The 57671-nt window shown below is 64.5% G+C and carries 41 protein-coding genes and 3 pseudogenes (1 of these 44 running past the window's edge); 25 read left to right on the top strand and 19 right to left on the bottom strand.

The annotated features are described in order from the left end of the window. Positions 1 to 287: 287 nt before the first annotated feature. The 3 genes and pseudogenes from BUE39_RS08965 to BUE39_RS08975 form a co-directional block, all read right to left on the bottom strand. Positions 288 to 1400: a porin gene (locus BUE39_RS08965; protein ID WP_073428470.1), complete on the bottom strand. Its 1113-nt coding sequence runs from the start codon at positions 1398 to 1400 to the stop codon at positions 288 to 290. 217 nt (positions 1401 to 1617) lie between these two features. Then, entirely contained in the window at positions 1618 to 4371 is a 2754-nt protein-coding gene (mgtA, locus tag BUE39_RS08970) for a magnesium-translocating P-type ATPase (protein WP_073428305.1), read from the bottom strand. 949 nt (positions 4372 to 5320) lie between these two features. Further along, positions 5321 to 5905: pseudogene (locus BUE39_RS08975) on the bottom strand (type VI secretion system baseplate subunit TssG); the annotation flags it as partial. Between BUE39_RS08975 and tssD the strand changes: the two are divergent. Then, a pseudogene (gene tssD / locus BUE39_RS08980) lies at positions 5887 to 6165 on the top strand (type VI secretion system tube protein TssD); the annotation flags it as partial. The pseudogenes BUE39_RS08975 and tssD overlap by 19 nt on opposite strands. A 156-nt stretch (positions 6166 to 6321) precedes the next feature. Next, a pseudogene (locus BUE39_RS08985) lies at positions 6322 to 7455 on the top strand (AAA family ATPase); the annotation flags it as partial. A gap of 623 nt (positions 7456 to 8078) precedes the next feature. Here the strand turns inward: BUE39_RS08985 and BUE39_RS08990 are convergent. Continuing rightward, a complete protein-coding gene (locus tag BUE39_RS08990) occupies positions 8079 to 9617 on the bottom strand; it encodes a sensor domain-containing diguanylate cyclase (RefSeq protein WP_084561379.1) in 1539 nt (512 codons plus the stop codon). Between the two features lie 551 nt (positions 9618 to 10168). Here BUE39_RS08990 and BUE39_RS08995 point away from each other — a divergent pair. The 13 genes from BUE39_RS08995 to BUE39_RS09055 all read left to right on the top strand — a co-directional run bounded on the left by BUE39_RS08995 (position 10169) and on the right by BUE39_RS09055 (position 21571). Continuing rightward, complete coding sequence (locus BUE39_RS08995) at positions 10169 to 10351, top strand: Flp family type IVb pilin (RefSeq protein WP_073428306.1); 183 nt, start codon at positions 10169 to 10171, stop codon at positions 10349 to 10351. Next, positions 10351 to 10923 (top strand): A24 family peptidase, encoded by a 573-nt coding sequence (locus BUE39_RS09000; RefSeq protein ID WP_235004847.1) that lies wholly within the window; start codon positions 10351 to 10353, stop codon positions 10921 to 10923. The genes BUE39_RS08995 and BUE39_RS09000 overlap by 1 nt, the downstream gene beginning before the upstream one ends. Before the next feature lie 12 nt (positions 10924 to 10935). Then, positions 10936 to 11898, top strand: a complete 963-nt coding sequence (cpaB, locus tag BUE39_RS09005; RefSeq protein WP_073428308.1) for a Flp pilus assembly protein CpaB — start codon at positions 10936 to 10938, stop codon at positions 11896 to 11898. A 47-nt stretch (positions 11899 to 11945) separates the two neighbouring features. Next, entirely contained in the window at positions 11946 to 13412 is a 1467-nt protein-coding gene (locus tag BUE39_RS09010) for a type II and III secretion system protein family protein (protein WP_084561380.1), read from the top strand. An 11-nt stretch (positions 13413 to 13423) separates the two neighbouring features. Continuing rightward, the gene (locus BUE39_RS09015; RefSeq protein WP_073428309.1) at positions 13424 to 13825 is read left to right on the top strand and encodes a CpaD family pilus assembly lipoprotein; all 402 of its coding nucleotides are present in this window, start codon (positions 13424 to 13426) and stop codon (positions 13823 to 13825) included. A gap of 27 nt (positions 13826 to 13852) precedes the next feature. Then, entirely contained in the window at positions 13853 to 15070 is a 1218-nt protein-coding gene (locus BUE39_RS09020) for an AAA family ATPase (protein WP_073428310.1), read from the top strand. Continuing rightward, positions 15070 to 16479 (top strand): CpaF family protein, encoded by a 1410-nt coding sequence (locus BUE39_RS09025; protein WP_073428311.1) that lies wholly within the window; start codon positions 15070 to 15072, stop codon positions 16477 to 16479. Before BUE39_RS09020 ends, BUE39_RS09025 begins: the two co-directional genes overlap by 1 nt. Beyond that, complete coding sequence (locus tag BUE39_RS09030) at positions 16476 to 17453, top strand: type II secretion system F family protein (protein ID WP_073428312.1); 978 nt, start codon at positions 16476 to 16478, stop codon at positions 17451 to 17453. The genes BUE39_RS09025 and BUE39_RS09030 overlap by 4 nt, the downstream gene beginning before the upstream one ends. Beyond that, positions 17450 to 18412, top strand: coding sequence for a type II secretion system F family protein (locus tag BUE39_RS09035; protein ID WP_073428313.1), 963 nt, complete (start codon positions 17450 to 17452; stop codon positions 18410 to 18412). Before BUE39_RS09030 ends, BUE39_RS09035 begins: the two co-directional genes overlap by 4 nt. Positions 18413 to 18633: 221 nt before the next feature. Continuing rightward, a complete protein-coding gene (locus BUE39_RS09040; RefSeq protein WP_235004837.1) occupies positions 18634 to 19380 on the top strand; it encodes a tetratricopeptide repeat protein in 747 nt (248 codons plus the stop codon). A gap of 8 nt (positions 19381 to 19388) precedes the next feature. After that, entirely contained in the window at positions 19389 to 19832 is a 444-nt protein-coding gene (locus tag BUE39_RS09045) for a TadE/TadG family type IV pilus assembly protein (RefSeq protein ID WP_073428473.1), read from the top strand. A gap of 3 nt (positions 19833 to 19835) precedes the next feature. Next, positions 19836 to 20927 (top strand): TadG family pilus assembly protein, encoded by a 1092-nt coding sequence (locus BUE39_RS09050; protein ID WP_235004838.1) that lies wholly within the window; start codon positions 19836 to 19838, stop codon positions 20925 to 20927. Beyond that, positions 20924 to 21571: a methyltransferase family protein gene (locus BUE39_RS09055; RefSeq protein WP_073428315.1), complete on the top strand. Its 648-nt coding sequence runs from the start codon at positions 20924 to 20926 to the stop codon at positions 21569 to 21571. The genes BUE39_RS09050 and BUE39_RS09055 overlap by 4 nt, the downstream gene beginning before the upstream one ends. Before the next feature lie 71 nt (positions 21572 to 21642). On the opposite strand, the gene BUE39_RS35395 is transcribed toward BUE39_RS09055, so the two are convergent. From BUE39_RS35395 to BUE39_RS34105, 4 genes are all read right to left on the bottom strand, one after another. Continuing rightward, positions 21643 to 22935 (bottom strand): hypothetical protein, encoded by a 1293-nt coding sequence (locus BUE39_RS35395; protein WP_235004840.1) that lies wholly within the window; start codon positions 22933 to 22935, stop codon positions 21643 to 21645. A gap of 46 nt (positions 22936 to 22981) precedes the next feature. Then, positions 22982 to 26356, bottom strand: a complete 3375-nt coding sequence (locus tag BUE39_RS09065; RefSeq protein WP_318268135.1) for a bifunctional diguanylate cyclase/phosphodiesterase — start codon at positions 26354 to 26356, stop codon at positions 22982 to 22984. 380 nt (positions 26357 to 26736) lie between these two features. Then, on the bottom strand, positions 26737 to 27873 hold the full coding sequence (locus BUE39_RS09070; RefSeq protein ID WP_159442549.1) for a porin: 1137 nt from the start codon (positions 27871 to 27873) through the stop codon (positions 26737 to 26739). Between the two features lie 698 nt (positions 27874 to 28571). After that, entirely contained in the window at positions 28572 to 29183 is a 612-nt protein-coding gene (locus BUE39_RS34105; protein ID WP_143031922.1) for a helix-turn-helix domain-containing protein, read from the bottom strand. Positions 29184 to 29560: 377 nt separating this feature from the next. On the opposite strand from BUE39_RS34105, the gene BUE39_RS09080 reads away from it, so the two are divergent. The 5 genes from BUE39_RS09080 to BUE39_RS34110 all read left to right on the top strand — a co-directional run bounded on the left by BUE39_RS09080 (position 29561) and on the right by BUE39_RS34110 (position 36413). After that, a complete protein-coding gene (locus BUE39_RS09080; protein ID WP_073428319.1) occupies positions 29561 to 31051 on the top strand; it encodes an insecticidal delta-endotoxin Cry8Ea1 family protein in 1491 nt (496 codons plus the stop codon). Between the two features lie 37 nt (positions 31052 to 31088). Beyond that, the gene (locus BUE39_RS09085) at positions 31089 to 31766 is read left to right on the top strand and encodes an enterotoxin A family protein (protein ID WP_073428320.1); all 678 of its coding nucleotides are present in this window, start codon (positions 31089 to 31091) and stop codon (positions 31764 to 31766) included. 215 nt (positions 31767 to 31981) lie between these two features. Further along, on the top strand, positions 31982 to 34945 hold the full coding sequence (locus BUE39_RS09090) for a hypothetical protein (RefSeq protein WP_073428321.1): 2964 nt from the start codon (positions 31982 to 31984) through the stop codon (positions 34943 to 34945). A 213-nt stretch (positions 34946 to 35158) separates the two neighbouring features. Continuing rightward, positions 35159 to 35896 carry a phage tail tip lysozyme gene (locus tag BUE39_RS09095; protein ID WP_073428322.1) on the top strand — a complete coding sequence of 246 codons (738 nt, stop codon included), beginning with the start codon at positions 35159 to 35161 and terminating at the stop codon, positions 35894 to 35896. A gap of 82 nt (positions 35897 to 35978) precedes the next feature. Further along, on the top strand, positions 35979 to 36413 hold the full coding sequence (locus BUE39_RS34110) for a hypothetical protein (protein ID WP_143031921.1): 435 nt from the start codon (positions 35979 to 35981) through the stop codon (positions 36411 to 36413). 94 nt (positions 36414 to 36507) lie between these two features. Here the strand turns inward: BUE39_RS34110 and BUE39_RS09105 are convergent, their stop codons facing one another. Then, positions 36508 to 37992 carry a helix-turn-helix transcriptional regulator gene (locus BUE39_RS09105; protein WP_073428324.1) on the bottom strand — a complete coding sequence of 495 codons (1485 nt, stop codon included), beginning with the start codon at positions 37990 to 37992 and terminating at the stop codon, positions 36508 to 36510. A gap of 372 nt (positions 37993 to 38364) precedes the next feature. On the opposite strand from BUE39_RS09105, the gene BUE39_RS09110 reads away from it, so the two are divergent. After that, the gene (locus tag BUE39_RS09110; RefSeq protein ID WP_083082316.1) at positions 38365 to 40554 is read left to right on the top strand and encodes a winged helix-turn-helix domain-containing protein; all 2190 of its coding nucleotides are present in this window, start codon (positions 38365 to 38367) and stop codon (positions 40552 to 40554) included. A 21-nt stretch (positions 40555 to 40575) separates the two neighbouring features. Here BUE39_RS09110 and BUE39_RS09115 read toward each other — a convergent pair whose 3' ends face one another. Continuing rightward, entirely contained in the window at positions 40576 to 43539 is a 2964-nt protein-coding gene (locus BUE39_RS09115; protein ID WP_090518730.1) for an LOG family protein, read from the bottom strand. Between the two features lie 226 nt (positions 43540 to 43765). Beyond that, positions 43766 to 44188: an HrpB1 family type III secretion system apparatus protein gene (locus BUE39_RS09120; protein ID WP_073428475.1), complete on the bottom strand. Its 423-nt coding sequence runs from the start codon at positions 44186 to 44188 to the stop codon at positions 43766 to 43768. A gap of 301 nt (positions 44189 to 44489) precedes the next feature. Between BUE39_RS09120 and BUE39_RS09125 the strand changes: the two genes are divergently transcribed. Together BUE39_RS09125 and BUE39_RS09135 are read left to right on the top strand one after the other, a co-directional pair. Then, complete coding sequence (locus BUE39_RS09125) at positions 44490 to 45092, top strand: hypothetical protein (RefSeq protein ID WP_073428327.1); 603 nt, start codon at positions 44490 to 44492, stop codon at positions 45090 to 45092. Between the two features lie 260 nt (positions 45093 to 45352). Beyond that, the gene (locus tag BUE39_RS09135; RefSeq protein ID WP_073428329.1) at positions 45353 to 46561 is read left to right on the top strand and encodes a cytochrome P450; all 1209 of its coding nucleotides are present in this window, start codon (positions 45353 to 45355) and stop codon (positions 46559 to 46561) included. Positions 46562 to 46608: 47 nt separating this feature from the next. Here the strand turns inward: BUE39_RS09135 and BUE39_RS09140 are convergent, their stop codons facing one another. Next, positions 46609 to 47385, bottom strand: a complete 777-nt coding sequence (locus BUE39_RS09140; RefSeq protein WP_073428330.1) for a CHAP domain-containing protein — start codon at positions 47383 to 47385, stop codon at positions 46609 to 46611. A 401-nt stretch (positions 47386 to 47786) separates the two neighbouring features. Here BUE39_RS09140 and BUE39_RS09145 point away from each other — a divergent pair, with 401 nt between their 5' ends. Next, on the top strand, positions 47787 to 48500 hold the full coding sequence (locus tag BUE39_RS09145; RefSeq protein ID WP_235004841.1) for a DUF3455 domain-containing protein: 714 nt from the start codon (positions 47787 to 47789) through the stop codon (positions 48498 to 48500). Between the two features lie 112 nt (positions 48501 to 48612). Here the strand turns inward: BUE39_RS09145 and BUE39_RS09150 are convergent, their stop codons facing one another. Continuing rightward, on the bottom strand, positions 48613 to 49698 hold the full coding sequence (locus BUE39_RS09150; protein WP_073428477.1) for an aromatic ring-hydroxylating dioxygenase subunit alpha: 1086 nt from the start codon (positions 49696 to 49698) through the stop codon (positions 48613 to 48615). Between the two features lie 658 nt (positions 49699 to 50356). On the opposite strand from BUE39_RS09150, the gene BUE39_RS09155 reads away from it, so the two are divergent. After that, positions 50357 to 51451 carry a response regulator transcription factor gene (locus tag BUE39_RS09155; RefSeq protein WP_073428331.1) on the top strand — a complete coding sequence of 365 codons (1095 nt, stop codon included), beginning with the start codon at positions 50357 to 50359 and terminating at the stop codon, positions 51449 to 51451. Between the two features lie 201 nt (positions 51452 to 51652). On the opposite strand, the gene sctC is transcribed toward BUE39_RS09155, so the two are convergent. From sctC to BUE39_RS09185, 6 genes are all read right to left on the bottom strand, one after another. Further along, positions 51653 to 53491, bottom strand: a complete 1839-nt coding sequence (sctC, locus tag BUE39_RS09160) for a type III secretion system outer membrane ring subunit SctC (protein WP_073428332.1) — start codon at positions 53489 to 53491, stop codon at positions 51653 to 51655. Between the two features lie 286 nt (positions 53492 to 53777). After that, positions 53778 to 54593, bottom strand: coding sequence for a type III secretion system export apparatus subunit SctT (gene sctT / locus BUE39_RS09165; RefSeq protein WP_073428333.1), 816 nt, complete (start codon positions 54591 to 54593; stop codon positions 53778 to 53780). 69 nt (positions 54594 to 54662) lie between these two features. Next, the gene (locus BUE39_RS09170) at positions 54663 to 55190 is read right to left on the bottom strand and encodes a type III secretion protein (RefSeq protein ID WP_073428334.1); all 528 of its coding nucleotides are present in this window, start codon (positions 55188 to 55190) and stop codon (positions 54663 to 54665) included. A 4-nt stretch (positions 55191 to 55194) separates the two neighbouring features. Further along, positions 55195 to 56577 carry a type III secretion system ATPase SctN gene (gene sctN, locus BUE39_RS09175; RefSeq protein WP_073428478.1) on the bottom strand — a complete coding sequence of 461 codons (1383 nt, stop codon included), beginning with the start codon at positions 56575 to 56577 and terminating at the stop codon, positions 55195 to 55197. A 55-nt stretch (positions 56578 to 56632) separates the two neighbouring features. Beyond that, the gene (gene sctL, locus BUE39_RS09180) at positions 56633 to 57460 is read right to left on the bottom strand and encodes a type III secretion system stator protein SctL (protein ID WP_073428335.1); all 828 of its coding nucleotides are present in this window, start codon (positions 57458 to 57460) and stop codon (positions 56633 to 56635) included. Continuing rightward, on the bottom strand, positions 57445 to 57671 hold the final stretch of the coding sequence (locus BUE39_RS09185) for a type III secretion protein HrpB4 (RefSeq protein ID WP_227470538.1). 547 nt of this gene lie beyond the right edge of the window; 227 of the gene's 774 nt are visible here — the last part of the coding sequence; its start codon lies beyond the right edge, outside the window — the gene reads right to left on this strand; it ends in the stop codon at positions 57445 to 57447. The genes sctL and BUE39_RS09185 overlap by 16 nt, the downstream gene beginning before the upstream one ends.

Genomic DNA, 57671 nt, shown 5'->3' on the forward strand with positions numbered 1-57671 from the left:
GGTGATCAGTAACCGATGAAAGACCGACCTTTTAACCCTGAAAACACGACATTTGTATTTAGCCGCCGCCACGACATCTTGAAATGGCCTCGACAAACAATGCAGTGGCTAGACGGTAATGTCCGCTTTTAGCTAGATAGATGGAATGGTCGCCTCCCGCCTTTGAAGTCTTTCAAGATCAAATGGTCAGGCATACGGCATTGCTGAAGGCCGGGCGTGATGGAGCCTGCACTCCCGTTCGCTCCATCCCGCCCGCGTCAGCCGCATCCCGCGAAACGAACGGGCGCTCAGAACCGATGACGGATACCGGCCGCGACCAGCAACTGGCTGCGGCCCGCCGACGGATCGGACGTATTGATCACGGCGGGGACGCGAGATGAAGCGCGCTGATACACCGTCTCCAGATAGGTATCGGTGCGCTTCGAAAGCTGGTAGCCAGCCTGCAACGCGCCCTGATGCCAGTGTGCACCCGAGCCCTTCGTATAGGTGTACATGCTGGCGAGCGACACTTTCGGCGCCCACTGGTACACGCCATTGATCTCATAGTTGCTGAAGCCTACCGAAGGCTCCGCTGAACCGGAACCGGCATCGGTCACACCGCTATAGGTCGAGCGGGACCACGCGGCACCCACCGTAAAATCGCCGATCGCATAGCTTGCGCCGACGCCATACGTGCTCTGCGTCTGCACGCTCGCGTCGAATACGTCGCGATTCGAGCCGGGCAGATTCACGGTGTCATATGCGCCTCCCGCGGTGTTGCCGCGGCCGTTCACGTGCAGGTAAGCGGCGCCCGCGTTGAACGGCCCGCTCTGGTAGTTCGCGCCGACGCTGTACGCGCGATTGTTGGCGAACTGACCGGCACCGTTCGAAAACGCGTACATGCCGCCGAAGCTGAAGCCGCCGAACGACGGGCTCGCATACGTGACCGAATTGCGCGCGAGGTACGCGTTGTTGGCGTTGTCGTTGTCGAACGGATGCGCGAACGCCGTGCCCCCCGCACTGCCCGTCAGCGTGAACGGTGCGAAGTAGTCGTGGACCGAATCGTACTGGTGACCTACCCTGACCGTCCCGTACGTCTCGTTGCCAAAGCCGACGTAGTACGGGTGATCGATGAAGCCGTCGCCCGTCGTCACCGAAAACCCGCGCTCCAGTTGAAAGATCGCCTTGTTGCCGCCACCGAGATCCTCGGTGCCCGCGAGGCCCCAGAAGCTGCCATCGATCAGCCCCGAGGTGGCCTTGTACTGCGCGTGGCCGCCGACGTTACTCACATACGCGAGCCCCGTATCAAGTTCGCCATACAGCGTTACGCTGCTCTGCGCGTGGGCGTTCGCGCCGAGGAACGCGAGCGTGGCGGCGGTGGCGGACGGAATGGTGAAAAGCTTGTTCTGTTTTGCGGACATGTCGTGAACCGGTTGAAAAAATGAACAGGTCGTGCGCATCCGGCGCTGCACGCAACGGTGCGTGGCGAGGAACGTGTGCGCACGATATATGCATCGTGAGGTCTGCGGTGATCGTGAGCGCCATCAACAGACGACGCTCACGCACCATGATTCAAGGCTGGTCGAAGCCATTGCGCACGGGCTTGAACCCCATCCCGCTGCGCAGTTGCGGTCGGCTTCAATACCACTGCCCGTAACGGCGGATATACAGCGTCTTCACAACCTGCGTCAGCATCATGTAGCCGAGGATTGTTGCGACGAGCCAGAGCCAGTAGCTGTGATCCAGCGAAGTAAAACCCAATGCCCCGGCCAGTGGAGAAAACGGCAACCAGCAGCCCACGAGGATAGCGATCGAGGTCGACAGCAGCACCGGCAGCGACGCGGTACTCTGGACAAACGGAATCTTGCGCGTGCGCAGCATGTGGACGACGAGCGTCTGGGAGACGAGACCTTCGATGAACCAGCCGGAATTCATGATGCTCTGACCGCCGCCGTGCAGGTGGAACGCCGCGCCGGCGCCGAACACTGTCCACATCAGCACGTAGGTCACGATATCGAACACCGACGACGTCGGTCCCAGCCACACCATGAAACGTCCGATATTGCCCGCATCCCACTTGCGCGGCTTCTTCACGAAATCGGGATCCATCCGGTCCCACGGCAGGAACATCTGCGAGAGGTCGTAGATCAGGTTCTGGATCAGCAATTGCATCGCCAGCATCGGTTCCCAGGGCAGGAATGCAGAGGCGATCAGCACCGAGAACACGTTGCCGAAATTCGAGCTCGCCGTCATGTTCAGGTACTTCAGGATATTGCCGAACGTCTCGCGGCCCTTGATTACGCCCTCTTCCAGCACCATCAGGCTCTTTTCGAGCAAGATGATGTCGGCGGTTTCCTTCGCGATATCGGCCCCTGTGTCCACCGAAATGCCGACGTCCGCATCACGAAGCGCCGGCGCGTCGTTGATCCCGTCACCGAGGAAACCGACCGTGTGGCCGTTTGCCTGAAGCGCCTTCACGACACGCGCTTTCTGCAGCGGGGTGAGTTTCGCAAAGACCGTCGTGTGTTCAACCACCTGTGCAAGCTGGACATCGTTCATCGCCTCGATGTCGCGCCCGAGCAGCGCAGCGCCCGGGTCCAGTCCCACGTCGCGGCAAACCTTCACCGTGACAATCGGGTTGTCGCCCGTCAAGACCTTGACCGCCACGCCATGCTCACGCAGCGCACGAATGGCGGGCGCGGCCGAATCCTTCGGCGGATCGAGGAAAGTGAGGAAACCGCGTACCACGAGGTCTGCCTCGTCAAGGGTCTTGTACTGGGACTTCGCTTCGGCGCGCGGGATCTCGCGCGTGGCGACCACCAGCACACGGTAGCCCTCCTCGTTGTACGCCTCGGCTCGTGCAAGCAGCATGTCGCGCTCGTGCGCCGTCAACGCGTGGACCGTGTCACCGTTCTGAATGTGTGTCGACACCATCAGCATTTCTTCGACAGCGCCCTTCGACACCATCAGTTGGTTGCCGTCCAACCCCTCGACCACCACCGAAAGTCTGCGGCGTACAAAATCGAACGGCAGTTCGTCGACCTTGGCGTACTGCGTCAGTTTCACCGGCGCGACACGTTCATTGGCATGGTCCACGACGGCGATGTCCATGAGATTCTTCTGCCCGCTCTGGTGGAAGCTGTTCAGCCAGGCAAGTTGCAGAATCCGCTCATCCCGCTTGCCGTGGATGTCGAGGTGACGTTCAAGGATGATCTTGTCCTGCGTGAGCGTGCCGGTCTTGTCCGTACACAGGACGTCCATTGCGCCGAAGTTCTGCACCGAATTGAGCCGCTTCACGACCACCTTGCGTCGCGCCATCGCAATGGCGCCCCTCGCCAGATTCGCCGACACGATCATCGGCAGCATCTCCGGCGTCAGACCGACCGCGACTGCAAGCGCGAACGTCACCGCGGACAGCCAGTCGCCCTTGGTCAGGCCATTGATCAGGAACACCACCGGCACCATGACCAGCATGAAGCGGATCAGCAGCCATGACACACTGTTGACGCCGCGATCGAAGCTGGTTTCGACGCGCTTGTGACTGACCACGTTTTTTGCCAGTGAGCCGAAATAGGTATCGACGCCGGTGGCGATGACGATTGCCGTTGCCGTCCCGCTGACCACGTTGGTTCCCATGAAGCAGATATGGGCGAGATCGAGGAGATCGGTCCGGTCATCGGAAGCGGCATGGGCCGATTTCTCCGTCACCGCGCCGAGCGTGTCGTATTTCTCGACGGGCAGTGCCTCGCCGGTCAACGCCGCCTGACTGATGAACAGATCGCGCGACTCGATCAGACGGATGTCGGCGGGGATCATGTCACCCGCCTGCAGACTGACGATATCGCCGACGACCAGATCACGCATCGCGATTTCCTGCCTCTCTTGATCCGCGAATACGGTTGCCCTGCGAATCACGGTCGCCGTTGTGCGAACCATGGACTTGAGCCGCTCTGCTGCCCTGTTTGAGCGGTATTCCTGAAAGAAGCGCAACAGACCGCTGGCGGTCACCATCGTGAGCAGGATGCCGACCCCGGTCCAGTTGCGATCGTCCGGCGCAGCAAGGTACACGTCCGTGAAGAAGGTAATGACCGACAGACCGAGCAGCACCAGCACGAACGGGTTTTTGAAGGCTCGCAGCAGCTGTACCAGTGCGTGTGGGGCTCTGTCATGGGCGACTTCATTGGGACCCGCACGTTGCAGACGCTCCAGTGCGTCTGCCGTGAGAAGACCGTCGAGCGAGCTGTTCGTCTGCTTGAGCGTGGCGTCGACGGATTCGTTGGCTTCGCTTACTACGTGCGCGAAGGATCTCTGGTCGCGGCCAGCGGAGCCAGACACAAAGCCTTTCTGCTTTCGCCTGGATGTATGCGGTTTTTTTGTGGATTCGTGTTGCATCGGCTGTTCCTGCTGCTATGCACGCGGCGAACGGCCCGCGGCTTTTGAATATTGGAGATGTGTCGTTCCATGAGGCCCGAGGCGCTCAGCGACAGCGCGCGTTGCCTCGATACGGCGGACGCGTGCTGTCGACGCCATGCTCAGGAGAGACCGTGCTTCTGGCCCAGCAGGGCCCTGACTGCCGCCCACCACCGGTGTGACGGTTTGGTGGGCGTTGGCGATACGAGCGCTGGCGCTGCTTCGTAATAGTGGTGCGACTCGCGGACCTGTGGCAGTTGCGATACGAGAAGGGCGAAATACATGCGATTTCTCCGTTCGGGTCGAAGCCCGACTGATTGTTGAGGTCGCCGGGACGCCTGCACGGCAACGCTCAAACAGTCAGGCAAGTGACGGCGAACGCGTGTGGGCATCCATCAGGCAATGAAAAAACGTAAGCGGCGTAAAGGCCATATGTCACTGTCGGGCATGACGTCTCCTTTCCGATGCGTTGTGCACGGGCGTGTCAGTTCATGCGCCCGCAGGGATAAACCAGCGGGCGCACGCGAGCATGGTCCCGAGTCGGGCTCAGGAAACCGGCCGTACGGACGGACGCAATCTGGCGTGCCGAAGCGGCGCTGAAATGGAGTGAACGGGAGCGGTACTGAAAACTACTGCGACGCGCACCATCTGCCTGCGGGCAGAACGGTGGCTGAATGAGGCTAGCGGATGTTCTGCCGGTCAGGCAATCAAACTGTTCGAGAATTGACTACTGCAACTGTCCAAGGCACTAGCCCCTGTTTGTGAAGACGGACGGATTGTAAGCAGACGCTCAGGACAGCGTCAACCTTAAATTTTGCTGTACGGAGCAAATGCGCGCGTTGAAGATTCGACGCGTCTCGAGATGGATTGGATGTCAGAGTCGTTTTTTGTCAGGGCCGTCGAGAAGATGGATTGCCTCTCACACTCCGCAGGGAATGAAGTGCGAGACCGCGATCGAGGCGTCCGGCACGGCATGCCGCAGCACGCCTGCCAGCCCTTCAGCCGTGCGTGTTTTCTGCATGGTGAGCGCGAGCATCGATAGCAGCCGGCGCTTGTCGGCCACCTCGAGCAGTCGCTGACGCGCGGTGGAAGGCTGCGGCTTTTCATCCGCCGCGGGTAGCCTGGGCACCGACGTGATGAGGCGCGGGGATGTACTGAATCCGAAGCCGGCGAAGCTGAGCAGATAGCGCGACACCGGGTCCGTGCCATCGCGCCTGAAGCCGACCGGGTACCGGTATTTGCGCGCGACACGGTAGTACTGTGTGATGACGCGGTGGTGGAACAGGTCGAGAAACGCCGACAGGCGCTCTGCCCCGTCGCGGTTCTGGGCTACCACATCGACGAAATACGCGGGCATGCGCGCGTCGACGCCATAAAGTCCGAGAAACGTCGTCACCACCGATGGTCGCGCTGACAGATCGTCGGTGTCGTACCGGACCGCATCGATTTCGCGCCCGGGAAAGCCCAGCTGCGCGCGCGAACGGAACCGGATGGGATCCGTACCTCTACAAGGCAGTCACGAGCGGCCAGACCCTCAAGTCCGCTGAAATCAGGTGGTACAAGATCGACGACGCGGGCAAGGAGAAGGAGTACTTCAACACGAAGCTCGATAACGTGAAGGTGGTCGCCGTGCGTCCGAAGATGCTCGACATCAAGGATCCGGACTACGAGAAGCACAACCACCTGGAGGAGGTCGAGCTGCGCTACGAGACGATCACCTGTTCGTACAAGGACGGCAACATCATTCACAAGGACACCTGGAACGAGCGTTCCTGAATGACCGCTGGTCTGAAGGCCGGTCCGCCTCACCGGTAGTCTCCGGGATATCGGCCTTCCTTTGCCAGTCCGCCTGTGCGGACTGGCCTTTTTCCTGCGTGGGGCGAGCGCTCCCAGCGCCGGCACGCCCCCATTCCATGTGCGACAAGCCCGACCATGACCGTGCATAACGACCGAAATGCATCCTTCCGCGACGCCAGCCAGCTCCCGCAGCGGCTCAATCCACATTGCGCGAAAACGCTCGAGGCTGCGGCAAGCCTGTGCCAGACACGGCTTGCGGACGAGATTTCAGTCGAGCACTGGCTGCTCAAGCTGATCGAGGCCAGGGACGGCGATATCCCGGCCATCATGAACCACTATGAACTGGATATCGATGCCGTCTGGGATACGCTGCTCAGGGCCATCGACCACACGCCCCGTAACCTGCGCGGCCGCCCCAGTCTGTCCGCGCAGTTGGCCGTCGTCCTCCAGGACGCCTGGTTGCATGCGTTGACGCACGCCGATGGCGGCGCCCCGGCCATCCGTTCCGGCCATGTCCTGCAGGCCATCGTGGAAGCGCCACATGTCCTTCGCACAGCCAATGCCTGGCAACTGCTGTCGGTGAGCAGTGCACAGATTGAACGGCTGCTGCCGCGCCTTGGGCCGCGCACCTGCGAGAACCCGCTGGAAGAGCCGGAAGCCCCCGAAGAACCGACCGGCGCCCCGCCGGTAACCGGCGCCGTTGAACACGCGCGGCAGGGACCCGCCGCACGGGCAGCCACGCGCACCGTGGAAGGCGACGCACTCGCCCGCTTTGCCATCGACATCACGGCGAAAGCGCGTGACGGCAGGATCGACCCCGTATTCGGGCGCGAGCGCGAAATCCAGCAGATGGTCGACGTGCTCGCGCGCCAGCGCAAGAACAACCCGATCCTCGTCGGCGAGCCGGGTGTCGGCAAGACCGCGCTCGTCGAGGGCCTCGCGCTACGCGTCGCCGCTGGCACCGTGCCGAACGTGATCCGTGACGTGCGTATTCTCACGCTCGATCTCGGCCTGCTGCAGGCGGGTGTGGGCGTGAAGGGCGAATTCGAGCAGCGCCTCGGGAATGTGATCGATGAAGTGCAGGCATCCACCGTGCCAATCCTGCTTTTCATCGACGAAGCCCACACGCTGATCGGCGCGGGCAATGCCGCCGGCGGCGCTGATGCGGCCAACCTCCTCAAACCCGCACTCGCGCGCGGCGAGCTGCGCACGATCGCCGCGACCACCTGGTCCGAATACAAGGAATTCGTCGGGGCCATGGCCGGGCTGTGTCTTGCCCGCGAATCCGGCGCGCGCAACGTGGATGCGTTCCTGAACCAGCGCATCCTGCCGGCGGTTTCCCGCGAACTGCTCACGCGCATGGCAGGCGGAACCCCGCCCGCGAGGATTGTTCTGTCCAGTTCGGCCGAAGGCAACCTGACGATCGACTTCGTCGATCATGGGCTGCCCGCTGCGGCAAGCTCCGCGGCGCCGGTCGCCTGAGGAAGACGGGAGATGGGGCTGCGGACGTTATCCGCTGAATTCCCGGCTGTTCCTATCTCCGAACACGAAGAAATAAAGATTCGCCTTGGCGAGCAAATCGAGGCGAGCTTGTCCTATTTCCACTGCTCCACCTCTGCCACGAGCAGTCCACTCCGACGAGGTTCGCGGTCTCCCGCGCGACTGCTTGCCCGTCACCAACGCTTAATAGCCGGTTGCAAGAAACCTCTCGAATGGTTTGACTTGCCACGCGTTGGAACCCAACTCCGCAGCGAACGCTTGTAGCGCAGCCGAACACCATCGAGACAATATTCTCCTGGTCTTTACCGCAATAAACCTCCCCACTCTCCCATCATCCAACGCCAACGCCCAACCTGCTCGCGCACCTGTTCCGCCAAACCTATCAACCAGCATCAACCCTTCTTATCCAGCCAGAACGGCGAAACCTTATTACGACCAGTCGCCTTGGCGTTATACAGCGCCTCGTCAGCGGCCTTGATCACCGCGGTTACGTCGCTATCCTGTTCCGGCGCCCAGCTCGCCGCACCGATGCTGGCCGTCACGCGTCCGTACTCGCTGCCGGCGTGCTCGATGGCGAGTTCGCTGATCGCCGCGCGGATCTGCTCCGCGATCAGCGCTGCGCCCGCGGGCGGCGTATCGGGCAGCACCACGACGAATTCCTCCCCGCCATAGCGGGCCGCACTGTCCGCGGGTCGTCGAATATTGTTGCCGATGCACCGCGCGACGGCGGCCAGCGCGTCGTCGCCCGCCTGGTGCCCGTAGGTGTCGTTGTAAGCCTTGAAGCGGTCGATGTCGACGAACAGCAGCGAAAACATGCTGTGTGTACGGCGCGCCCGACGCCACTCCTGATCGAGAATCTCGCCCAGCGTGCGGCGGTTGTTCAGTCCGGTGAGGCCGTCCGTTCTCGCGAGCAGTTCGAGTTCCGATTCAGCGCGCATCCGGCGGCGCAGTTGCGCGCCAAGCAGAAACGCGAGCGCGACGAACGCCAGCGCGAAGGCGATCATCAGCGAGCCGATGGTGGTTGCGCGCCGCCGCCAGCCCGCATAGATGTCCTGCTCGGCCTCGGCCACCATGATGATCAGCGGCAGATCGGGGAAATTCCTGAAGTAGTACAGGCGGCGCACGCCGTCGATCGACGCGGTTTCGGAAAAACTGCCTTCCGCGGCGGTGCGGAAGCGCCGGAACGTGGCCGCCTTGCCGATGTCGCGCCCGATCGTGCGCACGTCGTACGGCTGTCGCATGATCATGATGCCGTTGCGACCGATCAGGGACACGGCGCCATGCGGCCCGAGCGACAGCCCGGCAAACAGCGTATGGAAATACTCGAGGTTCATCGCGATCAGCACGATTCCCGCGAACGAGCCGTCGGGATGTGAAAGCCGCCGGCTCAGCGCAATGCTCGGCGAGCCGTTGCGCAGCCGCGAGCTAAACGGATCGCTGATATAGAGACCCGCGTTCGGGTTGTCACGCTGGACGATGAAATACTTCCGGTCCGAGAAATTACCCTGGCGCGGCACATCGCCGGCGGAGTCGACGACGATGTTGCCCGACGCGTCCAGCACCAGCATCGAGCCCAGGTATTTCGCGGTCGCGGCGCGGTCGAACAACACTTGTCTGCGCAGACGCGGCGGCAGTGCCAGCACCGCCGGGTCGCGCATGCCGTCGACGACCGCCTGCAGCGACAACGCGCACAGTTCGAAATTCCGCTCGATATCGCGCTGGGCGATGAGCGCGAGGTTTCGCGACGTGTCACGGGCGCGGTCCATCGCATCGAGGCGCGCGTCGTACAGCACCGTCGCGCACAGCGAGATCATGACCAGCGTAATGAAGATGCCGCCCGCGATAATCGCATGCGGCGCCAGATGGCCGCGCCAGAGTCGGTTGCCCAGGCCCACACTTCCCCCGTTGTTGCTTGTTACGGTCCGCACCATGCCTTGAGATAGCCAGGAAATCCGGTTATGCGGATCTCAGCTTGCTGGAGATCCGGGCATCGTAAAACGCCGGAGATTCTACCGGTTCAGCCATGCATTGTGGCCAATTCCGCCATTTGTTTTTCCAGCATTCAATCGCCTTGCAGCGAATGGCGGGCTTAAGGGTATTCCGTACCGCCTTGAAAGAATGTTATGCGTTTTCCCTATTGGTTTTTACATGAATTGTCTTACCATAAGAAAAACAACAAGCCGGTGCGGAGTCGTCGTGGCTGGATCCGCCATTGACAATGCAGCGAGGCATGCGGTCTTTTATAGCGGTTACCGAGGGATGCAACCTGCAAGGACCTTCAACCCATGACAAACCAGGAGGCTAAATCTATGTCGCAGGGTTTCCCCCGATCCGACAACCGCCCTTTTCTCTTTTAACACCACAGCCATATCGCTATTTACCGAAAGTAATCGGTAATTTCGATGCGGAAATGATATTCGGTGCCGGGTTGGTTATTCATTCATTGGGTCCACCGTTCGCCACTTTGTTACGGGAGCCAAAAATGCAAACCTTTCTGAAAGCATTCGTTCGCGACGAGCGTGGTGTCAGCGCCATGGAATACGCGGTTCTGGCCGGCATCGTCGTGATCGCATTGGGTGCGATGGCCGTGGGCTTCAACACCAACATCGGCGCGATGTTCACCAACCTCTTCACGCAAGTCACGACCTCGCAGAACAAAGCGTGATGTTGCGCGGCCGGGAGGTTCGATACCGCCGTTTATCGAACCTCCTTTATCGAACGTTCCACGGAGCGCTGATTGTGTCGCTACTCTCTGCCATCATCCGCGTCACCGTACTTTGCGCGCTGCTGCGGCTCGCCGTTTTCGACGTGCGTTGGCGGCGCCTGCCAACCAGGGCGACCCTCCTGATCGCCGCGCTGTTTTTCATCGACGCTCTCGTCATCCGCCTGCCCATTCACGACGTGCTTGCGCATCTGCTGCTGGCGCTTGCCGTTCTGGTGATCTGCGCGGCCTTGTTCGCCGCAAAAATGCTGGGCGGAGGCGATGCAAAACTGGCCTGCGCCGTTTTCCTGTGGACGGGCCCGAGTCTCGCCTTGCCTGCCCTCGCCATCGTCTCGGTGCTCGGACTGGGCGTTTCCCTCGTCAGTCTCGCCACACGTCACATGGCTGCCGAACAGCGTTTTCCCCCGCTGCGTGCCCTCGCGATGTTTTCTGGAACGCGCGGTGTGCCCTACGGTGTCGCGCTGGCGCTCGGCGGCGGGTCGGTCATCGCGTTGCCTTTGCTTGCGATGCGGTAGGACAGCGCCCTCATGTCCAACGTCATCAAAATCGGTTTGCTGGTCCTCGGCGCCATTCTGATCGCCCTGATCGTTCGGGCCGTGGTCGCCGGCTTGTCGCGTCCGTCCGCGCCCGAGGCCAGCACCGAAAAAGTTCGTATCAGCGCGGCGGACCTTCCGCAGGGTCTGCTTCTGCGTGACGAGGACATGATCTGGAAGCCGATACCCGTCGCCGACGTTCCGCTGAATGCGATCGTCCAGGGCGCATCCGGCGCGGTCGAACTGAAGGGCGCGCTTTTGCGTCACGGTATAGCGAGCGGCGCGCTGATCGTCGCCGACGACGTCATCCTGCCGGGCGCCCCCGGCTTTCTCGCCGCCACGCTCAAACCGGAAATGCGCGCGGTGTCGGTCGCCGTCGACGATGTCTCCGGTAACGCCGGACTGATCCAGCCAGGCGATTACGTCGACCTGCTGCTCACGCAGCAGATGGACCGTCGAACCGACTCGCCCGAACTCGCGGTGTCGAGCGAAACCGTCGTCGAGCGCGTTCGGGTGCTCGCGGTCGGTTCGGAGATACAGCGTCCGAAGAACGGCGAGGCCGCCGACGCCACCAATCGCGCCCGCACCGTCACGCTGGAAGTCACGCCGCGCATGGGCGAAGTCGTTGCCGTCGCCGCGCGCCTCGGCAGTCTGTCGCTTGCCTTGCGCAGCTTCGCAACCGTGACCCGCAATCCCGCCGCGTCGGCGTCGGCCGACTCGCCACCGCCGCCCGTCTGGGCCGGCGACATTTCACGCGCCGTGCGCGATCTGCCGCGAGCGCACGCCCCGCAAGGCACCAGCACCAGTGCGAGCACGAGTTCCGGACCGGCTGCGCCGCCCACCGTGACGATATACCGAGGTTCCGAGAGGAGCGACGCGCTATCGAGCGTCGCCCAGTCAAGCGGTAGCGCAGGAAACAACGTACCGCCAGTGCCGTCTCTGCGCGCGCCGCTTTGACGCGCGCGGAGGGCCCAAACAGCGTCCAGTCGCGGGGATGGAACGCCATGACGAAGCAGTTCAGTCCGGGTCGCATCGGTTCGAAGCTCACGGCTTGCGCGGTGATTAGCTGGGCCACGGCGCTCGCGGTCCACGCGCAGGCGGCGCCGGCTCGCGCGGCGCTGCCCGGGCCTGACGCGCCGCTCGCGAGCGCGCCTGGCCGTTCACCGGGAACGTTGGCCATCGATGCCGGCAAGGGCACCCTCGTGCGTCTGAACGAGAACGCGAGTTCGGTGTTCGTCGCCGATCCCACGATCGCGGACGTTCACGCGCCGTCGCCGAAAGCGGTCTTCGTGCTGGGCAAGAAGGCCGGCTCGACGACGCTGTATGTGCTCGGCGCGGACAACCGGACCTTGCTTCAACAGACGGTGGTCGTCAGCCGCGACACGGATGCGCTCCGACGCGCCGTCGCGGCGCGCTTTCCGGCCATGCGCCTGCAACTGACAGCCGGTCCCGGCTCGCTGCTGGTGTCAGGCCAGGCGGCATCGGCTTCCGACGCCGACGCCGTGGTGCAGACCCTTACGCCCTATCTGGCGGACAAGGAAGTGCTCGTCAACCGCATCACGATCGACCGGCCGCTCCAGGTGCAGTTGCGGGTTCGCATCACGGAAGTGGATCGGAACGTTACGCAGCAGTTGGGGATCAATTGGGCGGCACTCGGCTCGGTGGTGGGAAATTTCACGGGCGGTATCTTCGGCGGCCGCCAGATCTTTAACCTGGCCCAGCCGATCGTCGGCCCGTCCGGTACGTCTTATCCGATCAATCTGCCTTCGAACAACGCCTACTCGATCTTTGGCCAGTTCAGGACTGGCAACGCCAACATCCAGGTACTCGTCGACGCACTGAATCAGGAAGGCTTGCTGACGGTTCTTGCCGAGCCCAATCTCGTGGCGATGTCGGGACAGACCGCCAGTTTCCTCGCCGGAGGCGAGTTTCCCATTCCGGTGGCGCAGATCAACGGCGCGGTCACCGTGGACTACAAGCAGTTCGGCGTCAAACTCGATTTCACGCCGACCGTCATGCACGAACGCCGCATCAGCCTGAAAGTGCGCCCCGAAGTCAGCCAGATCGACGCGACCGCGAGCGTCACCACCAATGGCATTACGGTGCCGGGGTTGAGCGTGCGCCGCGCCGACACCACCGTCGAACTCGCGAGCGGCCAAAGCTTCGCGATCGGCGGCCTGTTGCAGACCAACACCACCGACATCATTTCGCAGGTGCCGGGCCTCGGATCGATTCCGATTCTGGGCAAGCTGTTCTCGTCGACCAATTACCAGAACAACAAGACCGAACTCGTCATCATCGTGACGCCCTATCTGGTCGAGCCGACCGATCCCGCCAAGCTTCGCACGCCGCTCGACGCGCTGATGTCGCCGAGCAGCGACATCGAGTACAGCTTCAGGCGCGAGTCCGGCGACGCGTCCACCCCATCCGGACAACCGCGCCTCGTCGGCGCGGCCGGGTATGTCTACTGAGCGGAGCCGCCATGACTTCCGCACGCATTAGCCGCCTTCTTCGCCTCCCCCGCCTTGTCGCGCTCACGCTTGCCTGCATCACGGCGGCCGGCGTCGGTGGCTGCGTCAAGCCGCCGAGAACGATGCCCGACGCGTCGATCATCCCGTTCGACGGCCATCTCGCCTTGCCGCCCGATTGCGCCATCCTGGCTCGCCCATCGGTGCTGACCGACGCCGGCTGGAGGCGTCCCGACATGGCATGGGGCTGCGCGACCTACACGAATCTCGCGGCGCAGCTCGCCCATCCTCGGGACATCGTCAAACCGGAATCGCTCGGACCCGCCGATGCCGCCGTCGCGGCGAGCGCGGTGCATCGCTATCAGACTGAACGCGTGACACCGCTCGACAAGACGACGACGCGCGATCCGCGTTGATGCGCGAGTCATTCACCGAAGGCGACCATGAGCACAGACTTCAGTTTTCGGAAAAGCGCGACGGCGGCTCGGCTCGTCGACTTCATCGCGTTCGTCGCGGATCACGCCACGGAACAGGTGCTGAAAGACTATGTGCTCGAGCAGGCGATGCCGCATGCGCACGTGGCGATCGGCGACATTCACGACGCGATTGCCTATCTCTCGAAGATCGAACGCTCGCCCCTCTTTCTGCTGATCGATCTGCATGGCTCCGCGATGCCGCTGTCGGACCTGGCACGGCTCGCCGAAGTGTGCGAACCGTCGGTGCAAGTCGTCGCGCTCGGTGAGCGCAACGACGTCGGGCTCTTTCGCAGTTTGCTCAAGCTCGGCGTGCGTGACTATCTCGTCAAGCCGCTGACCGTCGAACTGCTCAACCGGACCGTCAGCGCAACCGAGGGCAAGATCAATCCCGTCGTGCAGACTCGCGCCGGCAAGACGATCGCGTTCGTCGGCTCGCGGGGCGGCGTCGGCGTCACGACCATCGCCCTGAATCTCGCCCGCCATCTTGCCGAGGACACGCATCGCCGGGTCGCTTATGTCGACCTCAACGTGTATGGCGGCGCGGCCAACAGCATGCTGGGCTTGCAGAGCAACAACGGCCTGACCGACGTGCTGCAGAACGTGCACCGGCTCGATCCGCAGTATGTGGAAAGGACGCTCGTCGCGAAGGGAAGCCGCCTGTTCGTTCTCTCCTCCGAACTCGACTACGGCGCGCCGAAGCCGTTCCAGGCGGGAGCGCTCAAGCGCGTGCTCGAAGTGCTACGCGACAGTTTCCACTACGTCATGCTCGACGCTGGCAACCGGGCCGATCCGCTGGCGGGTGAAGCGTTCGACCACGCATCGCGCGCCTATCTGGTGGCGGACCGCTCGGTGCATTCCGCGCGCGAGACGCTGCGCCTGTTGCGCTACATCGAGGATCGCGACAACAATCCCGCCGCTTCGCTGCTGCTCAATAATCCCAATGCCGCGACCGCGGGCAAAGTGCAGCCCGTCGATTTCGCGGCGGCGGTGGGTCGCCCCGCGCTGCATGAAGTCCCGTTCGAAACCAGGGCGATCTCGCTGGCCGAGAACCTCGGCGAGGCGCCCGACGAAAAAACGTCCAACGGTTTCAGTCAGGCGATCACGCGTATCGGCAGCGACCTCACCGGCCAGCACATCGCCGTCGAGCGCACGTTCCTCCAGAAGCTCGGAATAAGGAAACGCTGATGTTCGGGCAAAAGCAGCCTCCTTCCCCAGACGTCGCCGCGCCGCACGACAATCCGGCGGCGACAGCCGCCGCGTCGCCTCCCGCCGCGGCCGGCGGAACGGTCACCGCTTTGCCGGGACGCGCCGCGTTACCGCAGGGCAACGAAGCCTTGGTCCGCTCGGAACTGTTCAAGACCATCCGCAGCGGCGTGTTCAATTCGATGAATGCGTCGGCCGCGGTCGGCAAGACTCGCGAGCAGATGAAGCCCGGCGTCGAACAGCTCGTGCTGGAGATCGCGGCGCACGAGCGGCTGAACGTCACGATCTCGGAGCAGATCCAGATCGTCAGCGAACTGCTGAACGACATGTTCGGCGTGGGTCCGATCGAGCCGCTGCTCGCGGACGACAGTGTGACCGACGTGCTCGTCAACGGTCCCGATCAGATCTACGTCGAGCGTCATGGCCGGCTCGAACTGACGCCGTACAAGTTCCGCGACAACGCGCACGTCGTCAGCGTCGCGCAGCGCATCGCGGCCGGCGTGGGCCGGCGGGTCGACGAAAGCAGTCCGATGGTGGATGCGCGTCTCGCCGACGGCAGCCGGGTCAACGTCATCCTGCCGCCGCTCGCGATTCATGGCGCCTGTATCGCGATCCGCAAGTTTTCGAAGCGCAACATCACGCTGCACCGGATGGCGCAGCAAGGCAACATGTCGGCGCAGATGAGCAACGTGCTCAAGCTCGCCAGCACGTGCCGCCTCAACGTCATCGTGTCGGGCGGCACCGGCTCCGGCAAGACCACCTTGCTGAATGCGCTATCCCATTTCATCGGCAATGGCGAACGCGTCATCACGATCGAAGATGCGGCCGAACTTCAGCTTCAGCAGCCGCATGTCGTCAGCCTCGAAACGCGCCCTGAAAACGCCGAGGGTCTCGGCGGCGTCGCCCAGCGCGATCTGGTGCGCAACGCGCTGCGGATGCGGCCGGATCGCATCATCCTCGGCGAAACGCGCGGTCCCGAAGCGTTCGACGTGCTTCAGGCGATGAACACCGGTCACGACGGCTCGATGACGACGATTCACGCGAACACGCCGCGCGACGCGATCACCCGGCTGGAGAGCATGGTCATGATGGCGAACGCTAATCTGCCGCTCATGTCGATTCGCCGGCAAATCGCGAGCGCGGTTCATCTGTTCGTGCAGATCGAGCGGATGCGCGACGGCGTGCGGCGCGTGACGCGCATCACTGAACTCGTCGGCATGGAAGGCGACGTCATCATCACCCAGGATCTCTTCACCTTCCGTTACGACGCGAGCGCTTATAACGAAGAGGTCAAGGGCGTCTTCGAAACGGCCGCGCTCAGACCCGCGTTTTCCGAACGCGCCGCCTATTACGGCGTGGAAGAAGCACTGCTGGAGGCCATGCGCCCATGACGACGATCGACCTCGTCACGCTCGCCTCGTTCGCTTGCGCGCTGGTGCTCGGACTGATGGCGCTGACCGCGCAGGATCTGCGAAGCAAGCAGCCCGGCGCCAGGATCAGATCGCGCATGCTGCGGTCTTTCTCGATCGAGGACGGCGTACGCGCGCCCGCTCAAAGCGGTGTCGACGCGAACCTCTTCAAGCTGAACCGGCACGGCAACGCGATCAGCCGCTGGCTCAGGCCGAGGATCGCCCGCCTGAGAACGGTGGCCGGCGCGAACGGTCTTCGCGTCGTGATCGGCGCGGCGATCGCGGGCGCACTCCTTGCGCTCGCCATGACGCGTTTCATGCCGCTTCCCGGCGTCGTCAAAGTGCTTCTGCTGCCGGCGCTCCCTCTCTTTGCCGCGGTGCAAGCCTATCGTTTCCTCGTCGCCCGCTTCCGGCGACGCTTCCTCAATGGCTTCCCGGACCTGCTCGACATGATCGTGCGCGCGGTGCGCGCGGGCGTACCCGTTACCCACGTCATCCGGGCGGCCGCCGACGAATGTCCCGAGCCGCTGCGTCATGAATTCCGCTTGATGGGCGACGCGTTGCAGCTTGGGATCGACCTCGAGGAAGTGCTGGCCGTGGCAATGCGCCGAATCGAAGTCACCGATTTCTCTTTCTTTTGCGTATGCCTGCTGCTGCAGCGTGAAACCGGCGGCCAACTCGGGGAAACGCTCGAAAACCTGGCCGCCATTGTTCGCACGCGCGGCGAGGTCCGTCTGAAAACGAAGGCGCTGACCGCGGAAGCGCGTATCACGACGAGGATTCTGGCCGCCATTCCGGTGGTCATCGTGCTTGCCTTGTACGGTCTGAATCGCTCTTACGTCATGGTGCTGTTCGACAGACCCGCCGGGCAGAAGCTGCTGACGTTCGCGTCGATCTCGGTGGTGCTCGGCATCGCGGTGATCAACAGGATGTCCAAACTCAATACCTCCCGATGAGCGACGCCAGCATAGAGACACTGCTCGACCTTCTGATGCTCGTGGCGTTGTTCGGCACGCTCGCGTTATGGTGGGCCGCCAAGCGCGGCGGCAGGCGCGGCAGGATCGCCGAACGGGTGCGCGAGGCGGCTGTCAGCCTGCGCCCGCACAGTTCGCCCGCCGGCATGGATGACGACGGTGCCGGTCTGCGCGCGCGTCTGCTGCGGCGCCTCGCGACGCTGGGGGACCGGCTGCCGCTGTTCGACGCGAAGTATCGCGCGGAACTCGGGCGGCAGATGGTGCGCGGCGGTTACCGCGGCAAACATGCGGTTCCCATTCTGGTCGCGATCAAGTTCCTGTTCGGCATTGTGTGTGCGACGCTGGCGGTCATGCTGGGCTCGCATATCGCGTTCGTCGGCCGCTACCCTGCCGCTCGCGGCATTCTGATGGTGTTCGTGTTCATCGTCGGGATGATCGTTCCGGAATACGTGCTTGCGTTGCGCGCGCAGCGGCGCCGCCTCGCCATGGCGGCGTGCTTGCCCGACGCGCTCGACCTGCTGGTCATCTGCACGAACGCGGGGAACAGTTTGGCGGTGAGCATTCGCCGGGTCGCGGACGAACTCGCTTCCATCTGCCCGCCGCTTTCGGACGAGTTTTCGCTGACCGCCGACGAGCTGAAATTATCCGGCGACAGCACGCGTGCGCTGAATGGGCTCGCGCAGCGGATCGACCTGCCCGCCATTCGCGCGCTGATTTCCACGCTCACGCAATCCATGCGCTATGGCACGCCGATCACGCAGGCGCTGCGAACCTTGTCGCGCACCGAGCGGCTGGCTCATATCGTTTCGCTGGAGGAAAAAGCCGCCAAGCTCGCGCCGAAAATGGTGCTGCCGATGATGCTGTTCATTCTGCCGGCGGTCGTCGTCATCGCAGCCGGCCCGGCAATCATTCAAATTCTCGAATTCTTCGCCAAACAATGAAAACCGTCGAATTGCGAATTGCCGTTGGTGCCCCTCGTGCCCTTCCTGGCCTGCGTGCCGTTCCGACGCATCGCTTCGCGATGCCGCGCTTTGCACGGCGCGTCGGCCTCGTTGGCCTCGCTTGCTGCTGCGCCGCCGCGCTGCTCGCGACAGGCGCTTGCACGACGACGTATCGTGTCTCGGAAGCGCACACGCTGCCCCGCAATACGATGCCCGACAGGATGAGCGAGCTTCGCATCGCCGAGACGGCGCTCGACTCGGGCAACGTGGAACTGGCCACGACGCTCTACGAAAAGGTCGTGGCCGCCGATCCTCGCTCGGTTGCGGGTCTGACGGGCCTGGGCGACACGCTCTACGCGGTCGGCGACTTCACGCGCGCGGCGGTCCACTACGAGCGGGCCAGGCAGGTCGACGCCAACGCGATTGCGCCGATGATCGGCATTGCGCGCGTGGCGATTCATCAGCGGCGCTTCGACGATGCGATCTCCCTCTATCGCCAGGTGCTGGCGCTGACCCCCGATGCACCGCTCGCGTCCGCGGGCCTCGGCGCGGCGCTCGATCTGAAGGGCGATCACGTCGCGGCGCAGGCCGTGCTGAGGCAGGCGCTCAAGGCCAATCCCGGCGATCCGGGCCTGAGCATCAACCTGGGATTGTCGCTGACGCTCAACGGCAATCCGCGCGACGGCGCGAACGTGTTGCTCGACGTGACGCGCTATCCCGGTGCGCCGCCCCAGGCGCGCCAGGACCTCGCGCTCGCCTACGGCCTGCTCGGCAATTCGGAAGCGGCGGCGGCGATCCTCGGACAGGATCTGCCGAAGGCCTCCGTGCAGGACAACCTTCGCTTCTATGAAATTCAACCCAACCGGATGACGCCGCCGCCTGCGTCGATGCTGCCGGCGTCGAAGAGATCGGCCACGACCTCGGGCGACACCACGTCAGGCACGACGCCCGCCATCACTGCTCGATGAAAACCGCAATGCCGACGCTTCACGTCAACCGTGCAAGCCATGGACCACGCGCGAGCCGGGGATCGGCGGCGATCGAGTTCGCGATTCTGCTGCCGTTTCTGATCATGATTCTGGTGGGGATCATTGACGTCAATCTGATCTTCTATAACGACGCGATCCTGACGAACGCGGCTCGCGCGGGCGCGAGAGCCGGCACGGTGCTCCAGGTGCCGCCGCTGACCACCACGCAGATCGCGGCCATCACGACCACCTACGCGCAGAACAACCTCGTCACCGGCGGAGCCGCGACTGCGCCGACCGTCACGGTGACGCAGTCGAACGGCACGACCCCCGGCGGCTCGCTCCAGGTCGCGGTTTCATACACGTACCAGGGGCTGCTGCTCGGCTCGGCGTTTAGCGCGTTGGCTAGCCCCGTCGTTCTGAACGCCACCGCCGTCATGATTTACGAGTAGACCATGACGGCGCCCATGCTTGCCGAGCGCGAGGAACTCCGCCTGAAACACGACGTGGTCAACACGCGTTGGGTCGGCACGCGTGCACGCTATCGACGCCAGCGCGGGACGATGAGCTTCGTCTTCGTTTCCTTCGTGCTGATGGCGCTGGCGTTCTCGGCATTTTCGGTGGATATCGGCCGCTACTATCTCGCCTCCAGTGAGTTGCAGACCGCGGCGGATGCCGCCGCCATCGCGGGCGCGCGTTCGTTGTTTACCGGGAACCTGAATTCGACCGCTAATTGGAGCGCCGCGAACGCGAGCGCTGCAAGCGCCGTTCAGCTCAATGCCTCGGGGGGATCGACCTTGACAGCCGCGACGGTGCAAAGCGGTTTCTGGAATTTGACGGGCTCTCCGGCCAGTATGCAATCGGCGGCAATCACGCCCGGCGCCTACGATAGCCCCGGCGTGCAAGTCACTGTTTCGCGCGCGACAGGATTGAACGGCGGCTCACTGGTCTTTCTGTTCGCGCCGCTTTTCGGCGTGAACGATACCCCCGTGACGGCAACCGCGGTGGCCGTGGTATCCGCACCGGGTTTTGTCGCCACCGGCGCGTTGTACCCGGTGGCCCTCGCCAAATGTATTTTCGACCAGTACTGGAACACGCAGACCGGATCGCCGAAGATCGACCCGTCGACCGGGCAGGCCTATACGTTTCAGATCACCAACGGCACGTCCTACGGAGGTTGCCTTCCTGGGCAATGGACCTCGTTCCAGACCAACGCGAACGACGTGCCGACGGTGCGTGGATTCATGGCCAACGGGAACCCCGCGCAATTGAGCATCGGTGCGTCCATCTGGATTCAGCCCGGCGTCAAGACGACGATTTACAGTTCGGTGCTGCCCAACATCGACGTGCTGCTTCCGGTCGTTCAGCAAGTGGCGACGTCGAACGCCACGATCCTCGGCTTCGCCGCTTTTCATATCGATTCCGCGGTCAGCGCGGGCGGCAACAACTACATTCAGGGTCATCTCATCACGAGGGTCAACGTGTCTTCCGGCTCGCCACAAAACAGTCTCTACGGGGCGTATGTCGCGCCGCGTCTCGCGCGATGACGCAAGCGCTTTCCAACCGCCCTGGTCTGACACGCGCGCAACTCGCGATCGAGGTCGGCGTGCGAATTCTGACCGTACCGCTGCTCGGTCTGTTCGTCGCCATGACCGTTCACCAATACGTGATGGACACGTCGAGGGTCACGCTGCTGGTGTTCGCCTTCGCGGAGGTGTTGACGGTCGGCCTCGCCGTGTTTGCCCGCGTGCCGCGCGAGCGTGACTGGAGGCCGCTCAGTCTCGGCGCGACCCTGTGCGCGACTTTTTACTTTCTCGCCTTTCAGATAACGCCTGGCATCCGGCTGGTTCCTGAAGCGCTGGCCGCCGCCTTGCAGGTGGTGGGCGTTCTCGTCCAGATCTATGCGAAGTGGTCGCTACGACGTTCGTTTGGTCTTTTGCCCGCCAATCGGGGCGTCATTATCAATGGACCGTATCGCCTCGTTCGCCATCCGATGTATCTGGGGTATCTGATCACGGACATCGGCTTTCTTGCCGCGAACTTCGGCGTTCGCAATCTTCTCGTCGTTATCGCGCAATGGACGCTTCAAGTCGTGAGGATCGTGAAGGAAGAGCAATTGCTTTCGAACGACATCACGTATCGCGAGTACATGGGGCGCGTGCGCTACCGGCTCGTTCACGGTTTGTTCTGAATGGCTTGTACATTGGATCGATCGCCCGTGTCGTCGTGACACGGGCGATCGCATGCCCGCAGCGCAAGCTGTCATGCGCGTCTTGCGAGATCCGAAGCGCGTGCTGGGCGCGCAAGATGCGTCGGGGTGACGGCACAGTAGGCGGGGTTGGCTTCCGCGCCTGGCGTGACCGCGCAGTAGGCGGGTTTGGCTTCCGCGCCTGGCGTGATTGCGCAGTAAGCAGGCTTCGCCTCCGCGCCTGGCGTGATCGCACAGTAAGCAGGTTTCGCTTCTGCGCCTGGCGTGATCGCACAGTAGGCGGGTTTGGCTTCTGCGCTTGGCGTGATCGCACAGTAGGCGGGTTTGGCTTCCGCACCCGGCGTGACCGCGCAGTACGCAGGCTTCGCTTCCGCGCTTGGCGTGATCGCGCAGTACGCAGGCTTCGCTTCTGCGCCTGGCGTGATCGCGCAGTACGCAGGCTTCGCTTCCGCGCCTGGCGTGACCGCACAATACGCAGGTTTGGCTTCTGCGCCTGGCGTGATTGCGCAGTACGCAGGTTTCGCCTCCGCACCAGGCGTGATTGCACAGTAGGCGGGTTTGGCTTCCGCACTCGGCGTGATCGCGCAGTACGCAGGTTTGGCTTCCGCACCCGGCGTGACTGCACAGTAGGCAGGCTTCGCTTCTGCGCCTGGCGTGATTGCGCAATACGCAGGTTTCGCTTCCGCGCCTGGCGTGACCGCACAGTACGCAGGTTTGGCTTCTGCACTCGGCGTGATTGCGCAGTACGCAGGTTTGGCTTCTGCACTAGGCGTGATCGCGCAGTACGCAGGTTTGGCTTCCGCACCCGGCGTGACTGCACAGTACGCAGGCTTCGCTTCTGCGCCTGGCGTGACCGCACAGTAGGCAGGTTTGGCTTCCGCCCCCGGCGTGATCGCACAGTAAGCAGGCTTCGCTTCCGCCCCCGGCGTGACCGCACAATAAGCAGGCGCTTGCACCGCCAGCGCCGTGCCGAACTCGCGCGCCATCAGTTCGCTCGTCGCCCCCGCCAGTTCCAGCAGATGCGCTTCATCCTCCGCGCCATCGATGCCCACATAAGGATTGTGGTGCAGCACATAGCCAAACAGACGCTCGCAATCGGCGGCATAGCGCCGCGTGTCGAGAATGTGCGCGTGCCAGAACTGATCCACCTCCTCGCCCGGCACGACGGCGACGCTCGGGTATTTCGCCGACAGCTTCAAAAATTGCCGGTAGCCCTGCTCGGCTCGCATCAGCGTCGCGGGCGTCCATCCGCTCTCCTTCCGGTGAAGCAGCTTTGCCTTCATCTGGTCAAACTGGAGTTCGTCGATGGCCAGCCAGGTCCCCTCTACATCTCTTTCTTGTTGCATGGTGATGCTCCTTTCACATGTGATGGGCGCGCCCGAGGTGTCAGCCTCATGCACGCACGACTTGCGGGCTCTGCTCTTCGGCAAGACCGCGCTCCGGCCGGCGACTCAGAAACGACGTCATGTCGCCGGCAGGAAGAGGTTGGCTGTAGAAGTACCCCTGGACTTCATCGCAGCCTTCATTACGCAGAAAATCGATGTGCGCCTGAGTTTCGGCGCCTTCGGCGACCACTTCCAGGCCGAGGCTGTGACCGAGCGCAATGACGGCGCTGGCGATCTGCGCGTCGCTCTCACTGTCGGGCACGTCGCGAATGAACGAACGGTCGATCTTGATCAGGTCGATCGGGAAGTGATTCAGATACGCGAGCGACGAATAGCCGGTGCCGAAATCGTCGATCGACAGGCGCACGCCGGTCCGCTTCAAGCTCGCGAGCCACGCGGCCGCCTGTTCGGGGTGGCGCATGACCATGCTCTCGGTCAGTTCCAGTTCCAGCATGTCGCCGGGCAACTGCGCCTGCGCGAGCGCGTCGACGATGTCGTGGTGCAGATGCGGGTCGGCGAATTGCCGCGCCGACAGATTGACGGACACGCGCAGCGGTCCCAGCCCACGATCGAGCCATTCCGCGTTCTGCCGGCATGCCTCGCGCAGCACCCACGCGCCGATCTGCACGATCGCCCCGGTTTCCTCGGCTAGCGGGATGAAATCCAATGGCATCACCAGTCCGAGTGTCGGGTGACGCCAGCGGATCAGCGCCTCGACCCCGGTACAACGATCCGATTGCAGCGACACGCGCGGCTGGTAGTACAGAACGAACTCGTCGTTGTCGACCGCGTGCCGCAAATGCGATTCCATATCGATGCGACGCTGCAAGGTCGCGCTCATCTCGCGGACATAGAGCTGATACGTGTTCTTGCCGCGTTGCTTGGCGCCATACATGGCGATATCGGCATGCTTGAGCAAGGTCTGGGCATCGTCGCCGTCGCCGGGGAAGGAACTGATGCCGATACTGGCGGTAACCTGCATTTGCCTTCCGCTCACGACGAACGGTTCGGAAAGCGCGCTTTGGATCGCCTCGACCGACCACTTCACGTCGTCCTGCGCGTCCCCGTGCCCCGCGACGAGCACGATGAATTCGTCGCCGCCCAGACGGGCGATCATTCCGGTCTGCGCGACCTGCTGACGCAGCCGGTCGGCCACCGCGCGCAGCAGCTGGTCGCCGGCGTTGTGCCCGAGCGAGTCGTTGACGTCCTTGAACTGATCCAGATCGATGAACAGAACATGGAGCGCGGTGTTCTCGATGTGCGCGGTCAGGAGCGCCTCTTCCAGCCGGTCCCTGAACATCAGCCGATTCGGCAGGCCGGTCAGCGCATCGTGATTCGCGATGAAGCGCAGATTCTCCTCGGCTTGACGCCGCAACAGAAAGTGACTCGCCTGGATCGCGATGGAGCGCGCCATCGCCAGCGCCTGGGGCTCCGTCTGACGCCTGTCCCGTGCGTAGAATTCCGCCATGCCGAGCGTCGTGGAACCGGCACGCAGCGGAAAGGCGAACACGGTGGTGATGCCCGCCGCGCCGAGCCATTCGGCGTGCGCGAGCCGTGCCACGGCGCTCTTTCCGGCGCTCCAGCAAGGCTCCATGAAGACCTCCGCGGCCGCCGCCGATGCGCTGTTCGAGCGCGACTGCAACCAGGGCTCGAGTTCGGGTATCCGCGCGCGGTAAATGGCGTAAAGCGATTGCCGCTGACCGGGTTCCGTGGGCCAGAACGCGCCCGCGTCCCAACCCATGCCGTCCGCCAGCACGTCCACCAGTTGCCGGAAAACATCGAACTCGCTCGTCGCGGTCGCGAGTTGCAGCGTGATCGCATGTTCCTGCTGCTGCGCGCGCTCCGCCGACTTGCGCTGCGTGATTTCCAGCGCGGTGCCGCGCAGCGCTCGCTGCTCCGGCGGTCCATATGCGTGGCCGATCAGATGCAGCCAGCCTCTTCGACCGCGCGCGGACCGGTAACGGCATTCGAACTGGAACGGCGTGCCCGCGCGAAGCGTTCTCTTGCCGTGCGCCACCAACGCCGCGCGATCCTCCCGTTCGATCACGTTCATCAGCGCCGCCAGCGGCAGCGTGCCGCTGCGCGCGCCGATGAGGCGGGCCATCTCGTTCGACAGGCGGACCGTCTCACCATCGGGACTGATGCGCCAGTCACCCAGGTGCGCAATGCGCTGCGCCTCGGCACGCGCGATTTCGCTGTCCCGCAGCGTATGCGTGATCCGTTCGGCCAATTTGACGGCGCGCACGCGCGAACTCGACAGCGCATACCCCAGGCCGCCCAGCAACACACTGATGACCACGCCGGCGACCGTCGCGAACATCGGCAGACGGCGTTGCGAGCCGCTCAGCGTTGCCGGATCGGCGGCGAACTCGATCAGCCAGCGCCGGCCGCCGAACGGTTGCACGAGACTTCTCGTGAAGTGCCGCGCGTCGTGCGCCGACGTGCCGAATTCATCGCCGGACGACAACGACGGGTGCGCCGCGGACACGCCCGCACCGGATGTCGGGTTACGCCTGACCGCGTCGCGCGCCATGTCGCCGATGCCCGCGACGCTGTCGAACAGCATCGTGGAGGGCGACGGCGGCACCGCCGGCGTATCGAACGCGCCGGCGTCGTAGATGCGAAAGCGGATCACGCGCAGTGTTTCCTCGCTGAGCAGACCCGCCATCAGGTCCTTGACACGGATGCCCGCGCCGACCGAGCCGATATACGCGCGACGCCGCGCATCCACGGCATCGTGCGGCATGCCCTTGCGGTAGACCGGCAGGCGCAATGCGATGCCGATATGCGGATTGTTGCCCTCGGCGAGAATCAGGCGCCCGCTGCTGACCGGTTGCCCTGTGTCGCGCGATCGTTCGAGCGCAGCCAGTCGCCGGGACGGCACACCGAGATCGATGCCGAGCGACGGCACATTCGGTTCCAGCGGTTCGACATAGGACAGCACGAAATAAGCGGGACGCGCGCCCGGCGGTCGAATCGCGAAGTCGACGCCGGCTTTTTGCAGAACCGGGTCGCTGCGCTGCGTGGCGATGAACTGCTCCACGTCCGCGCCGCGGATATACGGCGCATAGTTCAGCGTCTGAAAACCGGGGTAACGCTCCGGCAGGTTCAGGCCGTTCACGAAGTCGCGAAACTCGCTGCGCGATACATCGTCGCCCGCGCTGAACAGCGCTTGCATCGTCACCAGTACGTCGGAATACAGCCGGATACGCGTGTCGATTCGCTGTTCGACATCGCGGGTGTCGTTGTCGAAACGAAGTCTCGCCTCGCTCTGGATCAGGTCCGCGCTGACCGTATGCACCACGGCCGTTACCGCGAGCCCGAGCAGCAGCATGGCGACGGCCAGGCCGATTGCGTAACCACGATGAGCCGGGCGTAGCAATCGCCCCCACGTCTCGCGCACATCCGCCCCCGGAGTAACCCCGCACACACGACACGAACCCGTCCGACAGGCTCGCCGCTATTGATTCATTACCGCCCGGTCAATTAACGCACGCCAATCGTGCAGTTGGCATTGAATAGCGCAAGTGCGCCCGTTATTGCGGATTAAAGCAATGCTGGTCTAATTCGGCCATATTGGTAAATTCGACCGAATAGATTGGAAAGCTCGCTTGAGTCATTCCGGTTCAAGTCTAAGTAGCTTAGACGAAAGCCGTTTTTTGGCTAGTTATCACGAACCCTTATTCATATATCACGCGAAAAATACCTCATCCATTTCGGCATCGCCCCGATCATGCAGCGGTAATACATTCCGATATCGCGCTAAAACGAATGTCGCAGGCCGAGCGATACGATCATCTGGGTATTGCTGCTCGAAGGAGACAGCAAAAACATTTCGGCCGTCACACCGGAACTGGCACGCAAATAGACGGCGTTGAGATACACGTCGGTGCGAGTGGACAGGAAATAATCCGCGCCGAGCCCGATCTGATTCCAATGGTCGTTATCGAGCTTCGAATACGCATAACTGGCGGCCACGAAAAAGGCGGGGCTGACCTTGTACTGGGTGTTGCCTTCCGCGGTGCGCAGGACGCTGGATCGACCGTTGTTCTGGAAGTCCACCAGCGTGAACACGCCTTGCATCAGCACGGGGCCGAGCTGATAGCCCGCCGCCGCGCCCGCCACGACGAGTTTGTCGAAAACCACCGGCCTTGCCAGGGTGCCCAATGCCCCCGAGCCGGATAAGGGCGTGCCGAGTACCGGCGTGCCGATGCCAAAGACGGCCTGGTAATTGCGAATGGCGGTGTAGGCGGCCGCGAGGCGCAGCGGGCCTTGCGTGTAACCGGCGCCGAAACCCATCGCGCTGTTGCGCGCGAAGTCCCCCGCCTGGCCGCCGAACGCATACAGCGCGCCGAATTGCAGGCCGGCGAACGTCGGCGTCACGTACTTGACCGAATTGTTGATGCGCTCGCCGCCCAGCCTGTCGTAATCGCCGAGATGGAACGCAAAAACGCTGGGAATCGTCGAGCCGGCGGAGAACGACGACAGGTTCGTCGTCATGAAATCGTACTGACGGCCCAGCGAAATCGTGCCCAGCCGGTCGCTGGCGAGACCGACGAACGCTTGCCGGCCGAATTCCAGTCCGCCTTGACCCAGCGTGCCGTTGTTGATGCCGAAACCGTTTTCGAGCCGGAATATCGCCCGGTATCCGCCGCCGAGGTCCTCCGTGCCGCGAAAACCCCAGCGGTCATTGCGACCGACGCCGCTGAACTGCGCCCACGCGTGGCCGCCCCGAACGTTGGTCGTATAGGTGAGCGCGTCGTCCACGATGCCATAAAGCTGCACGCTGCTTTGCGCACGAACTTCATTGGCGGATAAAGCCAAACCCGCCAGCATCGCGCCCATCACCGAATACGACGTGAATTGCCTGATTCGGTGCCGCCCGATATCGGGGTCCACAAAATACTGTGTGAGTTCTTGTTTGCGTCGTTTTAAACGATTCATTACAGCGCCCCCCTGAGTGAACCTGTTTTATGCCGGACATTCGCAAACGGACGTTTTCGGACTGACGCACTGACATTGGGAATTACAGAACCGTGCCCGAGCGAATGGCAACGATCGATACAGCAAAAGAATAATGGCTTTCCAAAAAAGGTGGCGCTTTATATTTCGATGTGATCGATACGCCGCGGTTGCCCATTCCCCAGCGCCGGCTAGTTACCTGCTCCAGCCGGGAATATTCATCCGGCATTTATGCGGATTAACCCCTCACGCTATGTCCGGGCTGCCGGTTGCATTGAAGGCATTGCCGAAACAGTCCCGGCTTATGGTCGATCTTCGGGCGCCACACTGGCACATATGAACAGCTTTCGCTCAATCTTTACCTCGTGCGTTAGCGGCGAGCAGGTCACACGATACGATCGCTCGTGTCACTCACCTTGGTGGCCCCTAACCGGCGGGGTGCCGTTGCACAGTTTTGTCGATGCCTGCCGCAGGCCATGAAGAAACACCGAGAAGCGGATGAGCGATCATTTACTGTTTCCCGGCTTAGTGCGGTCAATCTCGGACATGTCTTGCGCAGGTTACTGTAAGGCAGTGCGGCAATCGGCGGTGAAACAGCACGACAACCGGCACGACGACCGGCACCACGGTTCGTGCTACGTCGAGCGAGGCAATTTCTTCACAAGCACGCAAAGCGCGATGATGAATTCGTCCCGATCTTGAGGATTTATTTTCCTCAGTTCGCGCAGCAGTTCCTGCTCCGCCGGGGCAAGTTGTTGTTCGAATTCTTGCCCCGTCAGCAGGTACCCTACGTTCACGCCTGCCGCGGCAAGCTTCAACAGGTAGAGCAGACCGGGCTCGCGAGCACCCTTCTCATAGTTCGACTGAGTCTTTTCTGTCACGCCGCCCTTGATCGCGAATGCCTTCTGCGAATCATGCAATTCGTTGCGCACCCGACGCAGGCGCGCCCTGAACTCCTCCCGTTTCTTCTTCATTCCAAACTCATCAAATTCGCGAATCTTATGTGCCCCGGTCACGGAATACAGCCATGACATTTGGGCAAAGAAAAATGGTACACCGTGCAGCCGAATAGCTATCCGGGAACCTGAACATTTGAATATGGAACTGCCGAAATTAAAGCCCGTGCGTACAGAAATCGACTGTTCTATAAGCACGCGGCGATATGCGAGAGGAAGCGCATTGCGCTCGAATCGCGTCTCAATTACATTGAGCAGGTTCCCTTGAATAAGGCGCGGAAATGAATGCACCCACATCTCCTGCACGGAGAAAGATCTTTTTATGGTGTGCAAGAACGTGAACAAGTGGTGACTGACTGGACTATGTTCACCGAGGACAACGCGCGCGGGACACCTGTACGTCTTTTGACGCAGACCACTACCCAAACGGACGGATTACGCACAGCGTCGGGACCGCATCGCAAGTTGCGCTGCTAATCTGAATCTCAACACGACTTGCACCTTGACTTGCACCTTTTACGCACGAGTTTCACTGTGCCGCATCGCGCGGATGAACTAAGGCGACCTTGCTCCCAGAGCGATATGAAGCGATTGCATCGCGCAGCTTGTCCGCCGGTGAAAGTGGAGAGCGAGTCGATCGTGATGGCTTTTTTAAAGGAGAAGCAAAGATGACTACACGGCGCACCATGATCCGTGCTATCCCGGCCGCTGGTATCGCGCTCGGCGCCCCATCATTCGTTCTGGCCGCTTCGGCTAACCCGTCCAGGAGCGATGTGGCCGCGCCGTACTACGACCCGCTCCAGATGTTCAAAACGGTTTTAACCGTCGGACTCGCCCAGATTCCGGAGGTCGGCTGGCTTGTCTCAGCCGCTGTTAAATTGCTCTGGCCGTCCGACAAGGAGGACGTCTGGCCGCAGGTACGCAAACAGGTAGAGGAACTGGTGGACCGGAAGATCGACGATGCGGTATTCAGCTTGCTGAGGGCGAGGCTCAACGGATTGGGCGGAGTGACGAAGCTCTATTTGCGGGCAATTGCAACGCGAGACAACGAGGCGATCCGGAGCCAGTTCCTGGCAAGCAATACGGAGTTTGTCGCCGCGGCGGCGGAATTCCGGAACCCCGATTACGAATGGGTGCTGGCTCCTCTATTCGGGATGTTCTCAACGATGCATATGATGCTTCTGCGCGACTGCGTGTTGAACGGAAAGAACTGGGGGTGGTCACGTGCCACCTATGACGACATCGTCAGGCAATCCGGCGACCGTCTCGCCTCGTACACGAAGTACCTGGACCAAGTGAGCGCTGATGAAAAATCCCGCTACGACAAGACTGCGCCCCCGGGGCCGGGCGGTCATCAAACGGCCCTCCATGATCATTATCAGCCGTTCCATCTGAAAGAGACATTGCTCGTGGACGACTTCCGCACTCTCCTGACCTATCTCGACCCTGTCGGGTACCCGCACAAAGTGCCGGATATCCCATTCAAGGACGTATACAGTGCGGCCTACGGCACGGCCGACGACTGGGACCCGGTGTGCGCGTCTCTTTCGAGCAATGGCGTTGCCCCGCAATACTCGCGCCCTCTCAAGTCGTTCTCAAGCATCTATATAGAGTATTTCAATTTCACCCCACGCGTCGTCGACGTTCAGTATCCAACCGGGAAAGGACCTGAGCGACGGGCGGACGGGCGCCGCATTGATCGCTATGGAATCATTTCGTATGAAAAGGGCGGCGTTGAGAAGAAGACGATAACGATTCCGCCCCCCGCTGACAGTAAAAGATTCAATGTCGCAAAGGCCCGCGTGACAGGTGACAGTATTCCGAGCGGCGTTTCACTCGTACTCGATGACGGCAGCGAGCTACAGCTTTGGTATAGAAGCAGTACAGGAGTGAAAGAGGTCAGCGTGCCGGGACGCATGCTGAGCACCCTGAACATGTGGACGAGGAGCAGGTTTTACGACTTCGATCTCGGGTGCATTATCTTCGGCTTCAGCGTTGACACCGAGTTCGTTCCGGTAATACTTCGGGAGATCTTTTATATCGGCGCAATCGACCAGCCCAATCTCGGTGCGGCCTTCCTTCCGCGCAACGTGTCGCGTGGTTTGCAGCGTCGTCGGGAGGCTTTCTGGCGCGACGTCATGAGCCGCGTGAGCGCTTGAGTGACGCACGGCATCTCAACTTTACGAGGATATTGAAATGGAGAAAACCACATTGACCGTTGTCAATGCAGGCCCCAACTGGATGTTCAGGGTCGACACACGTGAACCGGATGCTATTTTCAAGAATGGCTTTACCGCTTTCGGCCAGAACGACAACCTTCGAGATCACGCGAGAGGAACAAGTTGCACACAGAGAGATGCCAATAGTAATTTCATTTCGACGAGTTCGGACCCGGAGTACGCCGGCAATTATGCGCGCCGATTGATCACTCGGCATGGGCCTCCGATTTACGTCTACAAGATCCGTCCAACAGAAAACTTTTACAACATGGAACGATCGTTGGCGGCGATAGGTTACGAGGCCGGCATTCCCGATGCACGGAAGCAGTCCGAGTGGGTGGCAGTCAACAAGATAGAGGGAAGCCAGATCCAGGCGGTGAGAGTCTACCGTTCGGAACAAACGCCCCCATTTCAACTCAATCCGCGCTACGAGGAAAGGCGACCTGATGCCAATCCCGGCGTCTATAAGCAGCGCACGTCGCCCGCACCCGGGAACAACCGGTGGCTGGTTTCGCAAGACCCGCTCGTGACCGCGTCCTTGAGCGCAACCATGCACTGTTACAAGGACATGGCGTCGGCGGAAGTGGCGGATCCGTTTGCATGCCGGTTCATAGAAGAACTGATACCCGAACCGAACACGGTAGGCGAGCAATGAGTGCTGCAACGCTTGCTTTCCCGCGAGGACCGGCTTCTTCGCGAGCGAAACACCGCCGCTGCCCCTGTCGCGGCCCCCCTCCCCGCGTCCGTTCGCCTGCTCGCACGACGCTTCGCGACCGGCCTTCCGCGTTTCTCGCAACCGGCTACCTTCGGTCACGCTGGCCGAGTCCGCGCGCCGCGCGGGAGCGCGAACAGCAACCAGGGGAGGACACTATGCGACTGATCGGCCGCCTGCTCGGGCACCCGCAACCATTCGACGCGCAGAGCGCCGGTGGCACGCGGCACGAACCCACGCATGCTCCCGTGGGCAGGCCGCTCGCGCGAGCCGAGACATCGAGCGCGCTCGAGTTCCTTCGCAGTGAGAGCCGACACACCGCGGCAAGCACCAGGCACGCCGATCGGACGAACCGGACGAATTTTCGCAGCACCATCGCACCGCTCGTCGAGGCGGAGTTCGGTGGCGATCCGTGCGCCGATGGCGACTTTGCGGAAGGCGGCGCGCTCCACGACGCGCAGCGCGCACGCAAGAAGATCGTTTCGCTGTTCCCCAACACGTCGGAAGCGGAATCGAACGAGACGACGCTGTTAGCGCAGCGCCTGATGCAATTCAAGGGCGGCAGCGCGTCGCGCTACGGCAATGCGATGACCCTCGCCTATGTGCTCAGGCAAGCGACCGGCGGCGATGCGTCCCGCGCGCTGGCGGTCGTCAACGCGTGGAGAGGCGACACGGCGCCCACCGGCGGGCAATTGGGCGCCGACATGCTGGCGACCCAGTGCGCGCTCAGCCAGTCCGACCAGGGCTGGCAACTGCTGCTCGAAAAGCCGGACATGTTGGCGGCGATGAGTCCCGCCGGCCGCCTCGCCCGACTCGAAACTGAAACGGCGCGCGCGGACGCACGTCTCGCATTCCGGGCGAGCGACCATCTGCTCAGGAATTACGTCGACGGACTGGGCCTGCCGAGGCCCGCCACGCTCGACGAATCCATCGGACTTGCCCGCCACATCGCCGGCCAGGCAAGCGCGCCGGAGCAACAAGCCGCACTCACGGGCATTCCGGCGAACGTGTTCAGATATCACCGGATCGCGGCGGACGCGCTGCTCGGCGCCGTCTCGCCGGACCCGACACTGAGCCAGTGCGAGGCGATCGTGTTCCTGCGAGGCGGCACGATCGACCCCGACCATGTCACGGAAACGTCCACGCGCTTTAACCGGATCGTGGGCGCGAGCGGCCATCGCGGGTCGTTCCTGAAACGCATGCGCTCGTCGGACGATCTGTCCGCGCTCGACGAGCCGCAGATCCTCAAACTGCTCGTCTTGAACATCGTCGGCAACGTCTGCGCCGACCTCGAACCGCTCGTGACGGAGCCGCATGGCGGCACGCCCGCCAATGCGCCGGTCGGCAGCGCCGCGCTTGCCGAACAGCCTGAAACGCGGGTGCAAGATGCAGCCCGCCTGGCCACGCTGATGGTGATGGGCGATCGCATTGCCCGCAAGGGATGGCGCGACGAGATGCCGATCGGCACGCTCGCGCGGCGCAAGATCAGGGAACAAACGGCGCGCCTGCTCGGCGTGAAGGAAAAGGAACTGGCGAAGGATGCCACCTGGGCCGACTTCTCGGCGCGATTGCAGCAACTCGACCTCGCCATGCTGCGGGAATGGGCAACGGATGCGCAGCCCGGCTTCGAAGGCTCCGCACTGGAAAATCGCCTGAACCTGCTGAGCGACATCGACCACGGCGTCGCGCCTCGCATCGCGGGACTCAAGGAACTCGTGACCATCGTGGAAGAAGGAGCGAGCATCGATGTCAGATCGTCAAGAGTCAAAGGCTTCAACACCACGCTCTGGTTCAGCGGGGCACTCGCGCTGACGGGCGTGATCAGCCATGCGATCCCCGCCGTCATGGCCTTGCCGACGCGCGCCCATACCAGGGGCCGGGGCGGACGCATCGCGATGAACGGCAGCGAGGGGCCCGACGGCGCTTGCCTCGAAATCCACGCCGGCACGTTCGAACGCGACACGCGCATTCGCCAGCGCGGCGTGGTCCTGATGTCGAACATTCCGATCGCCTTTGCATGGCTGATCCGCGAATGGGGCACGCATGAAGTCAATCAAACCTTCAGAGGGCCGGTCATCCGCATCGAGGTCAAGGCGCCCGATGGACTCGACAAATGCAAGGAAATCGCCGCCGGGCTCTTCGACGGATTGTCGGATACCCGCACCGGCGCGACGCAAGGACTCTGGAATCGATGGGTGACGGCGGCTGCGAAGCACCCTTCCGTCTCGGTTCGATACGACGAAGGTCACACCAGTGCGCCGACCGACGTCAAGCAGCACACGGCGCTCGCCGGCGCCACCATGCCCTTCCTTCACCTGCCGCAACTAACGTTGCCGTTGGCCTCGATCCAGTTCGGTCCGTGGCTCGCGGGCGCCGTGCAGCGACATCGCTCGGTCATGCACGGCGGCGAGGTTCACGTCAATTCGGCCGGCACGACACTGGTCGACGGCGCATACGAGCATGTCACCAAGGTGCCGGCCGGACTGGCTTATCCGCCGCCGTCGGTCGTCTTGCCGACGGTCGCGGGCGTGAATCTGGCGGGCGGGCACGGAGCAATGTTCACGGCCCTCAACAGCAAACGCACGACGAACGTGATCATGCTGAAGAACGGCAGCATCCATATTCCCGCGCCGGACGTCAGCGGCTCCACGCCGACACGGCAATGGACCACGGACGTCGAGACCTGCCGCGAGTGGCTGGCGAACCGCGACGGCGCATCGACGCCGGCGCCGCCCGCCGGTTTGGCGGAAACACCGCCCGACATGCTCGCGTCGGCGCGTGCGGCGCGTGGACAGCAGGAAATGGTCGTGCGGCAGTACATGAAACCGCAGGCCACGAAGCGGCTCGAAGAACTTCAAACGCTCGCGGCCCATATCGTCGCGAGCACCGGTGACGAGCAGGAAGTGGGCGAAATCGGCGACAACATCGGCCAGCTCCTGATGGACGAAGGAAACTGGGAGGCGCCCGAAGTGCTGGCGCAGCAGAGGGAGCATTCGCAAAAGACCTCGGGGCCTCTGCCGTGGGGCTATCAGTGGCAAATCCTGGAGGAAAGCACGGTTCTGTCGGCGCAACCGCTCGGGCGGAGCGCGCCCGCCGCATCGAACTTTCCGGCAACGCGCTGACAGCGCGAGGCGCGCTCGAAGACGGCGAAGCGTCATCGGAGATGCGCCTCCGCGCGTCGTTTCGCGCCGCCGGCTTCAACTTCCGAAACGCCGAGGCCAAGCGCAACGCGGCTGTGAGAATGGGCGTGGCGGCGTGTGTTGCGCATATCGAACGTCAGACTGGCCGCTCTGCGTGCAAACGAATTTCCACGGACCTACCCGCGCGAGACAACCATGATCGAATCCGCCCAGTTACAGCGCGTAGACGAACTTCTGCATCAGCTTGGAGCCGGCGGTCCCGGCGCGAGCAGCGAGAACGATCAGAGCATCCTTCTGCAGATCCAGCAGATCCTTTCGGGGCTGTTCGACAACAGTAACGGCCCGTCATTCCAGATGCCGTCGATGCCCTCCTTTTCCGCGGCGCCCGCGCGGGCGAGCTACGCGTCCACCTCGTCGGCCTCGCCCGCCTCGTACTCGGGCGCGGTTCCGGCCGGCGACGGCTCGGGCCAGGGGACGCCCGCGAGCACGGCTGAGGGCAAAGAGACGGCGGAGCATTTCATGACGAACCTGCAACGGGACTTCGGCCTGACGAGAAATCAGGCGGCGGGAATCGTCGCCAACCTGTGGCACGAAAGCGGCGGCATGAACACCGGCATCAATCAGGGCGGCGCGGTCGGCGCACCCAATTCCAACCTGCAATCCGGCTATGGCGTCGCGCAATGGACCGGCTCGCGCAAGCAGGATTACCTCGACTACTGCTCGCAACATAAGCTGGACCCATCCAGCGAACAGGCGAACTACGGTTTCCTCAAGCATGAACTCGAAACCTCGCAATCGGGCGCGATCGACGCGGTCAAGCAGACGCAGACCGCGCAGGACGCGACCGTCGTGTTCTGCAATACGTTCGAACGTCCCGGCGATCCGCAGATGTCGAGCCGCCTCGCGGATCTTCAGTACGTGCTGTCCGCGTGATGGCGGACAGCGGACGCGCGTGTGTCCCGCCATGCCGGGTTGATACAACCAGCCGGGGATTGCCTCGATGAGTTCAGACAAGTTGCCGCCGGTCGGCGGCGGAGAAGCGCCGGCTCAGCCTGATTTCGAAGGCTCCGATGAAAGAACGCAGCCCTTGAGGAGGATCGATCCGCACGCGCGGCAGGTATCGGGCCCGCTTGCCGGCCTGCCCCAAGGACGGCAGGCGGCGCGTGAATCGCAAGCATCCCCGGAGGAGGCTTCAAGCGTGGACCCGTACCGGCAGGCCGCGGATCTTTATCACGATCGGTTCACCGCGCAGATCCAGAAGCAGCGTCTGCACGAGGCGCAGCACGGCCGCGAACCTGCACCGGCGACGCCGAGGCAACTTGCCGACGCGTACTTCATGATGCGCCAGGGTCATTCACTGGAAGAGGCCGCGCGGGCCTTCGGGATCGAAAGCCCCGCCGATATCGAGGACTTGCGCGAGTTCGCCGAAAAAAATCTGCCGCGCGTCTAGCACCGGCGCGCATCGCGCTCCGAACCGCCCATGCGCGCCACAGAAGCGGACACTGGCATCGCAACCGGATGCGGCGTCCGCCCGCGCCGGCACGCTATCGCTCCAGCGTCTCCGAAGGCACCTCGTGAAACTGCTTGCGATATCCGCTCACCAGCGTCGAGCGGTTTTGCACGCCCCACTTGTTCGCCGTCAGCAACACGGTGCGGTCTCCGGAGAACGAGTCGTCCAGCAGATCGGCGCGAATCCGCTCCATGCGCAGCCGACGGATCAGCTCCGAGGGCGACAGTCCGAGTGAATGCTTGAACGCGCTTTGCAACGCACGTTCGGTCACGCCGACCTCGGCCGCCACCTCGCGCACCGACAGGTCGCGCCGGTCGAGATTTTCCTGCAAATAGCGATACGCGCGCCGATAACGTGCGGGCAAGCGCGCCGCGACGTCGTCGAGTTGCGGCGCCTGGCGCGCGGCACGCGCGCTGTACGAGGTCAGCACCTGCGAGTCGTCGCGCAGACACTGGGTGGCGATCAGCGCGTAGCGTCCGAAGAAGACCATCCCTTCGCGGCTCCGGCCGAGCGCCTGGTGCGTCTTGGCGACGCAATACAGATACTCGAGTTGACGGTGCCCGGTCGATGCCGCATGGTCGGTGCGATGCAGCGGCTCGAGCAGCGACTCCGCGAGCTGCGGCGCGTCGCACGCTAGCGCGGCGAGCACGACTTCGAGCCGCGTCGTGCGCAAATAATCGCCGAGGCCATGCTGCTGCGCCCAGTTCAGATGCGCGGTGATGCGGTCCATCGCGCCGCGCTCGCCGCTCGCGAGCGCGCGCAACTGGCGCAGATAACCGATCCGCTCGCAGAGCAGCGGGGTGCGAACGCTCAATGCGCCCACTTCGTGCAGATCGGCTTCGTCGCTTGCCGTGCCGACCGTGCCGACCGTGCCGACCGCGCCGACACTGCGCAGCCCCTGCCCGCCGAGCCCCGATTGCCAGTACACGTGATCGTTCAGTTGCGCCGCGCCGCGCAGTTCGCGCTGCACGGCGACGTCGAAGCGCAAGGTGGCGACGATGTCGCGCCAGCTATCCGAGCCGTGTTCGGATGCCGCGGCGGCGAGTTCGTCGAGCGCATCGGTGGCGTCGCGCGAGCGGCCGAGTTCGTGCAACGTGCCGGTAATCGCCAGGCGGGCTTCGAGTTGCCGCGACACCTCGACGTCGGGCTCGTCGATCAAGCGTGCAAAGCATGACAACGCCGTGGCAAGCCGATGGCGAAACAGCGCCTGCCAGCCGGCATTGCGGCACGACGCCGCGCGGATTGCCTGGCGCGGCGAGCGGATCGCCTTCTGCGCGCGCCGATACTGTTCTTCGGCTTCGTCACAAATGCCGAGGGTCATCTGCATGTCGGCATGAAGCTGAAGCAGTCCGGGCGAGCCCGTGGCGGCGCCCGCGCCGTTGCGCGCGAGATCCGACCAGCGGGCCGCCTGCGCGCCCGCCGCCTGGACATTGCCTTCACGAACCTTGTTGATGAAACCGTCCGGTAAATCTTGCACGGACAACGACGCCGCGAGTGGAAAATAAAGCGTCAGGAACATTGCGCTACTCCTCGTTGACACGCGCACGGCTGTCACCGCCGCCGGCACGCACGCTCTTGGCGAACACGATGGTTGGGAATGTCGCCATCGTTCGCACCGCTCAATCTATCCGCGTATGCGAAAGAACATCTTCAATAAATCTGAGCTTTTCGGCGGATTTGAGAACTGTTGAGATTTCCGGGGCATGTCGAACCGAATGGCCCCTCCGCGACGCATGCGGCGACCCTGCGCGGAGCGGGCCTGTTCCGTGTAACCTTTCGCTTGGCACCCAGGCACACCCAGGCACACCCAACCGCGGCACCCCACCGCGCGCAACCGCTGCATGCCGGCATGCCGGGAAAATCGGCTCGCCGGATTCGCTGGAGATTCAGGATGTCGTCACCACGACCGGGTGAAATGGTCATTGCGTTCAGTCGCTACACGCTCACGCAGAATCCGCCGCGTCTCGTCGCCGACGACTCGCCGGTCGAACTCGGCGCGCGCGCGCTCGAATTGCTGCTGGCGCTCGTGGAGGCCGGCGGCCGGCCGGTGGCGCGAGCCGAACTGTGCCGCCGGGGCTGGCCCGATCTGGCGGTCGACGCGAACACGGTTCAGGCGCAGATTTCCACGCTGCGACGCGCGCTCGGCGACGATCGCGACCTGATCGTCACCGTGCCGGGCTTCGGCTATCGTTTCGCCGCCGAAGTCCACACGGGCAGCGCGCCCCGGCCATCGGAGGCCACCGGCCCGGCGTTGCAGCCGCCGACCGAACCGCCCATTCACATTCCACCGCGCACCGCGCAGACGTCGCCGCGCACGATGCGCTTGCGCACGCCGCTGCATCTCACGCCGTTTATCGGCCGCCATGCGGAGTTGTCGGAGGTGCTCGGCCTCGCTTCGATCGCGCGCGTCATCACTCTGGTCGGCGCGACTGGAACCGGCAAGTCGCGCATTGCGCACGAGGCCGCTCGCCGGCTTGCCGCGCAATTCCCCGACGGCGTGGTGCCGGTGTCGCTCGCGGCGCAAACGCCGCGTGAGGGTTTCGCGGACGCCTTCGCGCTCGCGCTGAACCTTGCGCCGCCGCTCGCGCGCGCTTCCTTCGAGCGTCTGCTGGATGGCGTGCGCACGCGGCGCGTGCTGTTCGTCGTCGATTGCGGCGCGACGGGCGGCGAGCCCGCTGCCCGCATGATCGCCGCCTTGCTCGCGGAGGCGCCCGAGGTGCGCGCGATCGTCACCGCCGCCGCGCCGCTCGGTCTCGACGGCGAAGAAGTGGTGACGCTCTACCCGTTGCGCACGCCTGACGACACGCAGGTCAGCACCGCGCTCGCCGCGGAGCACGACGCGCTGCGGCTGCTGTTCGCACGGCTCGGCACGCTGTTCGCGCGGCGCGCGCGGCTGCGCGAAAAGCCGCGCGCGCTTGCGCGTTGGACCGGAAGCGCGGCCCTTCTCGCCGCACTCGATGCCGGCGAGATCAGCCAGGACGTGATCGATGCCGCCGTGCGCATCGCGCAGCAGTTGGACGGCGTGCCGCTCGCGCTCGAACTCGCCGCCGCGTCGATCGACGACAGCATGAACGCGGGCGAGACGCTCGATACCGCGATGACCGGCTACGCACGCCGCCTTGCCGGCTTGATCGACGCGCGCATCGACGCGCCGGGCGTGCCGCGGTCCCTCTCGGCGCCGGTGCCGGTGGCGCTCGATCTGCATATCGCGCGGCTCGATCCTTTCGCGCGCAAGCACTTCCTGCTGCTCAGCCTGTTCGCGGGCGAGTTTCCGCGTTGCGCGGCAATCGGCCTGCTGACGGCCTGCGAGCTGCCGATGTCCGCCAGCGAAGGCGGCGGCGTGCGCGGCGAGGCGCTTGCCGACCGCCGTCTCGACGAGTTTGTCGAAGCCGGCCTGATCGAGGAGATCGACAGCGACGGGCAATGGATGCTGCAGATGCGCCGGCCGATCCGCGAACTCGCGCGCGACATGCTCACCGACAGCGGCGAATTCGATCGCGCGGCGCTCGCTCATGCGGGCGGCTTGCCGATACGCATCGCGGCGCACCGCAAGCGCGGCGAGCACAAGGTGATCGACGTGCTCGATCTCAGCGATCTCGACGATCTGCGCGCCGCGCTCGCGTGGGCGGTGAAGGCCGGGCGTTTCGAACTCGCGGTCACGCTGCTCGAATGCTCCGCGCCGCTGTGGCGCCTGCTCTCGCTCGTGCACGAACATCTGCGGCGCGCGCGCGCCGTGCTTGCCCAGTTGACGGCGAGCGCGACGCCGCGCCGGCGCGACGAGATGCGTCTGCATGCGGTCATCGCAGAGGCGCTGCCGCTCGTGGAGACGCCCGCCGACCAGGTGATCGCCGCGTGGAACGAGGTCTATCAACTGGCCAACGCCTGTGCGGACAGCGCGTTTCGCGAGCGGGCGATCATCGCTCTGATCGCGTGCTGCAACGAGGCGGGCGATGCGGGCCGCGCCGCGGAACTGAAGGCCGTGCATGAAGGGATGATCCACGCGGGCAGTGCGCCGCCGACGTATCGCCCCGATGACGCGGCCGACGCGCCGGGCGTCGCGGGCAACGCAACGGAGCGGTGAACGCCCGGCGCGCGGGCGGCACTATGCCCGCGGCGTCGAGCCGATCCCATACAGCTTCCGTATACGCATGAATTCATCGCCGAACGTCCGATCGAAGTCGTCGCGGCCCGCCTGCACCACGTGCACGTTCAGCGCCTTGAGCCTGCTCGCGCCTGCTTCGATGCGGCGTTGGCGGTCGAGCGCCGGATCGCCGGCGCCGAAGTATTCCAGATAACCGTCGCAGAGCCGCTTGCCGTCCGGCATCAGCGAGTTGACCAGGATCATCGGTTTGTCGCGCATCGGCTGCACGCCGGCCGCCTTCAAGGCGAGCGCGAAGCCGATTTCCTCGGCCGTGCCGACGCCGCCCGCGAGAAAGACCGCCATGTCCGCCTCGAACAGTTGATGCATCCGCGTGATGATGTCCGGGCTGACGTGGCCGACGTCGAGCGCGGCGGGCAGTTCGCTGGTCGTCGTTTCCTTGCCGATGACCATCGTCGTGCTGATGCCGGCCACCTTGCCGCCGGTGCGGCTCGACGCGGCATGGCGCTGATAGTGTTGATAGAACTCGCCCATCAGACCTTTGGCGCCGCCGCCATAGATCGCATCGTCGCCGCGTCCGGCGATCCATCGCGCCACCGATGTCGTCTCGGCCACGAGCGAAGGCTCGACCGCCTTGCCCGACGCCAGCACCACCACCGCGGGACGCCGCGCCGCGCGGCCCGCATCCAGTTCGCGGCGCACGTCGAACTGGTTGGGCGGGGCCGCCGCGCCGTCTTGCGGGACCTCGATCCGCTCATACTGCGCCCAGTGCCGTTCGAGTTCGGCGGTCGCCTGGCTTTCCTCGTCGTAACGCCGCGACAGCGTCAGCGGGTTTTCGCTCAACCCGTAGAGATGCTGGGTCCTGACGAGTTCCTGCAGGATGGCGAGATGCGGATCGCCTTCATTGACGAGCACACGCACGTTCTTGTAGTCGGGATGCAGGCTCGTCAGCACGAGCGCCGAAAAGTATTCGTAAAGGACGGTAGCCTGCGCGCCGAGCGTGCCGGGCACGGCATCGAACACCACGGCATCGGCGTGCTGCACGCGCTGGCCGATCGCATACGGATCGAACGCTCGCGCAGCCGATGCCTGGCCGATGACAACAGGCTGCGCATGCTCGCCTGCCGGATCGGGCCGCGTTGCGTTCGCCGGCGCGAGCGCGCGGATACGCTCCTGCCATGCGGCGCCACGCGTGCTGCCCGGCTGACCGATCAAGGACACGCGATAATCCGGCACGCGCGATCTGCGCGCCGTGTTCTCGAACGTGACGCCGTCCGCGCGCATGGCGTCGATCGCTTTCACCCACGGCAGCGACGCGGTGTAGGCGCCTTCGTGTGACCGGTCCATCAGTTCCTGCACGGAGCGCGACTCCGGGTTGATGGCCGCGGCGGGCACGAACCACGCCTCGCTGTCGGCGGCATTGACGGCGCCCGCCGGCGGACGGCGGAACTCGAAGGTGGTGGCGCCGGAAAAATTGCGCACGTCTGCCGCGCCCGTCGAAAGATCCATGTCGACGAGGCTCGCGACGCACACGCTCACCACGCTCGGTTCGAGCCGCTCGCCGGTGGCGGCCGCGCGCCGCTCGTAGGCTTGCATGAAGTGTTCGAGAAGCTGCGTGGTGCCGCCCGCCGTATTGATCCACCAGGTGGTCTCGACGCCGGGCACGGCCTGAATCGCCGGGTCCTGTCCGCCGACCCGGCGCTCAACTTCCGCGAGCGCCTCCTCCTTGATGTGCGCCGGGAAATACGGCTCCAGCAGCGGCCAGTCGGGAAATTCGAGTCCGCGATCGTCGGCGATGAAGTGCAGCCGGTCGCCGCGCTCCGCATCGACGCCGAACGATGCCAGCCGCTGCAGCAACGCTTCGCGCGAGATCGTCGGATGCTCGCCGTCGAGCACGCGCCGGATCACCCGCACGAACGATTCCGCCTTGCCGGAATTTTCCACGCCGGCGTCGGGCCGCAAGCCGCGCACGTTCGCGACGTAGCTGCCGTGACGCTCCTCGGGTTCTCCAAGATCGTCGATCAGCTCGATCAGCGAACTGATCCTGAGCGTGGCGCTGCCGAAACCGGAGCGCCAATGCTCGATCTTCAGCTGCTTGGTGGTGCCGACGAAGAGTTGCGCCACATTGCGCGTGGCGGTGTCGGATGCAGGTAACGCCGGTAACGCCGGTGTCGCCGGTGTTGCGCCCAAGGCCGTCGGGCCACGGCGGGTCAGTGCGCCGGTGCGGGCGACGTCGTCGAGCGAGTCGACGATCTGCACGGTCGTCGCGGCGTGCGGCACGCCCGGCCGCTGCCCTTGCCGCAAGGTACTGTCGAGCGCCTTCCGGTAGTGATCCTTTTCGTCGACACCGCGCGGCGCGGCGCCGAACATGCCCCGCAGCAACGGCCGGTAGAAACCGAAGTCGGCAACCACCAGCGCCCGTTCGCGCGGCTGTCCGACCGCACTCGCCGCCGCGCGCGCGGAACGCAGATAGTCGATCGCCTCGATGAACTGGTACGGCGCATGAAAATCGCCGCGTGTCAGCACGATCGCATCGGCGGCGTCGAATTGATCGAGGCGCCGCGGATCATCCGGCTTGCGCCCGCGAAAGCCGCTCACCACGACCTGCCTGTCAGCGAAGCGGCGCTTGACGTCGAGCGCCGCCGCGGCCGTATCGCCCGACAGTTCGCTCCAGCCGGTATGGATGCGGTCGGTTCGCCCCGCGCCGACGCACGCGCGATGCACGTATTCGTGTGCGTTCTGCGTGATGAAATTGCCGGTCTTCATCCGCGCAAGCAGATCGACGAGCCATTCGTCGCCGGGCCCGGTTACCGGCTTGTCGTTGCTGCTTTCGTCGACGAGAATCCGCAGCATGTCCTTCGCACGCCGGATGCGCCCTTCGGTCTGCGCATTGCGGATCGCGTGATCGTCGTGCGCGTGAGATACCCCGGCGTCGCGCAACACGATCTCGCTGCCCGGCTCCGCCATCGGTCGCGACTCCGCCGCACTGGCGCGCGATGGCGGCAGACCGTCCAGCTGCGGCGACCCGGGCGGGCGCCTCGATGCGGGCGGCGGCCTCGCAGGCCGCGCTCCAGGGTCGTGCTCCGGCCACGGCCGCGGTTCGCCCGCGCCGCCGCTGCTGATTTTGTCGTCCAACAGGAAGTCCTTTCGAGAGTGATGGATGCCGCGTGTCGCGCGGGAATGCTCACGCGTCTCAGCTGTACTCGTTGCCGAGCGCCTCCGCGATGCGCGCGGGCACCGCGTCGCCCTCGACGCCTATGAACTTCGCGGCGATCGCGAGCGCGGTGGGGTCGCCGCTGTGCAGGATGGCGCCCACGCAGCGGCGCCAGTCGCGATCGCCCAGCATGTAAAGACACCAGCCCTGCAGCGCGATGACGACGGGCGAACCCTGCCCCTGCTCGTCGAGTTGCCGCAACAGGCGCAACGCATCCATCCAGCGCTGCGAGTTGACGAGCAGACGCACTTCGCAGATATCGACGACGGACGGATTGGGATGCAGCAGCCGCAGCACGAGCAGCAGCTCTTCGAGTTCGGCATGCGCGCCGAGCCGCAAGCCGACCGAAAACACCGACAGCAGCACACCCAGCACCGACAAACTGCATTGATCGTTTTTCATTGCATGTACCTGCGCAAACGAAAAGGCATCGGGAAACAGGCAGCATTGTCGATGCGTACCCTTCGCCATGACCGCGAGCACACGAAGCGCGGCACAAGATCGCGAAGCGCATTGGCCACCTCGAAGCGCCGCGCGCGGCGACGCGCCGCGAAGTCGCCAACGTTTCGTGCGCTCACACGCCGCTTCGCATTCGCCGACGCGGGCGCATCCGCTTCCCCTAGCCTGTGTCTGTTGAAGTCGGCGCGTTCTGCCGCCTCATCAGTTTTCGATTACCCGCATGATCAACCTTGTGAGAGGAACCATGACCTTCAACACAGTCCAGCCGTCGTTCCAGGCGCAGACGCTCGAATACTCGCCCAACACCCAGTCGTACGGCGGCGCGGATCCGAGCCGGATCAACGCTGACATCCAGCAGCTTCTCAACGACCTCGGCGCATTCAGCCAGACGCCCGGCTCGTCGGGCCAGTTTCCGGGCTCGGGTCAATTCCCCGGCACCGGCCAGGTGCCGGGCTACCCCGGCCAGTCGACGAGCGGCAACCCGCCGCTGCGCTCCGTCAAGCTCACGTCGCGCTCCGGCGGCGAAGTCGATCTGCTCGCGGACCCATCGGGCAACCTGTACGACAAGAAGGGCAAGTCGGTGGGTTCGATCGGCGCCGACGGCAGCGTCAGCTTCACGCCCGATGGCGAGAAGGAGGTCCAGACGCTGGCGACCAACAACCACCTCGATTTCGGTATGTTGATTCGCGGCGACTTCGTGAAGCCCGACGAGCAGTCCAACGGCAACGTCAAGTTCTCGGCCGAGGATGTCAACATCGGCGCCGGCGACCTGAACCTCAGCGGCAACACGACGACGACTCCGCAGGTGCAGCCGCTCATGCAACAGCCCGGCACGATCACGATCTGACGCGCGCCGATTCGTGTGGGGTTCGCGTGAGGTTCGCATGGGGTTCGCGCCGATTTCCGCGGCATTCGCGCGCGCGAGTTGCGCCTGATCGGCGCGCGGGTCGCGGATGATCGCGCGCCGGCTGCGCACGAACTGCGCATGATCGACACGCTGGCTGCACACCGGTTGCGCATGACTGGCGTGCCAGTCGCACGCGAGTTGCGCACCATCGGCGCCGTCTCGCGGGCACGCCCGCGCCTTCCCCTCAGCCGAAGCCGGCCATGACCGTCACGCTTGCCGACCCGGACTTTTACAGCGCCCTGCCCTCGATCATCGGCACGGGCTCCGCCGATCCGTACCCGGTCTATGCCTGGCTGCGCGCGAACCGGCCGCTGTGCCGCGACGCGAGCGGCGTATGGCTCGCTTCGTCGCACGCGCTCGTCACGCGCATTCTCGAGGACGCGCGCTTCTCCGCGCGCATGCCGCCTTCGGCCACGCCATTCGACGACGCGCTCGGCTACACCGACATGATCGTGTTCCAGAACGGCGCGGAACACGACCGCTTGCGGCGGTTCCTCGCGCCGCTCTTTTCGCGCAAGGCGCTGGCGGCGCTGCAAGCGTTCATCGACGACGAAATCGCGCGGCTCGTCGAGCGCCTGCGCGACACGCCGCGCTTCGATCTCGTGGCCGACATCGCGAGCGTGCTGCCGGTGCGCACGATCTGCCGGTTGCTAGGCTTTCCGGACGCGCACGGCGCGCGCTACCTCGAAGCGTCGACCGGCGCGTGGCAACTGATCAGCGGCGCGCCGCTCGCGCCCGCCGAACGCATGAGCGCGATCACGCAGACCGAAGCCTTTCTCGCGCAAGTCGAGTCGTTCATCGCCGACATCGATCCCGACGCGATGCCGGATCATGCGGCGTCGCGTTTTCTGCATCTCGAACGGGAAGGCGGAATCGGGCGCCGCGAGATGCTCGTCAACATCCTGTTTCTCTTCATTGCCGGTTACGGCACGACGTTGCTGTCGATCGGCAACGGTCTCGCCGCCCTGCTGCGCGCGCCGCGGGCATGGCAAGCGCTGCGAGCCGATCCGGCGCTCGTGCCGCAAGCGGTGCGCGAACTGTATCGCCACGACGCAGCCGTGCAGGCGGTGTTCCGCTATGCGTGGGAAGACGTCGAGATCGACGGCCAGCGGATTCGGCGAGGCGAACTGGTGGTGCCGCTGCTCGGCGCGGCGAACCGTGATCCGGCCGCGTTCGATGCGCCCGACGAGATCCGCTTCGAGCGCGAAGCCGGGCGTTCGCTGACATTCGGCGCGGGTCCGCATAGCTGCATGGGACTCGCGCTCGCGCGCATGCAGCTCGAATCGCTGCTGCGCTCGCTGCTAGCTCACATGCCCGATCTGCGGCTCGCGCCTGGTCCGCAGGTACGGCAGCAGCACGGCTCGTTTCATGGCTATGACCGGCTGGTGCTGGAGCGCGCCGGCGGTTAATACAAGCAACACAAACACCGATCAACACCGCGTTGCATCGGCGTCGCTCAATCGGAGAGGAATTTCACGTTGCCGGTATTGCCGGTGTAGGTGTCGTAGGACACCACTTGCGGGCCGCTGCCGCCCTGCGTGTTGTTCGAGCCAATCAGCGTGATCTTGCCGTGGTCGTTGCTCGCGACGATCTCGACGTGTTCGTCCGCGCCGACGATGCAGACATCGCCGGGCTTCGCTTCGCTGCGGCTCACGTTGTGCCAGCCATCGCGCTTGAGTTCGCTGTCGAGGGTCGACACGAGGTTGGTGTGCTGCGATTGCGGTATATCGCCGGCTTTCACCAGACAGGCCGACACGAAGTTCGCGCAGCACACCGTCGTGTCGACGCCCTTCTCCATCGGCACGCCCTGGTTCTGCATGATGCTCGCCGCCGACTTGTGCAACTGGGTCTGCGCCACACCCGCCGCGTTGCCGTTGCCCGCGGGCGCGACGTTCGCATCGCCGCGCTGGACCGCGCCCTCCGAGCCGCTGGAACCATTCGATCCGCGGTAGCTGGCTTGCGTGATACCGCCGCCGCTGGGCATTTGCGGCGGGCTGTACGAATCCGTTGGCGACGACGCACTCGTCAGCGCGAGCAGAAATTGCAGGAACAGTTGCTCCATTTGCGGATCGCCCATGCCCCCGCTATTGCCCGCCGCGTTCCAGTTTCCCGCCGGCAGATTCGAGAACGCGTCGCGCAGGTTCAAGGGCTTTCCGAACGAACCCGAAGGATAGGACGTACCCAACAGACCCTGCGTCGGAAAAGACAGCGCCGGAAATGCGGTATAGGACATCACGACTCCTTTGGCATGGCGAAGCCACTCGCGCGAATCGCACCGAAGACCGCTCGCCCGATGCGGCATGGTCTTCTGGATGCAAGCTCGAATGTAGAAGCAAGCCTTGCGGGGAGCCGTGAGCGATGCGCACGAATGCGCGATAAAGCGAAGCGGCCGATGTGACGCCAAGGCGAATCCAGGGCCAACCCCGGCACCGATCCGACGCGAGCACGACGAACCGCCGAAGCCAGGCGCGAATCGCGTGCCGAATCTCATGGCGAATCTCATGGCGAATTTCATGCCGCATGGCATGCCGGATCTCAGGCCGTTGCGCGGAATCATCCGCGGGTTCGCATCGCGCGCCCTCGCACACGCAAGTTTCGTGTCTACTCGCGCCATTGCATTGCCTTGAGACCGCCGTGCTGAACCGTTCACTCGTCACCGTTCGTGTTGTCGCGCGTCCGCCAGGCGCCGCTCGCGCCGTCTCCGGCCGCGCCATTTTCGCCGTTCTCGCGCTCGCGGGACTCGTGGCCGCATGCGCCGCTCCGACACCGGGGCCGATGCAGCTCAAAGTGACGCAACAACAGCAACTCGTGCCGCCCGCGAACGACACGCTGCCCGTCTCGTTGCGCGTCGAGCGCGAGGAAGTGCTACAGGATGTGCTGAGCGCGGTCGGCGATGAAACCTACAGTTGCCGCAGAAGCGGCCCGACGCTCTCATGGACGCCCACCGGCGCGGAAGCGACGCTCGTCGATCAGGCCCGCAACAGCGTCGGCACGGTCATGCCGAACCGGATGTTCAACGCGTACGACGGCAGCTACGTGATCGGCCGCCTCGTCGGCGATGAGCCCGTCACGCCCGGCGCGCTGCCGTGGCAACGTCTCGCGACGCGCTTCAATACCGGCGAACGCACTGGCGAGGGACGCTTTGCGCGAACGACCTCGATCCAGCGCGTGTTGACCTCGGGCGGTCTGCCGCCGGACCCCGTGTGCGGCCAGGAAGGCCTGTCGCTTTTCGTGCCGTATTCGGCGACCTATCTTTTCTATCGGGCAGCAGATCCGTCAGCGGTGGCGCCGTCGCCCGCCGACGCCGCTGCCGCGCCACCGCTGAACGCCGCGTCCGCCGTGGAGTAGTGCGCAACCGCGGCGCATCACACGTCGAAGCACGCCGAGGCCCGTCGAAGCCCACGGTTCGAACGACGTAGCTATCGCGGCTTCTTTTTCCGTGACCCGCAACGCCTCGGCGTCATTCGCACGCCGCGTGCGCCGCCTTTCGCTGCGGCGACCCGCGTTCTTCTTCCGCCTGCCGCTGTTCCTCCGCGATCAAGCGTTGCATGATGCGGCGCGCGTGCACCGCGCCGGCGTCGATCGGCAGCATCGCCGGACGCAGCGACCAGAAGTCGCGCTCGCCGATCGTCCGCTGCTGTGCCTCGAGCATCGGCAAGTCCTCGTCGCGAAACGGCGCGATCAGATTGCGCGCCGCCTGCCGCACGAGTTCCGCGCCTTGCTCGCCCATGTCGCGAGGCAGTCCGAACGCGAAAAAATAATGGGTGCTCGCGACGGACTCGGGCGTCAGCCAGTGTGCGGAGAGGCTCACGCGCGTCAGTTCCGGCACACCGCTCTCGCACACCGCGACGGCGATGCTCAGGAGACCCGGCGGCATCCATCGCACATCGAGCTGACGGTCCGCGCGCGTGCCATGCGCCAGATTGAAAGCGCGCATCAGCATCGGCTGCAAGTGCTCGTCCGTGGCCTCGCGATGCACCGATACCGTCTCGCCGTCGACCGCCGCGCGCACCGTGCTGCGAGCCATTTCGTCGCTGCCGAGCGTACCGGCATGCAAGTACTGGAAGTGACTGAGATCGAGCAGGTTGTCGGCGCTCAACTGGTAGTTCGCCCGCGTAGGCAGATAGTTTTCGCTGGTGAAGTTGCGCAGCGGGTCGAGAAAGTCGAAGGCCGGCAACGGCGCTGTTTGCGCGCGCTCGGGATCGCCCGGCCAGAACCACACCGCGCCGTAACGCTCGCGGGTCGGATAGCACCGCGTGCGCGCATGCGCGGGTACGCGGCCGTCGCCGTGCGGATTGAACACGCAATGACCGTTCGATCCGAAACGCAGACCGTGATACGGGCAAGCCAGCGCGCCATCGACGATTTGCCCGCGCGAGAGCGGCGCGAAACGATGCGGGCAGCGATCGTCGAGCGCGACGGCCTCGCCGCTGGCGTCGCGATATAACACGACCGGCTGGTCCAGCAGTGTGCGCGCGAACGGCGCTTGCGTCGTGACCTCGCTGGACAGCGCGGCGACATACCAGGCATTGAGCAGATACGGCATCGGGAATCTCCACGCGAATGCGCGCGCGGTTGTCCATTCGGTACGCAGCCGCATTCCGTGCCGATACTAAGGAAATCCGCCCGGCAATACGCTCAACAATACTCACATCGGCAAATAGCGCCGAATTGTCTATTGCTTCGCATTGGACGACGACGGATAAAACGCAAGGCGCGATACTGAATTGCGACAGGCTTTCGCCTATCGGCAACGGGCCATGAAAAATAGACGCGAACGGGTGCCCGGAAATGCGGCTTAAAACTTACGTTTAAATTACACGACTGTAAGGTTGGGCGCCGATGCCTTGTAAACACGGCCTTTCCCGGCAATGACCAACCTTCTTGTTTGTAAGGTTCGCATCCCTGGCAGGCGATCGGCTTTACTGACACTCGAAAATATCCGCCCCTGGCGAGTGCCGAACTACGAAAAACAGGCGAACGCAAAATCGCCTTTTCGTGATTGATCTTTGCCGCCGGCAAATGGGGCCGCTCAAGAGAAACAATACGTTACATCCTTGATGCGCGGCTCCCTCTACTGTCGAATCACTCGCATTGCGTAACGCATAACGAGCGGTGCGCATCGCGTCGAAGACCGGTTCCATGAAGAACGTCCGCCCGCCGCTCACGAGTCGCCCGGGCGCATCGTATCGCACGGAGGAAAAATGAAACTTGCAGTGATGACCAGAAGCGCAACACTGTTCGGGTTGATCTGCCGCTGTTTTGAAGCCGATGGCGCCGTCTGTCACCGTTTCGCCGACGACGTCGCCTTCGCACGCGCCATCTATCGCGACGAATACAGCGCGATCCTGATCGACGCGGATACCGGTATCAGTCCGCTGCGGCCGGTGCTCGCGCGACGCGCGTGCTACTCGGATCGCCGTGCGCCCTTGATCGTGGTCGGCGGCGGCCACGACCGTGCCGGCATCGCGCGTTTGTTCGACGCCGGCGCCGACGACGTCGTCCTGTCGCCGGTCGATTCGCGCGAGTTGACGCTGCGCGTGCATCTGGCGCTGCTGCGCGTGCAGCTACAGGCCGCGGACAGCGGCGACCGGCTGGAATGCGGCCTCTACCGGCTCGATCGCCGCACGTGCACGGTGCACGTGAACGGCAAGGCGGTGCGGCTCACGTCGCGCGAATTCGCGATCGCATGGTTGCTGTTCTCGCATCCCGGCGAGTATGTGAGCCGCCGCCAGATCGCCGGCGCGGTCTGGAGCAGTTCGGAGGACATCATTGGACGCACGCTGGAGCAGCACATCTACAAGCTGCGCAAGAAGCTCGAACTCAATGGTCCGTGGGGCGTGCATTTGCGCACGCTGTATGCGCACGGATACCGGATCGAGATCGCCGAGATGACGGATGCGCCGCTGGAAGAAACTGAAGCCGAAACCGAAACTGAAACTGAAGTTGCTCACGCGGACACCGCATTCGAACCGATGGCGACAGCCGCTCACGCGGGCCCCCCATTCGAACCGATGACGACAGCCGCTCACGCAGGCCCCGCATTCGAACGGATGGCGACAGCCGAACGCGCGGAGGCGGCGCTAGCCTGCCTCGAATCGATGCCCTGCACCACCCGCGCCGCCGATGCGCCGCCACCGCGCGCGGAGGTGCATGCCGCGGACAGCGTCGTCGCACGCAATGCGCCGTCGTGGAGCGATTCGGCGGGCGTCTTCTCGGCCTCGTCGAGCGTGGTCACGAAGGTGCCCTACACGCTGTGGGACGCGTTCCCCGGCATGCGCACGCGTGGCGGCACCTGAGCTTGCGATCGAGCATGAAAAGTCCGGCCCGCGCCCCGGCATACAGCCGCGCGACACCGGCGACTTGAGCCTGCGATCGCGCGGCTTGCAATCCGACCTGCGCCCCGGCACACCGCCGCGGCACACGCGCAACCAGGCGACATGCAAGCGCGACACGAAAAAACCGCGCCGCGCTTGCACACCGCCACGCCACCACACCGCTCAAAACTCGATGATGCGCGGCGACAGCAGGAACAGGCGTTCCATGTGGCTGCGCTCGTCGGCGCGATAACGGAACAACGCGCCGAGCAGCGGAATCTTCGACAGACCCGGTACGCCGGTTTCGCCGTTGGTCGCCGTATCGACCCGGTAGCCCGCGATCAGCAGGCTCTCGCCCTGGCCCACGAACGACTCGGTGTTGATCGTGCTCGTCGTGATCACCGGAATGTTGTCGACCTGCTGCGAGGTCACCGAGCCGTCCTCGATGTGCACGTTCAGCTTGATGCTCGTCTTGCCGTTGTCCTCGACGACGAGCGGCAGCACGCGCAGCGATACGCCGGTCGACACGCTATACAGATCCGCCGACGTGTAGCCCGACACGCGCACGAAGAAGCGCGTTTTCTGGTCCATCACCGCTTCGACGTTGTTGAGCGTCGCGACCTTCGGGCTCGCGTCGATCTTCGCGAGGTTGCTCTGCTGCAACGCGTTCACGCGCGCGAGCAGATAGCGGCCCGCGCTGCCGAGCACCGCCGTCAGCGAGCCGCCGACCGGCGTGGTGCTGATTACGGTCGTGCCGTCGGCGAGCGTCTGCGTGCCGAAGATCGGATCGATGTTGCCGTTGTAGCCGTTCTGCTGCGTCGTGCCGTTGCCGGTCTGAAAATCGACGTGGCTGTTGTGCGCGCGCCAGTCGACGCCGATCTGCTTGAGCGCGTTGTCGTCGATTTCGATGATGTGTGCTTCGATCTCGATCAGACGCGGCCTGACGTCGAGCTGGTCGATCAGGGTCTGGTACTGCGGCAGCCGCTGCGGCAGGTCGCGGATCAGCACGGAGTTCGTGCGCGGATCGGCTTCGATCACCGGCAGCGACTGGCTGCCGGAAACGGTCGTGTCGGCGGAGTCGTCATTGCCGCCCGAATTGCCGGCTGAGTTGCCGACGTTCTGCATGCCCGACGCGCCGCCCGCCGCCATGCCGTTCAACAGCCCGCCGATGCCCGGCGTGACGCCGCCGCTCGCCGTCATGCCCGCGGGCAACGGCGGATTCACGCCGCTGTTCTGGAAGCCGCCGCCGTCCATGCTGCCGGTGACGTCGCGCATCGGCTGCAGGCGGCGCATCGTCGGCTCCTTCGCGATCCGGCTGGTCGCCGCGTCGTAGCCGGACGCGTTGTCGCGCGACTGGCTGCGCGGGTGATACATGCTCGACAGCACGTTCGCCACGCCCGAGACCGTGACGGTCTTGCCGTCGATCTCCACGTTGTGATCGGCGGCCCACGCGTGGCGCAACTGGAACACGCGAATCGACGAGCCCGAGCGCTGCGCCGCGTTCTCGTCGAGACGGCGCGCGATTTCCGCGACCAGTTGCACATACGGCTGCGGTCCGCTGACGAGCGCGGTGCCCTGGCTCTCGTCCCAGGTCACCGGAAAGCGCGGATTCTCGACGCGCAACTGGCTGAGCGCCGAGCGCAGATCCGCCGCGCTCGCGTGATCGAGCTTGATCACGCGCCGCGTCACGGTGTTGACATCGCTGATCGACAGCACGCTGCCGTCGTAGAACCACACGAAGCCGAAGGTCGACGCAAGCGTATCGAGAAAGCGTTGCGGCGGCATGTCGAAGCGGCCGCTCACGGTGCCGTGCACGTCGCCGGAAATGGTCGCCGGCACGCCCTGCCCCGCCGTGAAGTCGCGCAGCACGTCCTTCACGTCCTGCCCTTCGGCCGAGACATGAACGACGGAACTGCGCCAGTGAATCGCCGCCGCTTCGGCGCGCACGCCCAACAAAGCGGGCAATGCGATCGCGAGAGACGCCGCCAGCCGGACAGCGCGCATGAGCCGTTTCTTCTTCATGGGTTTCACGTTGGTCAAGGGTTAGCCGCGGCTCGGGAGGCCGCGAAACGATACGGAGCGGTGCGGGCCCGGCGCCGCGTTTCACAGACGGCGCGGCGCGCGCCGAACGCCATGCAACCGGTGCCGGCGATGCCAAATGTATCCAGGCGCATGCCGCACATTCTCAACAAATCTGACGGTTGGCCGTCATTTGAGAAGTGTTGAGGTTTCGGGCCGGCTGTTTTCAACGGACGCGGCTTTTTACCGGCCTGGCCGGCGCACCCGCGGCGACGGCAGCGGCGGCAGGCTACTTCTTCGTGACGCCGGCGATCGTGCGCAACTGGTCGCCGAGGTTCGACAGCACGAGCTGATCGCGCACCTGATCGACGAAAATGCCGACGAACAGCGCGAGCATCAGCACCGTCAGCGCGCCCTTCACCGGCTGGCTCAGCGTCATCAGATCGAGCTTTTGCGCGGACTTCGCCGCGAAACCGAACGCGAAATCGACCAGCAGCAGCATCAGCATCATCGGCGCCGCGAGCTTCGCGGTGGTCTGCATCAACGAGTCGGTCTGCTGCAAGGCGAAGCTTTCCAGCACGTTGGCCGGCACCGGCGTGCTCGCCGTCAACGGCCACCAGTGATACGACTCGTACAGCGCGCCGAGCAGAAAGGTCATGCCGCCGAAGGTCCAGAACGCGACGCTCGCCACCTGGGCGAGCAGCGTGCCGGTCGGCGTCGACTGCTCCTCGCGCATCGGGTTCGTGATCTGCACGTTGTTGTAGCCGGTCAGGTCGTCGACGTAGGTTCCCGCGCTCTCCGCGACCCAGAACACGGTCGAGGCCGCGAAACCGAGCAGCAAGCCGATGCCCGCCTCGCGCAGACCGATCACCACCAGCGTCGTGCCGGAGAGCGACGTGAACAGCGACGCCGGCTGTCCATACGCGATGAACGAACTGAACAGCATGACGATGCCGTTGCGCACCACCCCTTGCAGGATGCCGTCAGCGGTCGGCGGGAACAGATACAGGATCACGAAGAGCCGCACCGAACACACGCCGAGCACGGTCAGCGACTGAATCAGCGTGGTGCCGAGTTGCGGCAGCGTGGTGAGGGATTCGTACATTCGGATGACTAGCGGGGATTGAACAATGAGCTAACGATGAGCAAACGGTGAACAACGGACGCCGCGCGGTCACGCGGGCCGCGGCATCAACCGCAGGCGCGCGAGCGCGGTTTCCTCGGCGTCTTCATCGGCCTCGTCGGCGGCGTGCTGATCGAGCGAGCGCCGCAGCGTGGCGATGCGCTCGCGGCACAGATCCATCCGCCCGCGGTTGTTGGCGAGCGCGCGCGCCGCCGCGGCCAGTTCTTCGGCCGCGGCGCGCATCGCCGTCTCGAGCGCGGCCAGTTCGCTTTCCAATTGCTGCACGCGCGCGGCGACCACGTCCGCGTAACGCATCGTCGCGTTGAGGTCGGCAAGCTGGAATGCGCTGCCGCCGCTCATCATCCGCGCGACGCGCTCGCGATAGGCGCGCAGTTCGTCGCCTGCGAGTTCGACGCGCTCGCGTTGCGCGTCATGCCGGGCGACGGCTTGCGCATGTGCGTCGCGCCGCGCCGTCAACGCCGCCTGCAGCCGCGTGTCGAGCCGGCCGCGCCGGCTGACGGTATGACCGAGCGCGGCGACGCGCCGCCGCGTGGTGTCCGGGTTCGGGGCCGCGCTCATCGCGTCAGCCTCGCGCCAGTTCGAACAGACGCGCCTCGGTATCCTGCGGCGCCGCGAACTCGTGCGTCGCCTGCGAGAAGAACGCGCGGATCGCGTCGATCTTGCGGATGGCTTCGTCGGCGAGCGGATTGCCGCCCGGCTGATACTCGCCGATCTGCAACAGCATTTCGACCTCGCGATGCTTCGCCATCAGTTCGCGCAGCCGGGCGGCCGCCTGCACGTAGTCGGGCGTCATGACCTGCGGCATCACGCGCGACAGGCTCGCCAGCACGTCGATCGCCGGGTACTGATTCTTCGCGGCGATCTCGCGCGAGAGGATCATGTGGCCGTCGATGATGCCGCGCACTTCCTCGGCGATCGGATCGTTGGCGGATTCGTCCTCCGCCAGCACCGTGTAGAGCGCCGTGATGGAGCCGTGCTCGCCCATGCCCGCGCGTTCGAGCAGGCGCGGCAGTTCGGCGAAGATCGACGGCGGAAAGCCGCGCCGCGCCGGCGGCTCGCCGGCGGCGAGACCGATCTCGCGCTGCGCGCGCGCGAAGCGCGTCAGCGAATCCATCATCAGCAGCACGCGCTGGCCTCGATCGCGGAAGTGTTCGGCGATCGCGGTGGCGACATACGCGGCCTTCGCGCGTTCGATCGACGAGCGGTCCGACGTCGCGCACACCACGATCGAACGCTCCATGCCTTGCGGCCCGAGAATCAGCTCGACGAACTCGCGCACTTCGCGGCCCCGCTCGCCGATCAGCGCGATCACGGTCACGTCGCACTGCGCGCCGCGCGCGAACATGCCGAGCAGCGTGCTCTTGCCGACCCCGGCCGGCGCGAAGATGCCCATCCGCTGTCCCTCGGCGAGCGTCATCATGCCGTCCACGACGCGCACGCCCGTCGCCAGCGGCGTATCGATCATGCGCCGGCTCATCGGCGAAGGCGGACTCGCGAACACCGGCCGTTCCTCATCGGTGTCGATCGGCCCGAGCCCGTCGATCGGCTGACCGAGGCTGTCGATCACGCGCCCGAGCAACGCATCGCCGACGGGTACCGACAGCGAGCGTCCGAGGCCCACCACCCGCGTCGAGCGCGAAATGTCGGCGAGCCGCGAGAACGGCGAGAGCAGCGCGACATCGCGCGTGAAACCGATCACCTCGGCATGCTGCAGCAGTTCGCCGTTCGCGGCGCGCAGCTCGCACAGTTCGCCGAGCGTCACGTCGAGCCCGGCCACCTTGACGAGCGTGCCGATGACTTCCAGCACCTTGCCGGTGCGCGCGATGCTGGAGGTCGACAGGATCTCGTGTTCGATCGCGTCGGCGAACTGTTCGACGTCGAAGAGCGAATGCGGCTCGTCGTCGGAGCCGGAGTCCGCATCGGACACGGGGAGGTCGCGCGTCATGTTCATCGGGCGCTCATGTCGTTCGTGCGTCGCTCATGGGTGGTTCATGGATGATTCAGGCCGTGCCGGAATCGGCGAATGCGTCGGCGGCGTTTTCGTCGGGGTTGTCGTCGGCGTTGTCGTCGATCTCGCTGTGCGGCGCGAACGCATCGGCGGCGGCCTCCAGTTCATTCGCCGACTGCTTGAGTGCGCGCGACACCGCGAGCCGCATCGCGCGCATCTGCGTGGCGAGGCTCGCGTCGATCGCGCCGAAATCCGATTCGCACAGGCAACTGCCCGGCTCCAGCCGCTTATCGGCCACCACGGAGAGCGGGAAAGGCCGGCCCGATTCGCGCCAGCGCGCGGACAGCCGCTCGAACGCGATGCAGGCCTTGTCGTAATCGACGGGACTGACGACGACCCGCAGCCACGTCGCGCCTTCGACGATCCGGTCCACCGCCGACAGCGCGCGCTCGAACAACTGGTCGGACTGCTGCACCTTCACGATCTGCTCGACGGCCACCGTCACGATGCCGGCAATGCGCTCGCGCATCTTCAACTGCGCGCGGCGCTGATCGGCGCCCGCTTCGCCGAGGCGCTCGACCCAGTCGGCGAGCGCGCGTTGCTCGCCGTCGCGGTAGCCGCGCTCGGCCGCGCGGTCGTATTCGTCGCGCGCATCCGCGAGTACGCCCGCCGCTTCGTCGTGCGCCGCCGCGACGATCGCCGCGGCTTCGTCGCGCGCGGCGGCGAGCAGCGCCTCGCGATCCGCGGCGAGCTGCTCGTAGCCGTCGCCGATTTCCATCAACGCGCCGAACGCGGCGCGCGGCACCACGTCCTGATGCGCGCCGACGTGCGCGCCCGCCGCCTCGGGCAGCATCCGGTCCGACCTCAGCCAAATAACCATGCCCACTCCGGAAGCAGTTCGGGAAGCCGCGCGACCAGTTGCGCCGTGCCGGCCGCGTCGAGTTCGCGCCCGCTCGCGCGCAGCCACGCCGCATCCGGCAACGCGTGCGGCAAGGCCAGCCGCAATAGCGGGCACGGCCTGGCGGCGGCCGGCGTGTCGCGGGCGAGCAGCGCGTAGCCTTCATACGCGAGTGTGTCCGCGTCGACTTCTT

It is taken from the genome of Paraburkholderia terricola (assembly GCF_900142195.1).
GTDB classification, from domain to species: Bacteria; Pseudomonadota; Gammaproteobacteria; order Burkholderiales; family Burkholderiaceae; genus Paraburkholderia; species Paraburkholderia terricola.

Excerpts from the sequence above, each read along its gene's own strand:
- BUE39_RS09025 (WP_073428311.1), top strand. The coding sequence starts at position 15,070 with ATGTTCGGGCAAAAGCAGCCTCCTTCCCCAGACGTCGCCGCGCCGCAC.
- BUE39_RS09110 (WP_083082316.1), top strand. The coding sequence starts at position 38,365 with ATGTCGTCACCACGACCGGGTGAAATGGTCATTGCGTTCAGTCGCTAC.
- sctL (WP_073428335.1), bottom strand. The coding sequence starts at position 57,460 with ATGGTTATTTGGCTGAGGTCGGACCGGATGCTGCCCGAGGCGGCGGGC.
- BUE39_RS09010 (WP_084561380.1), top strand. The coding sequence starts at position 11,946 with ATGACGAAGCAGTTCAGTCCGGGTCGCATCGGTTCGAAGCTCACGGCT.
- BUE39_RS09120 (WP_073428475.1), bottom strand. The coding sequence starts at position 44,188 with ATGAAAAACGATCAATGCAGTTTGTCGGTGCTGGGTGTGCTGCTGTCG.
- BUE39_RS09045 (WP_073428473.1), top strand. The coding sequence starts at position 19,389 with ATGCCGACGCTTCACGTCAACCGTGCAAGCCATGGACCACGCGCGAGC.
- BUE39_RS09135 (WP_073428329.1), top strand. The coding sequence starts at position 45,353 with ATGACCGTCACGCTTGCCGACCCGGACTTTTACAGCGCCCTGCCCTCG.
- BUE39_RS09050 (WP_235004838.1), top strand. The coding sequence starts at position 19,836 with ATGACGGCGCCCATGCTTGCCGAGCGCGAGGAACTCCGCCTGAAACAC.
- BUE39_RS09020 (WP_073428310.1), top strand. The coding sequence starts at position 13,853 with ATGAGCACAGACTTCAGTTTTCGGAAAAGCGCGACGGCGGCTCGGCTC.
- BUE39_RS09015 (WP_073428309.1), top strand. The coding sequence starts at position 13,424 with ATGACTTCCGCACGCATTAGCCGCCTTCTTCGCCTCCCCCGCCTTGTC.
- BUE39_RS09095 (WP_073428322.1), top strand. The coding sequence starts at position 35,159 with ATGATCGAATCCGCCCAGTTACAGCGCGTAGACGAACTTCTGCATCAG.
- BUE39_RS09000 (WP_235004847.1), top strand. The coding sequence starts at position 10,351 with ATGTTGCGCGGCCGGGAGGTTCGATACCGCCGTTTATCGAACCTCCTT.
- cpaB (WP_073428308.1), top strand. The coding sequence starts at position 10,936 with ATGTCCAACGTCATCAAAATCGGTTTGCTGGTCCTCGGCGCCATTCTG.
- BUE39_RS09170 (WP_073428334.1), bottom strand. The coding sequence starts at position 55,190 with ATGAGCGCGGCCCCGAACCCGGACACCACGCGGCGGCGCGTCGCCGCG.
- BUE39_RS08990 (WP_084561379.1), bottom strand. The coding sequence starts at position 9,617 with ATGGTGCGGACCGTAACAAGCAACAACGGGGGAAGTGTGGGCCTGGGC.
- mgtA (WP_073428305.1), bottom strand. The coding sequence starts at position 4,371 with ATGCAACACGAATCCACAAAAAAACCGCATACATCCAGGCGAAAGCAG.
- BUE39_RS09115 (WP_090518730.1), bottom strand. The coding sequence starts at position 43,539 with ATGGCGGAGCCGGGCAGCGAGATCGTGTTGCGCGACGCCGGGGTATCT.
- sctT (WP_073428333.1), bottom strand. The coding sequence starts at position 54,593 with ATGTACGAATCCCTCACCACGCTGCCGCAACTCGGCACCACGCTGATT.
- BUE39_RS09030 (WP_073428312.1), top strand. The coding sequence starts at position 16,476 with ATGACGACGATCGACCTCGTCACGCTCGCCTCGTTCGCTTGCGCGCTG.
- BUE39_RS09090 (WP_073428321.1), top strand. The coding sequence starts at position 31,982 with ATGCGACTGATCGGCCGCCTGCTCGGGCACCCGCAACCATTCGACGCG.
- sctN (WP_073428478.1), bottom strand. The coding sequence starts at position 56,577 with ATGACGCGCGACCTCCCCGTGTCCGATGCGGACTCCGGCTCCGACGAC.
- BUE39_RS09035 (WP_073428313.1), top strand. The coding sequence starts at position 17,450 with ATGAGCGACGCCAGCATAGAGACACTGCTCGACCTTCTGATGCTCGTG.
- BUE39_RS35395 (WP_235004840.1), bottom strand. The coding sequence starts at position 22,935 with ATGCAACAAGAAAGAGATGTAGAGGGGACCTGGCTGGCCATCGACGAA.
- BUE39_RS08965 (WP_073428470.1), bottom strand. The coding sequence starts at position 1,400 with ATGTCCGCAAAACAGAACAAGCTTTTCACCATTCCGTCCGCCACCGCC.
- BUE39_RS09040 (WP_235004837.1), top strand. The coding sequence starts at position 18,634 with ATGAGCGAGCTTCGCATCGCCGAGACGGCGCTCGACTCGGGCAACGTG.
- sctC (WP_073428332.1), bottom strand. The coding sequence starts at position 53,491 with ATGAAGAAGAAACGGCTCATGCGCGCTGTCCGGCTGGCGGCGTCTCTC.
- BUE39_RS09125 (WP_073428327.1), top strand. The coding sequence starts at position 44,490 with ATGACCTTCAACACAGTCCAGCCGTCGTTCCAGGCGCAGACGCTCGAA.
- BUE39_RS09085 (WP_073428320.1), top strand. The coding sequence starts at position 31,089 with ATGGAGAAAACCACATTGACCGTTGTCAATGCAGGCCCCAACTGGATG.
- BUE39_RS09150 (WP_073428477.1), bottom strand. The coding sequence starts at position 49,698 with ATGCCGTATCTGCTCAATGCCTGGTATGTCGCCGCGCTGTCCAGCGAG.
- BUE39_RS09080 (WP_073428319.1), top strand. The coding sequence starts at position 29,561 with ATGACTACACGGCGCACCATGATCCGTGCTATCCCGGCCGCTGGTATC.
- BUE39_RS09140 (WP_073428330.1), bottom strand. The coding sequence starts at position 47,385 with ATGTCCTATACCGCATTTCCGGCGCTGTCTTTTCCGACGCAGGGTCTG.
- BUE39_RS08995 (WP_073428306.1), top strand. The coding sequence starts at position 10,169 with ATGCAAACCTTTCTGAAAGCATTCGTTCGCGACGAGCGTGGTGTCAGC.
- BUE39_RS09055 (WP_073428315.1), top strand. The coding sequence starts at position 20,924 with ATGACGCAAGCGCTTTCCAACCGCCCTGGTCTGACACGCGCGCAACTC.
- BUE39_RS09155 (WP_073428331.1), top strand. The coding sequence starts at position 50,357 with ATGAAACTTGCAGTGATGACCAGAAGCGCAACACTGTTCGGGTTGATC.
- BUE39_RS09105 (WP_073428324.1), bottom strand. The coding sequence starts at position 37,992 with ATGTTCCTGACGCTTTATTTTCCACTCGCGGCGTCGTTGTCCGTGCAA.